General features: G+C 66.9%; 42 protein-coding genes and 2 pseudogenes. 26 read left to right on the plus strand and 18 right to left on the minus strand.

Annotated features, from left to right (window positions below; translation table 11 throughout):
* Positions 1–93 precede the first annotated feature (93 nt).
* The 10 genes and pseudogenes from K9U40_RS06250 to K9U40_RS06295 all read right to left on the minus strand — a co-directional run bounded on the left by K9U40_RS06250 (position 94) and on the right by K9U40_RS06295 (position 10,557).
* The gene (locus tag K9U40_RS06250) at positions 94–867 is read right to left on the minus strand and encodes a LysR family transcriptional regulator (RefSeq protein ID WP_282889348.1); all 774 of its coding nucleotides are present in this window, start codon (positions 865–867) and stop codon (positions 94–96) included.
* Between the two features lie 41 nt (positions 868–908).
* Positions 909–1,682 carry an enoyl-CoA hydratase-related protein gene (locus K9U40_RS06255; protein ID WP_282889387.1) on the minus strand — a complete coding sequence of 258 codons (774 nt, stop codon included), beginning with the start codon at positions 1,680–1,682 and terminating at the stop codon, positions 909–911.
* A 26-nt stretch (positions 1,683–1,708) separates the two neighbouring features.
* Positions 1,709–2,875 (minus strand): acetyl-CoA acetyltransferase, encoded by a 1,167-nt coding sequence (locus K9U40_RS06260; protein WP_282889349.1) that lies wholly within the window; start codon positions 2,873–2,875, stop codon positions 1,709–1,711.
* Between the two features lie 110 nt (positions 2,876–2,985).
* Complete coding sequence (locus tag K9U40_RS06265; protein WP_282889350.1) at positions 2,986–3,984, minus strand: TRAP transporter substrate-binding protein; 999 nt, start codon at positions 3,982–3,984, stop codon at positions 2,986–2,988.
* Positions 3,985–4,041: 57 nt separating this feature from the next.
* On the minus strand, positions 4,042–5,106 hold the full coding sequence (locus tag K9U40_RS06270; protein WP_282889351.1) for a branched-chain amino acid ABC transporter permease: 1,065 nt from the start codon (positions 5,104–5,106) through the stop codon (positions 4,042–4,044).
* Positions 5,107–5,109: 3 nt separating this feature from the next.
* Positions 5,110–6,000, minus strand: coding sequence for a branched-chain amino acid ABC transporter permease (locus K9U40_RS06275; RefSeq protein ID WP_282889352.1), 891 nt, complete (start codon positions 5,998–6,000; stop codon positions 5,110–5,112).
* Positions 6,001–6,011: 11 nt separating this feature from the next.
* Positions 6,012–6,782 (minus strand): ABC transporter ATP-binding protein, encoded by a 771-nt coding sequence (locus K9U40_RS24785; protein WP_282889388.1) that lies wholly within the window; start codon positions 6,780–6,782, stop codon positions 6,012–6,014.
* Positions 6,783–7,400: 618 nt separating this feature from the next.
* A pseudogene (locus K9U40_RS24790) lies at positions 7,401–8,282 on the minus strand (AMP-binding protein); the annotation flags it as partial.
* Between the two features lie 6 nt (positions 8,283–8,288).
* Positions 8,289–9,092 carry an ABC transporter ATP-binding protein gene (locus K9U40_RS06290; RefSeq protein WP_282889353.1) on the minus strand — a complete coding sequence of 268 codons (804 nt, stop codon included), beginning with the start codon at positions 9,090–9,092 and terminating at the stop codon, positions 8,289–8,291.
* An 82-nt stretch (positions 9,093–9,174) separates the two neighbouring features.
* Positions 9,175–10,557 (minus strand): ABC transporter substrate-binding protein, encoded by a 1,383-nt coding sequence (locus K9U40_RS06295; RefSeq protein ID WP_282889354.1) that lies wholly within the window; start codon positions 10,555–10,557, stop codon positions 9,175–9,177.
* A gap of 244 nt (positions 10,558–10,801) precedes the next feature.
* On the opposite strand from K9U40_RS06295, the gene K9U40_RS06300 reads away from it, so the two are divergent.
* From K9U40_RS06300 to K9U40_RS06335, 8 genes are all read left to right on the plus strand, one after another.
* A complete protein-coding gene (locus K9U40_RS06300) occupies positions 10,802–11,947 on the plus strand; it encodes a phosphotransferase family protein (protein ID WP_282889355.1) in 1,146 nt (381 codons plus the stop codon).
* Between the two features lie 11 nt (positions 11,948–11,958).
* Positions 11,959–13,164, plus strand: a complete 1,206-nt coding sequence (locus tag K9U40_RS06305) for an acyl-CoA dehydrogenase family protein (protein WP_282889356.1) — start codon at positions 11,959–11,961, stop codon at positions 13,162–13,164.
* A complete protein-coding gene (locus K9U40_RS06310) occupies positions 13,164–13,955 on the plus strand; it encodes an SDR family NAD(P)-dependent oxidoreductase (RefSeq protein WP_282889357.1) in 792 nt (263 codons plus the stop codon). Before K9U40_RS06305 ends, K9U40_RS06310 begins: the two co-directional genes overlap by 1 nt.
* 15 nt (positions 13,956–13,970) lie before the next feature.
* Positions 13,971–15,173, plus strand: coding sequence for a CaiB/BaiF CoA transferase family protein (locus tag K9U40_RS06315; protein WP_282889358.1), 1,203 nt, complete (start codon positions 13,971–13,973; stop codon positions 15,171–15,173).
* Between the two features lie 52 nt (positions 15,174–15,225).
* Complete coding sequence (locus tag K9U40_RS06320; RefSeq protein WP_282889359.1) at positions 15,226–16,911, plus strand: acyl-CoA synthetase; 1,686 nt, start codon at positions 15,226–15,228, stop codon at positions 16,909–16,911.
* Entirely contained in the window at positions 16,895–17,632 is a 738-nt protein-coding gene (locus K9U40_RS06325; RefSeq protein WP_282889360.1) for a FadR/GntR family transcriptional regulator, read from the plus strand. Before K9U40_RS06320 ends, K9U40_RS06325 begins: the two co-directional genes overlap by 17 nt.
* Positions 17,629–18,348 carry a nitroreductase gene (locus tag K9U40_RS06330; RefSeq protein ID WP_282889361.1) on the plus strand — a complete coding sequence of 240 codons (720 nt, stop codon included), beginning with the start codon at positions 17,629–17,631 and terminating at the stop codon, positions 18,346–18,348. Before K9U40_RS06325 ends, K9U40_RS06330 begins: the two co-directional genes overlap by 4 nt.
* 102 nt (positions 18,349–18,450) lie before the next feature.
* Positions 18,451–19,212, plus strand: coding sequence for an SDR family NAD(P)-dependent oxidoreductase (locus tag K9U40_RS06335; protein ID WP_282889362.1), 762 nt, complete (start codon positions 18,451–18,453; stop codon positions 19,210–19,212).
* Positions 19,213–19,314: 102 nt separating this feature from the next.
* Here K9U40_RS06335 and K9U40_RS06340 read toward each other — a convergent pair whose 3' ends face one another.
* On the minus strand, positions 19,315–20,079 hold the full coding sequence (locus K9U40_RS06340; protein ID WP_282889363.1) for a FadR/GntR family transcriptional regulator: 765 nt from the start codon (positions 20,077–20,079) through the stop codon (positions 19,315–19,317).
* A 400-nt stretch (positions 20,080–20,479) separates the two neighbouring features.
* Between K9U40_RS06340 and K9U40_RS06345 the strand changes: the two genes are divergently transcribed.
* The 9 genes and pseudogenes from K9U40_RS06345 (at position 20,480) to K9U40_RS06385 (ending at position 29,806) form a co-directional block, all read left to right on the plus strand.
* Complete coding sequence (locus K9U40_RS06345; protein ID WP_282889364.1) at positions 20,480–21,865, plus strand: carboxymuconolactone decarboxylase family protein; 1,386 nt, start codon at positions 20,480–20,482, stop codon at positions 21,863–21,865.
* A 203-nt stretch (positions 21,866–22,068) separates the two neighbouring features.
* Positions 22,069–22,610 (plus strand): annotated as a pseudogene (locus K9U40_RS06350) (helix-turn-helix domain-containing protein); the annotation flags it as partial.
* 146 nt (positions 22,611–22,756) lie between these two features.
* Complete coding sequence (locus tag K9U40_RS06355; protein ID WP_282889365.1) at positions 22,757–23,095, plus strand: GCG_CRPN prefix-to-repeats domain-containing protein; 339 nt, start codon at positions 22,757–22,759, stop codon at positions 23,093–23,095.
* A gap of 49 nt (positions 23,096–23,144) precedes the next feature.
* Positions 23,145–23,648 (plus strand): Spy/CpxP family protein refolding chaperone, encoded by a 504-nt coding sequence (locus tag K9U40_RS06360; protein WP_282889366.1) that lies wholly within the window; start codon positions 23,145–23,147, stop codon positions 23,646–23,648.
* A gap of 47 nt (positions 23,649–23,695) precedes the next feature.
* Positions 23,696–24,178 carry a cupin domain-containing protein gene (locus tag K9U40_RS06365; protein WP_282889367.1) on the plus strand — a complete coding sequence of 161 codons (483 nt, stop codon included), beginning with the start codon at positions 23,696–23,698 and terminating at the stop codon, positions 24,176–24,178.
* Between the two features lie 87 nt (positions 24,179–24,265).
* Positions 24,266–25,735 (plus strand): FAD-dependent monooxygenase, encoded by a 1,470-nt coding sequence (locus tag K9U40_RS06370; protein WP_282889368.1) that lies wholly within the window; start codon positions 24,266–24,268, stop codon positions 25,733–25,735.
* 78 nt (positions 25,736–25,813) lie between these two features.
* Complete coding sequence (locus K9U40_RS06375; RefSeq protein ID WP_282889389.1) at positions 25,814–26,902, plus strand: DUF917 domain-containing protein; 1,089 nt, start codon at positions 25,814–25,816, stop codon at positions 26,900–26,902.
* Entirely contained in the window at positions 26,899–28,449 is a 1,551-nt protein-coding gene (locus K9U40_RS06380; protein ID WP_282889369.1) for a hydantoinase/oxoprolinase family protein, read from the plus strand. Before K9U40_RS06375 ends, K9U40_RS06380 begins: the two co-directional genes overlap by 4 nt.
* Positions 28,450–28,543: 94 nt before the next feature.
* Positions 28,544–29,806: a phthiocerol/phthiodiolone dimycocerosyl transferase family protein gene (locus K9U40_RS06385; protein ID WP_282889370.1), complete on the plus strand. Its 1,263-nt coding sequence runs from the start codon at positions 28,544–28,546 to the stop codon at positions 29,804–29,806.
* Between the two features lie 38 nt (positions 29,807–29,844).
* Here the strand turns inward: K9U40_RS06385 and K9U40_RS06390 are convergent, their stop codons facing one another.
* The 7 genes from K9U40_RS06390 to K9U40_RS06420 all read right to left on the minus strand — a co-directional run bounded on the left by K9U40_RS06390 (position 29,845) and on the right by K9U40_RS06420 (position 38,563).
* Entirely contained in the window at positions 29,845–31,536 is a 1,692-nt protein-coding gene (locus K9U40_RS06390; RefSeq protein WP_282889371.1) for an NAD-dependent malic enzyme, read from the minus strand.
* 11 nt (positions 31,537–31,547) lie between these two features.
* Positions 31,548–33,341, minus strand: coding sequence for a CocE/NonD family hydrolase (locus K9U40_RS06395; protein ID WP_282889372.1), 1,794 nt, complete (start codon positions 33,339–33,341; stop codon positions 31,548–31,550).
* Positions 33,342–33,394: 53 nt separating this feature from the next.
* The gene (locus K9U40_RS06400; RefSeq protein ID WP_282889373.1) at positions 33,395–33,763 is read right to left on the minus strand and encodes a hypothetical protein; all 369 of its coding nucleotides are present in this window, start codon (positions 33,761–33,763) and stop codon (positions 33,395–33,397) included.
* Positions 33,760–34,095 (minus strand): hypothetical protein, encoded by a 336-nt coding sequence (locus K9U40_RS06405; RefSeq protein WP_282889374.1) that lies wholly within the window; start codon positions 34,093–34,095, stop codon positions 33,760–33,762. The genes K9U40_RS06400 and K9U40_RS06405 overlap by 4 nt, the downstream gene beginning before the upstream one ends.
* Positions 34,096–34,156: 61 nt before the next feature.
* The gene (locus tag K9U40_RS06410) at positions 34,157–35,764 is read right to left on the minus strand and encodes a thiamine pyrophosphate-binding protein (protein WP_282889375.1); all 1,608 of its coding nucleotides are present in this window, start codon (positions 35,762–35,764) and stop codon (positions 34,157–34,159) included.
* Positions 35,765–35,833: 69 nt separating this feature from the next.
* Positions 35,834–37,633, minus strand: a complete 1,800-nt coding sequence (dld, locus tag K9U40_RS06415) for a D-lactate dehydrogenase (protein ID WP_282889376.1) — start codon at positions 37,631–37,633, stop codon at positions 35,834–35,836.
* Positions 37,634–37,888: 255 nt separating this feature from the next.
* Positions 37,889–38,563 (minus strand): GntR family transcriptional regulator, encoded by a 675-nt coding sequence (locus tag K9U40_RS06420; RefSeq protein WP_282889377.1) that lies wholly within the window; start codon positions 38,561–38,563, stop codon positions 37,889–37,891.
* A gap of 215 nt (positions 38,564–38,778) precedes the next feature.
* Between K9U40_RS06420 and K9U40_RS06425 the strand changes: the two genes are divergently transcribed.
* From K9U40_RS06425 to K9U40_RS06465, 9 genes are all read left to right on the plus strand, one after another.
* Entirely contained in the window at positions 38,779–38,994 is a 216-nt protein-coding gene (locus K9U40_RS06425; RefSeq protein WP_282889378.1) for a rubredoxin, read from the plus strand.
* Positions 38,995–39,021: 27 nt separating this feature from the next.
* On the plus strand, positions 39,022–39,831 hold the full coding sequence (locus tag K9U40_RS06430; protein WP_282889379.1) for a pirin family protein: 810 nt from the start codon (positions 39,022–39,024) through the stop codon (positions 39,829–39,831).
* A gap of 36 nt (positions 39,832–39,867) precedes the next feature.
* Complete coding sequence (locus tag K9U40_RS06435; RefSeq protein ID WP_282889380.1) at positions 39,868–40,446, plus strand: tautomerase family protein; 579 nt, start codon at positions 39,868–39,870, stop codon at positions 40,444–40,446.
* Positions 40,447–40,548: 102 nt separating this feature from the next.
* The gene (locus K9U40_RS06440; protein WP_282889381.1) at positions 40,549–41,610 is read left to right on the plus strand and encodes an ABC transporter substrate-binding protein; all 1,062 of its coding nucleotides are present in this window, start codon (positions 40,549–40,551) and stop codon (positions 41,608–41,610) included.
* A complete protein-coding gene (locus tag K9U40_RS06445) occupies positions 41,607–42,530 on the plus strand; it encodes an ABC transporter permease (RefSeq protein WP_282889382.1) in 924 nt (307 codons plus the stop codon). Before K9U40_RS06440 ends, K9U40_RS06445 begins: the two co-directional genes overlap by 4 nt.
* A 2-nt stretch (positions 42,531–42,532) precedes the next feature.
* The gene (locus K9U40_RS06450; RefSeq protein ID WP_282889383.1) at positions 42,533–43,372 is read left to right on the plus strand and encodes an ABC transporter permease; all 840 of its coding nucleotides are present in this window, start codon (positions 42,533–42,535) and stop codon (positions 43,370–43,372) included.
* A gap of 9 nt (positions 43,373–43,381) precedes the next feature.
* On the plus strand, positions 43,382–44,440 hold the full coding sequence (locus K9U40_RS06455; protein WP_282889384.1) for an ABC transporter ATP-binding protein: 1,059 nt from the start codon (positions 43,382–43,384) through the stop codon (positions 44,438–44,440).
* Between the two features lie 153 nt (positions 44,441–44,593).
* A complete protein-coding gene (locus K9U40_RS06460) occupies positions 44,594–48,007 on the plus strand; it encodes a molybdopterin-dependent oxidoreductase (RefSeq protein WP_282889385.1) in 3,414 nt (1,137 codons plus the stop codon).
* 70 nt (positions 48,008–48,077) lie between these two features.
* A complete protein-coding gene (locus K9U40_RS06465) occupies positions 48,078–48,350 on the plus strand; it encodes a hypothetical protein (RefSeq protein ID WP_282889386.1) in 273 nt (90 codons plus the stop codon).
* Positions 48,351–48,588: the final 238 nt, after the last annotated feature.

The following is a 48,588-nucleotide window of genomic DNA, read 5'->3' on the forward strand; positions in this document are numbered from 1 at the left end:
GCGCCTCCAGGGCCACCTTCGCCTTGAACTGCGCTGAATAACGCTTCCTCTTCCCGGTCATCGGGCTCGTCCTTCCGTCAGGCCGAACCAAGCTTAACTCCCTGTCCGATTTTCGGGGACCACCTCAGTCGTTCCGCGTCCGGACGCCACGAGATCGAGAAGCTTGTAGCGCCCGACCCGCTGCGCCTCGATGCGCGGGTCTCCTTCGACCTCCTGGATTTTCCGGACAACATAGTCTCGAATCCGCGCGCCCGCAGGCGTGTCTCGGAGAAGGATTTTCTCAGCGCTGAGATCCCGCCATGTCAATGACTCTGAAGCAGCAAGCTGATGGCCTTCAGGCAAGGCCACCAGCACCTGTTCTGACCAGAGATAAGCGGCATCACATCCCGCAAAGCTGGTCAACTCAATGACAAATGCGATGTCAATCTGAAACTGACGAATAGCATTGATGTGCTCATGTGCTTCGCCCTCGATGAAATCGATGTGAACAGCCCCACATCTTGCGTCGTATGCTCGAAACAACTCCGACAAGAAGCCAGATGAAAGGGAAGAAAACAGTCCAACTTTGAGATATCCACCCTCGCCTCGTCCGATAGCAGCGACCTCTGCAACTCCGTCCCGAATGTGGTCCAACGCATGACGGGCACGATGAAGGAAGCGCTGGCCGGCCATCGTCAGGTTGATGCCCCCGGAGTGCCTCAAGAAAAGGGACCCGCCGACTTGGTCCTCGATGTCGCGGATCCGCCGGCTAACGGAGGATTCTTGCACCCCGAGCGCCACGGTTGCCTTCCGGAAGCTTCCCGAATTTGCCGCTGAGATAAAATATCTGAGATGGCGGATATCGATCTGAATTGTATCACTCTTCATTGCGCCTCCTCAGTTGGTCATTCGAATAATTTCCATACTTTTCATCTACCGCGAAACTGAGGCGCACGCTTTTCCACGAACGCGGCCATTCCTTCTTTTTGATCATGGGTTGCAAAAAGAGATTGGAAGGTTCGGCGCTCAAACAGAAGCCCCTCCGAGAGGGAGGTCTCAAAGGCTCGGTTCACAGATTCTTTAATGGCCATCGTGTTGATGCGAGATTTTGTCGAGATCGCTTCGGCAACGGCCTGCGCTTCGGCGCGCAAATTCGAAGCGGGCACGACCCTCGACACGAGCCCAGACAGTTCCGCCTCCGAGGCGTCCATCATCCGGCCTGTCAGGCAGAGGTCCATCGCTTTGGCCTTGCCGACAGCGCGAACGAGACGTTGCGTCCCCCCTGCGCCCGGCATGACGCCGATCTTCACCTCGGGGAGGCCGAACCTCGCGGTATCCGCAGCGATCACCACATCGCACATTAGTACGACCTCGCAACCGCCACCCAGTGCATAACCCGCGACTGCGGCAACGAGAGGTTTGCGCAGGCTGGCGATCGCATCCCAGGACGCGAGAAAATCCTCGAGAAATGTCTCGGGATAGCAGCGATCAACCGCTTCCTTGATGTCCGCCCCTGCCGCGAAGGCGCGGTCGGACCCGGTGATGACCACGCAGCCGATGTCCGGATTGGCGCTGAAGACGGCGAGGGCGCTCGCGATCTCACCCACCATCACAGCGTTGAGCGCATTTAGCGCGTCCCGTCGATCAAGGGTGATCCATCCCACTCGGTCAATGATATTCGTTCGGATGAGTTCAAATGACATCGCCTCGCCCTCTTGGTCCTGTGCATTCAACGCGTGCGTTCCAGAATGCTGACGTAGTTCGCGACGGCGGCACCGCCCATGTTGAAAATTCCGCCGCGCCGCGCATTACGGAGCTGGATGCCTGGCGCTGTTTCCGCGAGTTGCATCGCCGCCATCACGTGCATGGAGACGCCAGTGGCGCCAATGGGATGGCCCTTCGCTTTGAGACCGCCAGACAGGTTCACCGGGAGCTTGCCGTCGGGTTCCGTCCAACCTTCCAAAATCGCACGACGACCCTCACCGGCGGGCGTGAGGCCCATTGCCTCGTACTCGATCAGCTCGGCGATCGTGAAACAGTCGTGCGTTTCTACGAAGTCGAGATCCAGAAGATTTAAATTGGCCGCTTCCAGGGCTTCGTGCCACGCCTTTGCCGCTCCCTCGAACCGGGTCATGTCGCGCCGGCTCATGGGCAGGTAGTCATTCACCTGTGTCATTCCTTTGAGGCCAATGGCTGTTTCCCGGGTTGCCGCCACATCGCTTCTGGCCAGAACAAGGGCTGCCGCACCATCCGAGACCATTGAACAATCGGTGCGCCGCAGTGGAGACGCGACAATCGGATTCTTGTCAGAAATTGTCGCGCAAAACTCATACCCGAGGTCTTTTTGCATATGGGCGAGCGGATTATGGGCGCCGTTTCTATGATTTTTGGCAGCTATGTAAGCAAGTGCGTCGGATTGGTCCCCGTGTCGTCGAAAATATTCGCTTGCGATCTGCCCAAACAAGCCCGCGAAAGAGGCATTTTCGCCGCCTTCCTGCTTCACGTAGCTGGCGGATGCCAAAGCTTTCCGGACATCTTCAGCGGGGCTCGCAGTCATCTTTTCCACGCCGAGGACCAGAACGATCCTTGCCTGCCCCGACGCGATCAGCATCGCTCCATGACGCACGGCCGCCGAGCCGGTAGCGCAGGCATTCTCCACCCGTGTGGAGGGCCGGAAGCGGAGGGCTGGGTCGGCCTGCAGAGCGAGGGACGCGGGGAAGCCCTGCGGGTCCAGACCCTGATTGAAATGACCGACCACGATCTCGTCGACCTCTGCTGGCAGCACCCCAGCATGTGACAGAGCCGAGGAAGCTACGCCACTAATCAGGCTCTCGAGCGTCTCGCCATCCAGCTTACCAAATCGGGTGTGCGACCAGCCGATGATATGTCCAAGCATTGTCTGGGGTTTCCAAATTCATAAATTCATTTGAGTGAATGGCGAGGCGCCTTCTGATTTCCGCGTCTAACGAAACACGCCGGGCGCCTGCCGCCCGGCGTGTTGTTTCATCAATTGCCACGCGGCCTTATCTGAGCCTGGAACTCTCGCCAAACATCCGGAAAGCGCTCGGAGAACGTCGCGGTAACCGGAGAGACGGCGTCACGCCACGGCTTGAGATCGGTCACCGTGACGACGGCGGCGCCTTTCGCGGCCATGTCCTTCAGGATCGCCGCGTCGTCCGCCTCCATGCGCCCCCAGCCTTCGGTGACGTTGGCTCGGGCGGCCGCCAGTAGCGCGTCTCGATCGGGGGTGGAGAGGCGCTCCAGCGCATCCTTCCGCGCCACCAGAACGTAGGTGATCATCATCAGCCCCGGCACGTGGGTGGCCTTGGGCGCGGCCATGCCGAGCTGCGAGGTCCAGGCGCCGGGAGAGGTGAAGACCCCGTCGAGGGCGCCGCGCTCGAACGCGGGCTTCATCTCGGGGATGGGCAGCACCACCGGCTCCGCCGAGAGGCGGCGCATGATGTCCTCGTACGTGCCGGCTCCGGCCACGCGGATCTTCAGTCCCTTGAGGTCCGCCGGGGTAGCGACGCGCTTGTCGCGGAAGACGAAGAGCTGGTCCGCCCCACGCATCAGGCCGATCACTCGCAGGTCCTGCTTCTGCGCGAGCGTATCGAGGAGGTCCACCACCCCGCGGCGCGCCGCCGGCTGGGCCATGGCGGTGTCGTCGAGCGCGAAGGGCAGGTTGACGAAGCCGAAGCGCGGATCCAGGCGCTCCAGATTGGCCGCATTGACGAAGGTGAGTTCCGCCTTCCCGGCCTTCAATGCCTCGATGGAGGCGAACCCCGGATAGATGGTCCCGCCGGGATTGGCGGCGATCGTCAGCCGCGCTGAGGTCGTCCTGGCCACATCATCCGCCATGGCCGTGAAGTAGGGCACGCGCGGATGATTGGTCGGGATGTCGAAGACGAGCCTGAGCTCTTCGGCCGTGGCGACGGCGGGAAGCGCGACGAGGGGCGGGAGCGTCATCATCGCCGCCCCGACAAGGCGGCCGATAGTCATGGTCATGGCGTGTTCCTCCGGTCTTGCGCGCGTTGGTGCGCGTCGTTCATCCGCGGGCGGATTTCAGTAGGGCAGCGGCCAGCGTCGCAGGCGCTCCTTCGCCTTCACGGCAAGCCGGGCGAGGCCGTTCGGCTCGATGATGAGGAAGGCGACGATGAGCGCGCCGAAGATCATCAGCTCCAGATTGGCCAGAACGTCCGGCTTCAGGGCCTCGCCGAACAAGGTCGCGGCGTTGGCGATGGCCACGGGCAGGAGCACGATGAAGGCCGCCCCGAGGAAGGAGCCGAGGATGGAGCCGAGGCCGCCGATGATGACCATGAACAGGATCTGGAACGAGCGGTGCAGCGAGAAGGCCTCGATCTCCACGTTGCCGAGATAGAGGAACGCCCACAGCGCGCCGGCCACCCCGCAATAGAAGCCGGAGACCGCGAAGGCGGTGAGCTTGGCGCGGGTGGTGTCGACCCCCGTCAGTTCCGCGGCCGTCTCGTGGTCGCGCACCGCCATCAGGGCGCGGCCGGCGGAGGAGCGGATGAGGTTCTTCGCCACCACGGCTAGGGCGACGACCGTCACGAAGGCGACGAGGTAGCGCGACGGCACGGACGAGAAGCCGAAGCCGAATAAAAAGAGCGTCGGGGTGGAGACGACGCCGGAGGGGGTGTTCAGGACCAGCCACGGAATGTGGGTGCAGATCCATTCGATGAGGAACTGGGCAGCGAGCGTCGCCACCGCCACGTAGAAGCCGCGGATGCGCAGGCTCAAGAGGCCGAAGGCGAGCCCCACGGCGCCCGCCACCATCCCCGCCAGCACGAAGGAGACCGGGAACGGCAGCCCCGGCAGGCGGATGACGAGATTCACCGCCGCATAGGCCCCCACCGCCATGAATGCGCCCGAGCCCAGCGAGAGCTGGCCCGCATAGCCGGTGAGGATGTTGAGCCCGATCGCCGCAAGCGACAGGATGAGGCATGGCAGGAGGATGGAGCCGAGCCAGTACGGCCCAGCCACGAACGGTACCACCAGCGCCCCCACGGCCACCAAGGCCATCACCGCCCAACGGTCGAGGGCCACGGGGAAGATGGCCTGCTCCTGCGCATAGGACGTCTTCAGCGCGCCGGCGTCTCGGTAGAACATGGGTCAGACCCTCGCGATGCGCGCCGCGCCGAACAGGCCGGCGGGGCGGATGAGCAGGACGGCGATGGCCAGCGCATAGGGAAACCAGTTCTCGATGCCGCCGCCGACGAAGGGCCCGAGATAGATCTCGGCCAGCTTCTCGCTGACCCCGATCACGAGCCCCGCCACGATGGCGCCGGCGATGGAGTTGAAACCGCCCAGAATCATCACCGGCAGCGCCTTGAGCGCCACCAGCGTCAGCGCGAACTGCACGCCGAGCCGCGCGCCCCAGACGAGGCCGGCGACGAGCGCGATGAAACCAGCGGCGCCCCACACCACGGCCCAGATGAAGCCGAGCGGCACGCCCGCCACCTGCGCCGCCTGGGTGTCGTCGGCCACCGCCCGCAAAGCGCGCCCGACCTTGGTGTAGGAAAAGAAAGCGGACAGCACCGCCACCAGCACCGCGGCCATGAGAGCCGCGGAGAGGTCGAACTGAGAGATCAGGATGCCACCGATCTCGATGGGCTCGTCGGAGATGCCGAGGTCGAGCCCACGCACCTTGGTGCCCCAGATGAGCTGGGCGAAACCCTCCAGGAAGATGGAGAGGCCGATGGTGGCCATGAACAGGATCATGTGGTCCTGCCCGACAAGGGGGCGCAGCACCGTGCGCTCGATGGCCACCGCCAGCACCAGCATGGCGGCGAGCGCGAGGAGGAAGGCGGCCCACATGGGCAGGCCGAATTCCAGAAAGCCGACGAAGGTGAGGGCGGCGAACAGCACCATGGCGCCCTGGGCGAAGTTGAACACGCCCGAGGCCTTGAAGATGAGCACGAAGCCCAAGGCCACCAGCGTGTACATCACGCCCGACAGGAGACCGCCCACCACCACTTCGAGAAAGAAGAAAAAGTCGCCCATGATGTTCTCCCTCACGCAGCTTCGCCGAGAGCGGCGGAGCCGAGATAGGCGGCGATGACTTGGGGATCGGCACGAACCACATCGGGCGTGCCATCGGCGATCTTGCGGCCGTAATTGAGGACCGCAACGCGATCGGACAGGCCCATCACCACGCCGATGTCATGCTCGATGATGAGGATGGTGGTGCCGAAGCTCTCATTGACCCGGCGGATGAAGCCGCACATGTCGCGCTTCTCCTCGTGGGTCATGCCGGCCATTGGTTCGTCGAGCAGCAGGAGCCTCGGCTCGGTGGCGAGCGCGCGGGCGAGCTCCACCCGCTTCTGGATGCCGTAAGGCAGGCTGGCCACCGGTGCCTTGCGCAGATGCTCCAGCTCCAGGAAGGCGAGGATGCGCTCCGCCGCTTCCCGCTCGCGCCGTTCTTCCGCCGACGTGGAGGGCAGGCGCAGGAGCTTGCCGAGCAGCGAGCCCCCGAAGCGCGCGGCGCGGCCCACCAGAACGTTGTCGATCACGTTCATGCCCTTGAACAGGGAGACGTGCTGGAAGGTGCGGCCGATGCCCGAGCGTGCGGCAAAGGCCGGGCGCATGCGGGCGCGTTCCTTTCCAGCAAAAGTGATGGTCCCCGAGCGCGGGTGGTAGACGCCGTTGATGACGTTCAGCAGCGACGTCTTCCCCGCCCCGTTCGGCCCGATGATGGAGAGGATCTCCCCTTCATGGATGGCGAGGGATACGTCGGTGAGCGCCTTCACCCCGCCGAAGGCGACGGCGACGCCGCTGACCTGCATGAGCACGGGACCGCGCGAGCGGGCTTCGCGCTCACTCGGCCTTGCCTGCGTCTCGCGTCCAACCGGCGCGAACGGGGCATCGCGCACCTCGCCTTCCAGCGTCAGATCCTGCGGACCGAAGCCATCGGCAGCGAGGTCGAAGGCACGGATAGCCAGGGAGGTGCCGGGGAATTCCGCAGCCAGCCGCGCATTCACCCGCTCCACTGCAGCCGATGCGTGGCCCCGGGCAGTGACGGTGTCCTCCGCGCCAGCAGCGGACGGCGCGAGTGCGATCCGGGCGCTGAGGCCGCCGGGCACACGGGTGACGCGGGCGCGATCAATGACAGCCTCGCCCCGGAGCACGGCTTCGACATGCCTGAGCAGATGGGCGTCGTCGGCCGCGGCGCCGGCGCGGGACCGGGGGGCGCCGTCATCGGCGAGGGCAAGATCCGCGTCGAGCGGCACCCCGTAGGCCGCGAGGCGGCTGGCAGTGGTCGGGTCCAGGATGCCGGAGGTGATCAAGGCGAGGCGGCAGGCGCCGACACCGAGGGTGTTGCGCAGCGGCGCCCCGAAGGCGAGACCGGTGCCCGGCAGGCCCCCCTCCCTCGCCCGCGCGAGGGCCCGCACCAGCGGCCCGCCGGCTGCAAGACGGATGCTGGCATCCCTCACCAGAAGCTCGAACACGCGCGCCGGCGCGGCCAGAACGGTGGGGGCCACCTCCCTCAGATCGTTGGGGAAACTCGCCGGCCCCTCCACGCAATGGACAGAGCAGCCCGAGAGCAACGGCTGCACAAGGCTGCCGGCGGCGTCGGCAATGCCCGAAACGGGCAGAAACGCCATGAGCCGGTCAGCAGGAGACAGCAGCAGCCGGGACATGGCCGCCGCGCCAGCGTCGAGGAGGCGCCGGTGGGTGAGCGCCAACGGGCGGGGCGGCCCGTCCACGCCCGCGGTGTGGAGAATGAGGGCGGTTCGGCTTCCCTCAACCGTGGCGGCCCGCCAGGCGTACCAGGCCACGGCCTCGTCCTGGGCGGCCTCCGGCGATGGCGCGCATTCGTCGAGACGCAGCACGACGGCGGGCGAGCGGCTGGCAGCCCGCCACGCGCGGGCCGCCTCCTCATTCTCGCAGAGGACGAGGGCGGGATCGGCCGCAGGTGCGCCGAAGCGGCGCAGGAATTCCGGGCCCACCGGCATCACCGCAGCGCCGAGGCCTTGCGCGGCGAGGGCTGCGGCATAGAGCTCCGGCCGGTTCTCGCCGACGGTCACGAGCAGGCCTTCGCCGGTGAAGCCTGTGCCATCGAGGAGCCGGGTCATGGCGGCGGTGCGGGCGAGATACTCGGCGAACGTCCAGGTGCGCCAGATGCCGCCGACCTTGTGGCGCAAGGCCGGGCGCGCGGCATGGCGCCGGGCGGCCGCGATCAGGGCGCCGGGCAGCGTGTCCGCAGGGCAAGGATCGGCCCGTTCCGCGGCGCCGGAGGTATGGTCGAAGGCGCGGTTCATGGCAGGAGGAATCCCTTCGTCCATGGAGGATCAGGAGAGCCAGCGCGGGCGTCGGCGGGCGGCAAGGCTCGCCTCGTCCGCTTCGGCGGAGGCATCGAGCCCGAGATAGGAGGCGCGGATTTCGGGATCGGCGGCGAGCGCGCGTGCCGGCCCCTCGCGCACCACTCTTCCGCCCTCCACGAGATAGCCATAGGTGGCGTAGCGCAGCGCTACGGCGGCGTTCTGCTCGGCGAGGAGGAAGGTCACCCCGGCTTCGGCATTCAGCTGCTGCATGATGGAGAAGATCTCCTCCACCAGCAGCGGCGCGAGGCCCATGGAAGGCTCGTCGAGCAGGATCATCCGTGGGCGGGCCATGAGGGCACGGCCGATGACGCACATCTGCTGCTCGCCGCCGGAGAGGAGGCCCGCCGGCTGATTCCGCCGCTCCTTCAGGCGGGGAAAGATGCTGTAGACGCGCTCGAGACTCTGGGCGACCGCACCGTCGCTGCGCGAGTAGGCGCCGACCTTCAGATTGTCCTCGACCGACAGTGTGGGGAAAGCATGGCGGCCCTCCATCACCAAGGAGAGGCCACGGCGGGCGAGGTCGGAGGGGTCGAGCCCGTCGATGCGCGCGCCATCATAGTGGATGGCGCCCTTTGTCACCTCGCCGCGCTCGGAACGCAGGAGGTTGGCGATGGCCTTCATGGTGGTGGTCTTGCCCGCCCCGTTGGCGCCCAGCAGCGCCACGATGCCGCCCTTCGGCACGCTGAGCGTGAGGCCGCGCAGCACCAGCGCGAGGCGCCCATACATCACCTCGATCCCGGCCACGGACAAAAGGGGATCCTGCCCGCTCATGGCGTGCCTCTCCGCGCGTTGGTGGTGAAACGGGGCGCCGCCCCGCGCGTGGTGAAAAGGGGGGCGCTGCGGCCCCCCGGGCTCAGTTGGTCTCGCCGGCGCAGTCGCGGGGCGTGATGCCCTTTTCCTTGGCGAACTGGGCGGCGGAGGCCTCGATGAGCGGCCGGACCATGGATTGGTCGGACTTGATCCAGTCGGAGATCATCACCCACTTGGCGCCGTCCCATTGCTGGAAGCGGATGGCACCATCGCCTTCGTGGTCGGCGCAGGTGACCTTGATTTCCGGCATCAGGCCTTCAAGGCCCAGCTGCTTGATGCGTTCGCTCGTCATCACCAGGTGCTCGAGGCCCCAACGCACCTCGTCGCCGGTGAGCGGGCGGTTGCCGAATTTCGCCATGGCGGTGCGCATGGCCTCGGTCACGGCGACGCCATGGAGCACGCCGCGCACATAGTAGACCGAGCCGATGCGGTTCTCCTCCACATTACCCTGGCCCTTGGCGTAGACATACTTCTTGATGTCCTCGAACACCGGATAGTTCGGGCCGGTGGCATGGAACTGGGCGGTGATGAAGCCCTTGGCCGCGTCGCCCGCCGGCGTCACGTCCTCCTCCGATCCCGACCACCACCAGCCGATGATCCGGTCGCGGGCGATGCCGGCGCGGGCGGCTTCCTTGATGCCGGTGGGCGTCGCCGCGCCCCAGCCGCGGAACAGCACCCAGTCCGGCCGATACTGGCGCACCTGAAGCCACACGGCGCGCTGGTCGAGGCCGGGCGGCGTGATGGGGAAGGTCGTCACCTCGAAGCCGTAGCGCTTGGCCTGAGCGTCGAGGATCGCCTGGGTCTCGCGGCCGGCGGCGAAGTCCATCACCACGTTGGCGATCTTCTTGCCCTTCAGCTTCTCCAGCCCTCCCTCGCGCTCGGCGATGTAGCGGATGGTGGCGGTGTTCTCGCTCCAGTAATTGGAGATGAGCGGGAAGAAATAGGGGAAGACCCGGCCATCGGAGGAATCGGTCCGCCCGTAGCCGATGGTGACGGAGGGGATCTTGTCCGCCGTCATGCGGTCGATGAGGGCATAGACGCCACCCGTACCGGAGGGCGTGAAGGCAGCGGCGCCGGTCGGCCCCTTCGCCTTCTGGCGCTCGTAGCACTCGATCATGCGGTCGGGCTGGTAGCCGGTCTCGCACTCCTCATAGACCAGCTTCACGCCGTTCACGCCGCCGTCACGGGCGTTCACCAACGCCAGATAGTCCGCATAGGCACCGTAGATGCCCGAGCCGCCCGGCGCGTAGGGGCCGGTGCGATAGATGGCGATGGGCACGAACTGCTCCATCGCTGCACCGGCCGTCGCGGCCGGCGCAGCCGTCTGGGCGGCCGCCGGCACCGCGAAACCAAGCGTCGCGACCACTGCAAGGAGACAGGCCGACGCGACGGATTTCCGGCGCCGCGGGCTGAAGCATTGAGGCATGGCGTCATCCTCCAGGCCGGAATTCTGGTCCGGCATCTTTATCTGATGATCGGACCATAAATCCAAAATCGCCGCGTCGTCAATCTCCGGATGGAGACGACGGAATTTCCAGTTAACATACTTATTATCATATAAAATATCGCAATTTACGCCACCTTAGGCGCGCATCTGGTGGAAAATTTCCGCTTGACCACATGATTTCAGTCGGACAATTTTAGTCCGACAAAAACGAGGCAACGGGTCCATGGTCGAGGCTGTTGACGTGCTGGAAGGCGAGGGCACCGCAGAGAGGGGCGTCGGCGCGTCCGTGCTGGACCCGGCGTTGCCCGCCGGTGTCGCCCTGCGCAGCGCGGCCGAGAGCCGGGAGCTCGACTGGGCGGCGATCAGGCGTCATCTGGCGGCCCACGGCATTGGTCTGGATCCCGCCTTCGTGCCCCGTCAGTTCGCGGGCGGCCTCGCCAACCTGAACTTTCTCGTGCGCGTGTCGGACGGCTGGGCCGTGCTGCGGCGCCCGCCCGATGGCCCACTGCCGCCCGGCTCGCACGATATGGCGCGTGAGCACCGCATTCTGTCGAATCTCTGGCGGGAGCTGCCGCTCGCCCCCCGCAGCCTGCATTTGTGTGCCGACGCCAGCGTCGCCGGCGCGCCGTTCCAGTTGATGGAGTTTCGCGCCGGCATCGCCCTGCGGGGTGACAGCCTGGCGCCCTTCCCGGCGACCGCCCCCACCGGCGCGGACCTCTCGCACAAGCTGGTCGAGACATTGGCGGCCATCCACGCGGTGGACCCGGCCCGGATCGGCCTGTCCGATCTCGGCCGCCCCGCCCGCTTCTTCGCCCGCACCGCCGCGGGCTGGATCGGCCGCGCCGAGCGGGTGACGCAGGGCGCGCTCTCCCCAGCCGCCCGCGCCGTCGCCGACTGGCTTGCTGCGGCGGAGGTGCGGGACGCGTCGGCGCCGACCCTTCTCCACAACGATTTCAAGCTCGACAACGTGCTGCTGGATCCCGCCACCCGCGCCCCCGTCGCCGTGGTGGACTGGGACATGGGCACCCGGGGCGACCCGCTGTTCGATCTCGCGACGCTGCTCAGCTACTGGACCGAGGCCGGCGACCCGCCATGCATGCACGAGCTGGCGCAGATGCCCACGGCCCGCCCCGGCTTCCTGACGCGGGCCGAAGCGGCGGACGCCTATGCCCGCGCCACCGGCCGCGACCTCTCCCGGCTCAAGCCCTACCGCGTGCTGACCATGCTGAAGCTCGGCGTGGTGTTCCACCAGCTCCACGCCCGGCACCGCGCCGGCGAGACGGCCGACCCGCGCTATGCCGGGTTCGGGGCGCTGGCGGAGGCGCTTTTCGACTTCACCCTCGACATCGTCAACGACAAGACATTCTGAAGGCGAGGCCCATGGATTTCGCTCTCCCCCCGGATCTCGCGGCGCTGGAGGCCCGCACGGCGGCCTTCGTGCGCGAGGAGGTGCTGCCCTTCGAGGCCGACCCGCGCCGCACCGCCCACGGCCCCACCGACGACTTGCGCCGCGATCTCGTGGCCAAGGCCCGCGCCGCCGGGCTGCTCAGCCCACACGTGCCGAAGGCCTGGGGCGGGCTTGGCCTCTCCCACCTCGGCAAGGCGGTGGTGTTTGAGGCGGCGGGCTATTCCATGCTCGGCCCCATCGCGCTCGCCATCGCCGCGCCCGACGAGGGCAATATGCATCTCCTCGCCGAAGTAGCGAGCGAAGCGCAGAAGGCCCGCTACCTCGCGCCCATGGCGGCGGGCGAGACGCGCTCCTGCTTCCTGATGACCGAGCCGCACCCCGGCGCCGGAGCGGACCCGTCTCTACTCAAGACAACCGCGGTGAAGGACGGCGACGACTTCGTCATCAACGGCCTCAAATGGCTCATCACCGGTGCCGAGGGCGCGGCCTTCGCCATCATCATGGCACGGACCCTCGTGGAGGGGCGGGACGTGGGCGCCACCATGTTCCTCGCCGATCTGCCGGCGGAGGGCGTGCGCATCGTGCGGGCACTCGACACGCTGGACAGCTCCTTCACCGGGGGCCACGCGGAAGTGGCGCTGGAGACTCTGCGCGTGCCCGCCTCCGATGTGCTCGGCGCCGTGGGCGAGGGCTTCCGCCATGCGCAGGCGCGGCTCGTGCCGGCGCGGCTCACTCACTGCATGCGCTGGCTCGGCGCCGCGCGACGCGCCCACGACATCGCCACCGACTATGCGGGCCGGCGCGAGGCGTTCGGCGGCACGCTCCTGTCCCACGAGGGTGTCGGATTCATGCTGGCCGACAACGAGATCGACCTGCACACCACCCGCCTCGTCATCCGCCACGCCGCCTGGCTGCTGGACCAGGGCGAAAAGGCGAACGTGGAAAGCTCCATGGTGAAGGTGTTCGCATCGGAAGCCATCTTCCGCATCGTCGACCGCTCGCTCCAGGTGCTCGGCGGCCTCGGCATGACGCGCGACACGGAGGTGGAGCGCATCTTCCGCGACGTGCGCGGCTTCCGCATCTATGACGGCCCGTCCGAGGTCCACCGCTGGAACATCGCGCGCCGCCTCGCCCGTGGCGCGGCCGTGAAGGCCCTGCCGGAAGGGAGGGCGGCGTGATGGGCCTCGCCCTTCCCCTGCCCCATCCCGCGCCCATGCCCGGCCTTGCCGGCAAGATCGTGATCGTCACCGGCGGCGGGCGTGGCCTCGGCCGCGCCGTAGCGGAGGGCTTTGCCACTGCCGGCGCCCATGTGGTGCTCACCGGCCGCAGCGCTGAGACGCTGGCCGAGGCCGCCGCAGCGATTGCCGCCCACGGCGGATCGGCCGAAGGCATCGCCGCCGACGTGGCCAGCGAGGCGGACGTCGAGGCGCTGGCCCGCGCGGTGGTGGAGCGCCACGGCCGCATCGACGTGCTCGTCAACAATGCCGGCATCAACCCCTGGTACAAGACCGCCGAGGACACCAGCCTCGCCGAGTGGCGGCAGGTGGTGGAGACCAACCTCACCGGAGTGTTCCTCGCCGCCCGCGCCGCAGGCCGGGTGATGCTGGCCCAGGGCGAAGGCGCCATCGTCAATATCACCTCCGTCGCCGGCAAGGTGGGGCTGGCGCGCACCACAGCCTATTGCGCCGCCAAGGGCGGGGTGGAGCTGATGACCCGCCAACTCGCCCTCGAATGGGCGAAGAAGGGCGTGCGGGTGAATGCCGTCGGCCCCGGCTATTTCGAAACCGAGCTGACCGAAGGCATGCGCCAGAACCCCAAGCTCGCCGAGCGCGTCACCGGCCGCACGCCCATGGGCCGCTTCGGCCATCCGCAGGAGCTGGTCGGCGCCTGCCTGTTCCTCGCCTCGCCCGCGGCCTCCTACATCACCGGCGCCTCGCTGGCGGTGGACGGCGGCTGGACCGCCGCCTGATCCGAAAGACCACAGATGAACGCCCTCACGCCCACATCCACACCTCTCGCCCTCGCCGGCCTGAAGGTGCTGGACCTCACCCGCCTGCTGCCGGGCGCCTTCTGCTCGCTGATGCTGGCCGATCTCGGTGCCGACGTGCTCAAGATCGAGCAGCCCGAGGGCGGCGACTACAACCGCACCTTCCCGCCGCTGAACCGGGCGGAATCCGGCTCCTTCCTGCTGCTCAACCGCAACAAGAAGAGCCTGACGCTGAACCTCAAATCGGAAGAGGGCCGCGCCATCCTCCTCAAGCTGGTGAAGGATGCGGACGTGCTGCTGGAGGGCTTCCGCCCCGGCGTCATGGACCGCCTCGGCCTCGGCTACGACACGCTGGCCGAGATCAATCCGCGCCTCGTCTATTGCGCCATCTCCGGCTATGGCCAGGATGGGCCGAGCCGGCTCAAGCCGGGGCACGACCTCAATTACCTCGCCGAGGCCGGCGCCCTGCAATTGTTCGGCAAGGCGGGCGAAGGCCCCATCGTGCCGGGGCTCTCCATCGCCGACGTGGGCGGCGGCTCGCTGATGGCCTCCACCGGAATCCTCGCCGCCCTGCTGGCGCGGGCGACCACCGGGCGCGGGCAGTTCGTGGACGTGTCCATGCACGACGGTGCCATGTCGTGGCTGTCCCTGCACGCCGCCGATCATCTCTTCGCCGGCATCGAGCCGAAGGGCGGCGAGCGGCCCTTCATCGGCCAGGCGCCCTGCTACAACGTCTATGCCTGCGCCGATGGGAAGCACGTGGCCCTCGGCCTCATCGAGACGCATTTCTGGCACCGCTTCTGCGACGCCGTGGGCCTGCCCGCGCTGAAGGACGAGCAGTGGCCGGAGGGTGAGCGGGAACTGGCGCAGAAGGCCACCCTCGCCGACCTGTTCGCCCGCAAGACGCGCGACGAATGGGTGGCCGAGCTTGAAGCCGCCGACATTCCCTTCGGCCCTGTCTTCTCCATGGAGGAGGCGTTCGCCGATCCTCACGCCCGCCACCGGCAGATGCTGATGTCCATGGAGCATCCGGTGGAGGGCACCATTCCCCAGCTCGGCTTTCCGGTGAAATATTCCGGCACGCCCTGCGCGCTGCGTTCGCCGCCGCCCCTGCTCGGCGAGCACAATGGCGAGGTCCTGGCGGGCCTCGGCTATGCGCCCGAGGAGATCGCCGCGCTCAAGGCCAGCCGGGCCATCTGAGGCAATACGCGCAAGAGAGCACCAAGAGAGCACAATGCTCCGGGAGGAAACCATGGCCCTCAGCCAGATGGCGCCGACCAGGATGGCGCCCAACATGACCGACTATGCCGAAACGGTCCGCGCCTTCCGATGGCAGGTGCCGGAAACGTTCAATTTCGGCGCCGACGTGGTGGATCATTTCGCCCGCACCGCGGACGGACCGGCCCTCATCTGGGCCAATGCGGCGGGCGAGGAGCGGCGCTTCTCCTTTTCGGACATGGCGCGCCTGACCAGCCGCTTCGCTTCGGCGCTGGCGGCACGCGGCATCCGCAAGGGTGACCGGGTGCTGGTCATGCTGCCGCGTATTCCGGAATGGCAGGTGGCCATGGTGGGCTGCCTGAAGCTCGGGGCGGTGCCCATCCCATCCATCGAGATGCTCACCCCCAAGGACATCGAATATCGCGTGCGCCATGCCGGCGTGCGGGCCGTGGTGGCCCGGGCCGATCACGCACCGAAGTTCGCGAACGTGATTGGTGAGGTGCCAGTCCGCCTCGCGCTGACAGGCCCCCTTGGCGGCGCCCCCGGCTTCGAGCCGCTGGAGGAGGCGCTGGCCGCCGGCGACGAGGCCTTCGCGCCGGTGACCGTCAAGGCCGACGATCCCGCCGTGCTCTATTACACCTCCGGCTCCACCGGCCAGCCGAAGGGGGTGCTCCACGCCTCCCGCGGGCTCTATGCGTGGCGCGGCTCGGCCGTCTGCTGGCTGGACCTTCGTCCCGGCGACACCATCTGGTGCACGGCCGACACCGGCTGGAGCAAGGCTGGCACCTCCATCCTCTTCGGCCCGTGGAGCTGCGGAGCGGCCAGCTTCTTCTACGATGGCCCGTTCGACCCCAAGGAGCGCCTGCGGCTGCTGGAGCGCTACGGCATCACCGTCTATTGCGCGCCGGGCACCGAGCTGTTCCGCGTGGTGGATGCCGGCGTCGCCGAGCACGACCTCTCGCGCCTGCGCCACACCGTCTCCTCCGGCGAGACGCTCAACCCCGCGGTCGCGGCGCGCTGGCAGACGGCGACGGGCGTCCCCATCCTTGAAGCCTACGGCCAGACCGAGACGCTGATGACGCTGCTCAACTATCCCTGCGTCGCCCCGCGCGAGGGCTCCATGGGCAAGCCGCTGCCGGGCCTCGATCTCGCCGTCATCGACGGCGCGGGCAACCGCCTGCCGCCCGGCGTGGAGGGCGACATCGCCCTTCTCACCCCCAACCCGCAGATGATGCTCGGCTATCTGGACGAACCCGAGCGCACCGCCAGCGCCCATGTGGAGGGGCCGGAGGGACGCTGGTTCGTCACCGGCGACCTCGGCATGGTGGATGCGGACGGCTATTTCTATCACCGCGGCCGCAATGATGACGTCATCAACTCCGCCGGCTACCGCATCGGCCCCTCCGAGGTGGAGAACGCCCTGCTCGATCATCCGGCGGTGCAGGAATGCGCGGCAGTGGCGTCGCCCCATCCCGAGCGCGGCGAGATCGTGAAGGCCTTTGTCGTGCTCCGCCCCGGCTTCACCGGCGACGAGGCGCTGGCGGCCGCCTTGCAGGATCACGTGAAGCGTGTCACCGCTCCCTACAAATATCCCCGTGCGATCGCGTTTCTCGGCGAGCTGCCGAAGACCATGACCGGGAAGGTGCAACGCAAGGTGCTGCGCGACCTGGAGAAGGCCCGCGCCGCCGAGAGGATGGTCCCCGATGTCGCTCGCGCTTGATCCGGTGCAGGTGGAGCCGGCCTTCCGTCTCGTCGCCCGCACCATCGAGGACAAGATCCTGGCCGGCGAAATCGCGCCGGGGGATCTGCTGCCCTCCGAGGCCGGGCTCGCCGAGAAGCTGGGCGTGAACCGTTCCACCATCCGCGAAGCCATCCGCGTGCTGGAGCAGAATGGTTTCGTCAGGCGGGAGGTGGGCCGGAAGAAGCTCTATGCCTCCATCCCCCAGTCCGGCGACATTTCCCGCCGGCTCACGGCGGCGATGGTGCTTCACCAGGTGACGTTCGAGGAATTGTGGGAGGCTATGTACGCCATCGAGCCCGCTGCGGCCGCCTCCGCTGCCCAGCGCAGCGATGCGGCCGATCTCGAGGCGCTGGAGCGCAATCTCGAGGAAACGCGCAAGGCGCTGAAGGATTCCACCAGCCTCACCGCCCTCGACATCGAGTTCCACGATTTGGTCGCCCGTGGCACCCGCAACCGCGCCATCCAGATGGCGCGGTTGCCCATCTCCGAGCTGTTCTATCCGCCCTTCCTGAAGGTAATGTCGCGCCTCAATGCCGGCGAGCGCCTGCTGGTGGCCCACGAGGCGATATTCGCGGCGGTCCGCGATCACGACGAGAAGCGCGCGCGGGACTGGATGGAGAAGCACATCCTGGACTTCAAGCGCGGCTACGAGCTTGCCAATCTCGACATGGCCACTCCCGTGGATATGCCCGAAAAATGAATGTGCCCGCTTCCTCCACCGCCGCTGTCACGTCCGGCACCCTCTCGGCCGAAGACGCCATCCGCTCGCGCCGCTCCATCCGCGCCTTCCTGCCGACGCCCGTCTGCGACGAGACCGTCGCGGCTATACTGGAGCTTGCGGCCCGCGCGCCCTCCGGCACCAATATACAGCCATGGCAGGTGCTGGTGCTGCGGGGCGAACCGCTCGCGGCGCTGACGCGCGAACTCCATGCGCTCTCCATCGCCGGCGATCCCGGCACCGAGGAATTTGCCTATTACCCGCGCCAGTGGCGCGAGCCGTATCTCTCCCGTCGACGGAAGGTGGGCTGGGACCTTTACGGCACGCTCGGCATTGCCAAGGGCGACACCGAGCGGATGCGCCAGCAACTCGCGCGCAACTTCCTGTTCTTCGATGCACCGGTGGGGCTCGTCTTCACCATCGACCGGGACATGGAGCGCGGCTCCTGGCTCGACTACGGCATGTTCCTCCAGAACATCATGATCGCCGCCCGCGGCTTCGGCCTCGACACCTGCCCGCAGGCGGCCTTCAACGCCTATGGGGCGGTGATCGCAAAGCGCCTTGCCATTCCGGACACGAAGATGGTGGTGTGCGGCATGGCGCTCGGATACGCGGACGCCGCCGCCCCGGAGAACCGCTTCGAAACTGAGCGCGAGCCTCTGGAAGGCTTCGTGCGCTTCATCGACACGCTCGCCTGAACAACGGGGCCGGCGGCCGGCCCCACCTCGCGCCACCGCCGCACGCGCAGCCCCGGCTGCGCGAATGATGGCGCGCGTCCCCCCAAACAGGACATGTCCCACATGGATCTCACCGGCACGCTCGCCATCGTCACTGGCGCCGCTTCCGGCCTCGGCAACGCCACCGCCCGTCTGCTGGCAGAAAAGGGCGCGCAGCTTGCCTTGATCGACCTTCGGGAAGAAGGCATGGCGAACCTTTCGAAGGAGACCGGAGCGCTTTCCATCTCTTGCGATGTCGCCGATGCATCGGCTTCGGAAGCGGCATTCGCCCGCGTCCTTGCGGATCGCGGAATTCCGCGAATTTTGGTCAATTGCGCCGGGATCGCACCGGGCGCGCGCATCGTTGATCGAGGCGAGCCCGGCTCTCTCGCGGAATTTGAGCGCATCGTGCGCATCAACCTGATCGGTACCTACAACTGGCTGCGCCTCGCTGCGGCCGCCATGACAGGCAACACGCCGGATGCCGAGGGCCAGCGCGGCGTCATCGTCAACACAGCCTCTATTGCCGCCTATGAAGGGCAGATTGGCCAGACAGCCTATGCCGCCTCTAAAGGAGGGGTCGCGTCGCTGACGCTTCCGGCGGCACGCGAACTGGCGCGGCACGGCATCCGCGTCGCTGCCATTGCTCCTGGCTTGTTCGGCACTCCCATGGTGGAGGCGATGACCCAGGAAGTGCAGGATCGCGTCTTTGAGGTCATTCCATTTCCTAAACGCCCCGGCCGACCCGAGGAGTTCGCACGGATGGTCCTCAGCATCGTTGCCAATCCTATGGCGAACGGCTCTGTATTCCGGCTCGATGCCGGATTGAGGATGCAAGCTCGGTGACATCTGCTCGCGGAGGGCAATATGCAGATTGAAGCCGAAGCCCATATGCCGGGCATAGCCCGATGTCAGGGCCGTGCTTGGAAGCAGATTTTACGCGCGTGGTCAGTTCGACCGATGCGCGGAATCGCTGTCGACGGGCCGGTTGATGTCGAAATTGGCCAGCTCGTAGCCGCGGCGGAAGTCCATGATGTGCTTTTCCATCCACAAGGTCGCATGCCTCGGATCGCGCCTACGGATGCCCTCGAATATCTCGGTGTGGGCGGCGAGCATGCGATCCTTCGCATTGAGGCGAGACATCACGCGATAGAAAGCCGGGTAGAAGAATTGCCCAATCGGCTCGCGCGCCAGCAAAAGCGCGCGGTTTCGTGACGCCTTGGCGATGATGTAGTGGAACTCGATATCCAGCGCTACGAGCTCGGCTTCATGTTCGATGCAGCGGCTGGTCGCTGCAAGATTCATCTCGAGCTGAACTATTTCTTCAGCGCTAGCGCGCTCGGCGGCAAGTTCTGCGGCGCGGACCTCAAGCGGTAGCATTATTTCCCACAGTTCGAGGAAAGTGATCTCGTGGAGGATCATGGCGCGGGTCATCTGCTGCGCCAGATCCTTCTCCTGTGGGACACTGATGACGAGGCGGCGAGCGCTCTTGCGGAAGACAAGCCCACTCTGCTCGAGGACACGGATGGCCTCGCGCACCGTCGATCGGTTGACGCCAAGCTGCTTTGCCAACTGCAATTCCGATGGCAGCTGCTGGCCGGTTTTGAAGACGCCGTCGAGGATGCGCTTCTCAATGGACGACGCAACCAGCTGGTAAGTCGGCTGAGCCTCGACCCGCTCCAAGGCGAAAACTTCGTTCTGGACCTCACCCATGATGCGTATGCCCACATTCAAAGCAACCGATAGTCGGTCTATCGGCAGATTTTTGCACCATAGCGATGTCGCGCCCCAGAGCCAAACCTGCACGATTCATGTTGCCGAATTTGCAAATTATATCGTAATTTCATATACTTATTTTGATTCCGCTGAGCTAAGTTTGTCGATTTTACTCTTGCAGCGTCCTCTGGACGGCGAGTCTAGACAGATGACTGGCGGCACGATATAGACCGATAGTCAGACTATAAATAATCGTAGCCTCCTCGCCAGATTGCCCGCTGAGATGACGCCAACGGTCAGCGAGCATCGCCACGACATCTATGATTATCCATTATATCATAGATCCTTATATGGATCTGGCTCGACGGCTCCCAACTCGGACAACTGGAGGAGCCCCATGCGCAAGACGTGCCGAACCGTAGAGTTTGTTGCTCAACCTCCTCAGCTGCGGGAGCCTATTGCGGCAATAGCGTCCATCCCTTCGCGCCGAGCCCTTCTCGCCAATGCCGTCTGCGCGATCGGAAGCGTCGGTATCATGGCTGGGGGAACTGCCCGTGCCTCCACCACGAATGAAACGGCGGACGCGCGCTATGAACGCGGGATGCAGATGCTCAAGCGCATCGGCGGGGAGGGCTACGACATTCCTGTGAAACGCCTCGCGGAAGTGGCCCCGGATCTCGCACGCTTCACCGTCGAATATCCTTACGGCGACGTTCTGTGCCGCCCCGGCCTTGACCTGACAAGCCGCCAGATCTGCACGATTTCGGCACTGATCGCCAACGGCAGCGCTCAGCCCCAGCTCAAGTATCATATGAATGGTTTCCTGAACGTCGGCGGAAAGCCGCGGGAACTTGCCGAACTGATGTTCGTGGCCATCGCCATTTGCGGTTATACTGCCGCAATCAACGGCGTCAGCCTCATTCGCGAGATTTTCAAGGAGCGCAACATCGCCTTTGAGGTGATCGCCCCCGTCACCGACGACGGGACGCGCCGGTACGAACGCGGCATAGCAACCCTCATCGCCTGGTCACAGAAGGGGCCGGACGCGGTTACCGGGCCACTTCAGAAGGTGTCTCCGGAACTCGCCCAGTGGGTGGTAGAGGTCGCTTATGGTGACCTGCTGTCGAGAGAGGGGCTCAGCCACCAGACGCGAGACCTCGCGATTGTGTCGATGCTGACCTCCTCGGGAAATCGCGCCGATGCGCTGAGGTTTCATATCGAAGCCGCGCTACGCCACGGCCTCACGAAAGAGCAACTGATCGAGGCCATCACGCAGCTGAGCATCTATGCGGGTTACCCCGCAGCTCTGAATGCCTTCACGGTGGCGAACTCCACGTTTAAGGGTTGGAATGGCGAAGTCGCTGCTGGCCCAGCGCCGGCGGCGATGGCGCAATCGGAAACCCGTGAGGCTCGCCGTAAGCGCGGGTCGGAAGTGCTATCCAGGACATCCGCCGCTGCAGGCGAGGCGGTCGTACGCAGCTTTTCCGACATTGCTCCGGACATCGGCACGATGATCGTCGAAAATGCCTATGGCGACGTCTTCGCCCGCAACCAGATCTCATCGAAGACGCGCGAGCTGACCGCATGTGCCGCGCTGGCGGCCGTCGGCAGCAAGACGATGGAGACGCCGCTTCGCGTCCATGTGAACGCGGCCCTCACCGCTGGTGCCAGTCGCGAGGAGATCAACGAGGCGCTCCTCAACCTCATCCCCTATTTCGGCTACCCGGTCGTGCAGCAGGCGATCCGCATCGCCGGCGAGGAGATCGCCAAGCGACCCACCTGAGAACCAGGTCGGCCAACCCGCCGCATGGGCTGGCCGACACGCCGCTCGCAGCTAGGCTCATTCAGGTATCAGGATAGTCGTCGCCACATCTTTTGTGGCTTCGGATGCCGTACGCCCTAATACCAACGGCCATTGAGGGTGACTCTCAGGGGCTCTCGGTTGAGAGCGATCGCTGATTCCATGGTGCGGGGAGGATTCGGGTCATGGCCTCAGCGGTGAAGCTTCGGACGGACTACTCGGCTTCGGATTTGCGGCGGTTGGCCGCTGCTTCGAAACACGCCAACCAGAGCCGGCGGCTGCTGTCGCTGGCAGCGGTCCTTGATGGGATGGATCGCGCCGGGGCGGCTCGGATCGGCGGCATGGATCGTCAGACCCTGCGCGATTGGGTTCACCGCTTCAACGCGCTCGGCCCCGACGGGCTGCGCGACATCCGCTCCAAGGGCCACCCGCCCCGGCTGTCGAAGGCGCAGTTGGCCGAACTCGCCGAGATCGTCGAGACCGGCCCGGATCGCAGGGTCCACGGCGTCGTCCGGTGGCGGCGCCTCGACCTGAGGAAGCTCGTCGCGGACCGCTTCGGTGTCGCATACCACGAGCGAACCATCGGCAAGATCCTGAAGCAGATCGGCTTCTCGCACATCAGCGCCCGCCCCCGTCACCCGGGGCAGGACCCCGGGGTCATGGAGGACTTCAAAAAAACGTCCCCCGCACCCTGAGCGCTCACGTCGGGCACCTGCCGAAGGGGCGCGCCGAAAGACAACTTGGCGCATCACCAGTTCTGTTGATGCCCCCCAAACGCAGCGGAGATAATGTCTTGGCACCCGGGTCCGCAAAGGGGCCCTTGGTGCGGGCTGCGATCTTCGAGGCCCGGGACGTCTCATTGCGAGTAATCCCATGCGAAACACCTTCGGACTGATTTCCGGCCTGTGGCTCGGTGCGCTGGCGGTGCTGCCGGCTTCGGCGATGCCTCTTACGCCAACCCCTCTGCCAGATACCGCCGTCGTGACCCCCGTCGCCCAGGGCTGCGGCCCGGGCTGGTGGCGCGGGCCGTGGGGCCATTGTCGTGACACCCCCTATAGCGGCCGCGTGCCGGGCGGCGGATGGGTGTACGATCTGCCGCCGACCTACGGCTATTACGGCAACGGCTGCCCTCCGGGCTACTGGCACGGGCCGTGGGGCCATTGCCGCGACACCCCCTATCACGGCCGGCTGCCCGGCGGCGGATGGCAGTGACGGCAACGCCCGTCTCCTCTCAAATCCAGCGACACGGAAGATCCTGACCATGAAACGCACCCTTGCGGCCGCCCTGACGGGCGCCCTTCTCATCGCCATGCCCGCAGCGCAGGCCCAGACGGCACCGCCCGCCGGCGCGCCGCCGGAGCCGCCCGCCGTGGAGCTCTACAGCGCGGCGGATGCCCAGGCCGTGCTCGAGGCGCGCCTTCTCGCGCTGAAGACGGTGATGACCCTCAGTCCCGAACAGCAAAAGCTCTGGCCGCCGGTGGAGGCCGCCATCCGCGCGGTGGCGAAGCAGTCCGCCGAGCGCCGGGCCGAGCGGGCCAAGGCAGCGCCGCCCACTGATTTCGTCGACATCCTGGACCGCATCGCCGATGCCGAGGCGGTGAGGGCGCGAGACCTGAAGACCGTGACGGCCGCGCTGAAGCCCCTCGTCGCCTCCCTCACGCCGGAGCAGCAGCGGCGCATCCCCGCGTTCCTGGGCCTGCGCGAAGGCGCCGGCGGTCTGCCTCAGCCCACCGCCGAGATCTGGCTGTTCGAGGAAGAAAACTAGCATCAAATCAATATCATCCCATCACCTGCGGTCTCACGGAGGCTCCCATGCCCATCTCGTTCCTGCATTCGAAAGGAACCGAAGCGCCCATCAAGATCCCTGCCATCGGGCTCGACCTGTTCGTGCGCATGCCGCCGGCGGCGAGTTCGGGCGAGTTCTGCTTCATCGAGACCATCAATGCCCCCGGCGCGGGTCCCCCCCGGCATCGCCACCGCGAAGCGGAGATCTTCCGCGTCATCGAGGGCCGGTATCTCTATGAGGCGGACGGCCAGCGCTTCTATGCCGAGGCCGGTGACGTGGTGAGCATTCCCGGCGGGGTCGAGCACGGCTTCTGCAATGTCACCGACAAGCCGGCGCGCCAGTACATCCTCATGGCCCCGGCCCTTGATGCGGTTGCCTTCTTCACCGAGCTGGCCGGCGTGATGCACGACGGCATCCCCGACCAGGCGGCTCTCAACGCCTTCGGGCTGAAGTGGCACGTGGAGTTCCTGGGGCCGCCCGTCAACAGGAACGACCAGCCCACGGAATAATGCGCATCTGCACAGCCGCCATCGACGCAAGATCGAGAGGTTCGTGCCGCGGCGCGGGCCGAAGCGCAACATCAGGGGGAGGACAGGATGAAGGATCAGGTGCTCATCGCCGGCGCGGGGCCGGTAGGCCTGACAATGGCCCTGGAACTGGCCCGCTACGGCGTCCCGGTGCGCATCATCGACAAGACCCCCGAGGCGACCCACACGTCCCGGGCAGTCGCGGTGTGGCCGCGAACGCTGGAGCTGCTCGACCGCTCCGGGGCGGCGGCTGACATCATTGCCGTGGGCAACAAGGTCACCGTTGCCAACATCCTGTCGGGTGGCCGTCCGGTGGCCTCGCTGTCGCTCGACCAGATTCCCTCCCCTTATCCGTTTGCGCTGATGGTGCCGCAGTACGACACCGAAGCCGTGTTGCGGCGTCACCTCACAGCTCACGGCGTCACGCCAGACCTCGGCGTCGAACTTCTCGGTTTCGAGCAGGGCGACGATGGCCTTTCCGCCCGCCTGCGGGAGCCCGACGGCACGGAGCGCACCGAGCCATATGCCTATCTGGTCGCCTGCGACGGCGCGCACAGCGTCGTGCGCCATCACCTCGGCCTCGACTTCAAGGGCGACACCTTCGGCCTCGACTGGACGCAGGGTGACTTTCACCTGAGCGGATATCCCTTTCCCTCCTCGCAGATGGCCATCTTCTGGCATGAGGACGGGCCGCTGCTGTTCTTCCCCATGGCGCCCGACCGCGCGCGCATCATCACCAGCCTCGGCCCCTCGACCGCAACGCCGCCCGTCGCGCTGGACCAGGTGGCGTTCCAGAAGATGGTGGACGCCCGCGGCCCCGGGGGCATCACGCTCACCGGGACGCAGTGGGTCAGTGCCTTCCGCATCAATGAGCGGCAGGTGGACAACTATCGGTCCGGGCGGGTCTTCCTCGCCGGCGATGCAGCTCACATCCACAGCCCGGCGGGCGGGCAGGGCATGAACACCGGCATGCAGGACGCCATCAATCTGGCGTGGAAGCTGGCCCTCGTGATCCGCGGCCTCGGCACCACGCCGGCGCTGCTGGAGAGCTATGATCTGGAACGCCGCCCGGTCGGCGCGCTGGTGATTGCGGCCTCGGGGCGCATGACCCGGATCGGCACGCTGGCCGACCACACGCTGCAGCATGTGCGCGACTTCGTCGCCCATATCCTGATGGGGCTGTCGCCGGTGCAGCGGGCCATCACGGGGCTGATGGCGGAAGTCTCCATCGGCTATCCGGACAGCCCGCTGAACGGCCCATCGCAGGGCGAAGCGAAGGCCGGCGCGCGGGTGCCGCCGGTGGCGGGCGAAACGCCGTTCGGCGCGGGCGACACGCCGCTGTTCACCGCGTGCGGCGGAGGCGGCGCGGCCGAACTCGCCTCGCGTTTTCCCCGGCTCGTGGCGGCGGCGTTGCGTCCGTCCGACGGCGGAGCTTTCATCTCGCTGGTCCGGCCGGATGGCTACCTCGCAGCCCAGGTGGAGGCTGCGGACTGGCAGGAACTCGTGCCCTATCTCCAGCGGATCGGGGCGGAGCGGTGACCGCTCGTCGCGTGAAGCCGCTCCCGAATGGCCGCGGCGGGCGAAACGACCGTCCGCTTCACAGCTGAGAGACCTGCAATGCCTCGCTTCCTGGATGCGGAAGAGCTTGACCTGCTGGCCAGTGGCGCCTGGATTCTCGGGACCGGAGGCGGCGGATCGCCCTACGCTTCCCACCTCGTCGCCCGGCAATTCTATGAAGACGGCGGCCGGATCGCCCTGCTCGACCCGGACGAACTGGCCGACGACGATGTCGTGGCCGTGGTCTCGACCATGGGTGCGCCGCTGGTGTTCCAGGAGCGAATGACCGATGCCGACTTCGCCTTGAAGCCGGTGCGGGTCATGGAGGCTTTCCTGGGCCGGCCGTTCCGCGCCGTGATGACGGTGGAGATCGGCGGCTGCAACGCGTTCCAGCCGCTGCTCGTCGCCGCGGCATCGGGCCTGCCGGTGGTGGATGCGGACGCCATGGGCCGGGCCTACCCCGAGGCCCAGATGCAGACCTTCTCGATCGCCGGACTGGATATGGTCCCGCACGTCGTTTCCGACATCCGCGACAATGACGTCATCATCCCCACCGCGTCCGGCTGGCATGAGATGGAGCGCGTGCGGCGCAAGGTCTGCACGGAATACGGATCGGTCGCGACCACCTGCCAGGCCCCGCGCACCGGCGCGGAGGTGAAGCGTCACGCGGTCCTGCGCAGCCTGTCGCACGCCATCGCCCTGGGGCGCGAGGTGCGCCGCGCGAAGACGGCGCATGAGGATCCGGTCGAGGCGACCGTGGCCGCCGCCGGCGGCAAGCGGCTGTTCACCGGCAAGGTGATGGATGTGCAACGGCGCACGACCGAGGGCTTCCTGCGCGGCTCCCTCAGCCTCGCGGGCCTCGGCGACGATGCCGGCGTGTCCTTCGACATCGCCTTCCAGAACGAGTTCACCATCGGCCGGCGCGACGGCACGGTGATCGTCACGACGCCCGACCTGATCTGCGTGCTCGACACCATCTCGGGTGAGGCCATCGGCACGGAGAGCCTGCGCTACGGCCAGAGGGTCACGGTCATCGCCCTGCCGTCGCAACCGATCCATCGCAGCGCCGAGGGGCTGCGGCATGTCGGCCCACGCGCCTTCGGCCACGACGTCGATTTTCGCAGCGTCTTCGGGGAGGAGCCGGCATGAGCCGCATCGGAATCGACGTCGGCGGCACCAATACCGATGCCGTCCTGCTCGAAGGCGGCAAGGTGCTCGCGGCGCTGAAGCGGCCGACCACCGTCGATGTCGCGGATGGCGTGCGTCAGGCGCTGGTGGATCTGGTCGCCGCGGCTGCCGGCCATCCGGCCCTGGGACGGATCGAAGCGGTGATGATCGGCACCACGCATTTCACCAATGCCGTGGTGGAGCGTCGCCATCTGGACCGCGTCGCGGCGCTGCGCATCGGCTTGCCCGCCAATGCCGGTCTGCCGCCCTTCATCGGCTGGCCGAAGGACCTTGCGGCGGCCATGCGGGGAAGCACCCACATGGTGGGCGGCGGGCACGAGTATGACGGACGGGTCCTGGTGCCGCTGGATCGCGCGGCCGTGCGGCGCGAGGCGGAGCGCATCGCGGGGAGCGGCATCAGCTCGGTCGCCATCACCAGCGTGTTCTCGCCGCTCACCGATGAATGCGAGCGCGAGGCCGCGGAAATCGTGCGGGAAGTGATGCCCGCGGCACGCATCACGCTGTCCCACGAAATCGGCCGGATCGGCCTGCTCGAGCGGGAGAATGCGGCGCTGCTGAATGCCGGCCTTCAGGGCCTCGCGCAGCGCACCACCGCCGCCTTCGTGCGGGCGCTGCGCGAGAGCGGCATCGCGGCGCCGCTTTATCTCACGCAGAATGACGGCACCATCGTGCAGGGGGCGGTGGCCGAGCGCCATCCCGTCTATTGCTTCGCCTCAGGCCCCACCAACAGCATGCGCGGCGCGGCCTTCCTTTCGGGCCTGACCGATGCACTGGTGGTGGATGTGGGCGGCACGACCACCGATGTGGGCTGTCTCAAGGGCGGGTTTCCGCGCCAGGCCAATGCGATGGTCGAGATCGGCGGGGTGCGCACGCTGTTTCGCATGCCGGACCTGATCTCCATCGGCCTCGGCGGCGGCACCGAGATCGCCGATGACGGGCGCCGGATCGGTCCGGGCAGCGTCGGCTTCCGGCTGCCGGAGAAGGCGCTGTGCTTCGGCGGCGACACGCTGACGGCCACGGACATCGCCGTCGCGGCGGGACGGATCGCGCTGGGAGAGCCGGGGCGGGTGGGCACGCTGCCCCGTCCCCTGGTGGCCGACAGCCTTCTTCACATGGAACGCATGGTCGCCGATGTGGTGGACCGCATGAAGACCGATGCGGCGCCCATCCCCCTCATCGCTGTGGGCGGCGGCAGCTTTCTGGTGCCCGATCGCATGGAGGGGGTCTCGGAGGTGGTGCGCATCGAGCACCATGCCGTGGCCAATGCCGTGGGCGCCGCCATCGCGCAGGTGAGCGGCGAGGTGGACCGCATCTTCTCCGGTGTCGAGCGCGACGCGGCGCTCGAGGACGCGCGCCGGGAGGCGACGCGGCGGGCGATCGAGGCCGGCGCCGAGGCGGGCAGCGTGCAGACGCTCGACGTGGAGGATATTCCGATCGCCTATCTCCCCGGCAATGCGCGCCGCGTCCGCGTGCGCGTCATCGGGGAGATCGCGCGGCTCGCCGGGTAGCGCGGGGACGGATGGCCGGCGAGCGCCGATCGCCGGAGCGGCCCCCCTCCTTCGTCCAGCATGTTCCGATCTGACCTGCTTACAGGAACCGCACATGCACAATGATCTCAGTGAAGCGACGCCGGCCGGACAGGGACCGGCGGGTCGGAGCGTGTATCGCGAAGCCTCGCCCACGGAATTGATCTATATCGCCACGCGCATGATCGTCGTCAGCCGCAGCAGCATCTCCGGAACGATCGGCAGTGCGCAGTTCGAGGCGGCCGTCGCGCATCTCGAAGCCCGATACGGAATCCTGCGCGCGGCGGTCGAGGACGGGCATTTCGTGGAGCGGTCCGATGACCGCTCGGCGGTCGAGAGCTGGTTGCCCGCCGATAGCTGCTCCGCCGAGGCGCTGTACGCCCAGCTGCTGAATGCCGACCTCGACACGTCGAAGACGCTCTGCGCCATCCACGTCATCGCCGCAGATGACGGGCTCGATGTCTTCCTGCTCACGTCCCATGCGATCACGGATGCGACCTCGCTGATCGAGCTGCATTCCTGTCTCGCCCACATGTGCGACTGCGTCGTGCGCGGCGAGGCCCCGGCCCTCGGCGTGCAGCCGTTCCCAACCCCGGTCGACGATGCAGTGAGTTGCAGTCTGGCTGCGCTTGGAACGGATGCGCCGCCTTCTTCCTATACCGGAGTGTTCGCCGAGATTCCCATGCGCGCGACCCATGATGGCGGCCCCGTGACCCATCGGCTCGAGCGGGTCGTGATCGGGGCGGACGCGATGCATCGGATCAAGGAGGCGAGCCACGCAACCGGCTCTTCCGTGCACGCGCTCCTTTTGGCCGCGTTCGCTCTCGCCATAGGTGAGGTGGCGGACGGACGCCCGCGTCAGATTCTCATGCGATCATCGGTGGACATGCGCCGGCGGCTCGAGCCCCACGTTTCCCCCGAACTGGTCTTCACGGCCATCACCGGGCACATCACGCCCGTTCCCGACCTCGACCGGCCCATGATCGAGATCGCCCGCTTCATCTTCGATGATATTCATGAGGGGCTGGCCAACGGCAGCATCTTTCACGACTACATCAATTATCCGCGCGCATTCGGCAGCCCTCAGCAGGCGCCGGTCGCCATCAATGTTTCCGACATCCAGACGGTGCAGTTTCACTGGCCGGTCGAGCGGCTGAAAGTGACCGGATTCGAGTATGCGTTGGGCTGGATGAAGAAATTCCCGAATGTCTCCGTGTCGGTCTACGACGGTACGCTGATCGCCAACATCGTCTATGTGGAAGAGTTCGCCACTCCGACAACGATCCGCGCCATCTCGGACGGCTTCGTCAGGAGGCTCGATTCGGTCTGCGGACAATAGAAGCGCTGCGCCGAGGAGCGCGGCGCGGCTGCGGGCGATTATGTCCCCTTCGCGGTGAGCGGTACGTAACGCGGTGTCCAGATCTTGGCGCGCAGGCGCTGCTGGATCTGATCGACCGCGACGTCGGGCGCATCGCCGTCCCGGTGCGCCCGCATCGCAACCGCGAGGGCGACCTTTGCCGCGACCTCGCGCAGGGCGCTCACCGGGGGCAGAAGATTGTGCTTCGGGTTGTCGCGCGCCGGCGACGCATCTGCCAGCGCCTTCGCCGCCGCCATGAACATGCCATCCGTCACGCGGCTGGCACCGACCGCAAGAACGCCGAGGCCAACTCCGGGAAAGATGTAGGAATTGTTGGTCTGGTCCACCTTGAAGCGGGTGCCGTCGCGCAGGAGCGGGGGAAACGGGCTGCCGACGCCCACCAAAGCCCGCCCGTCGGTCCAGACCTCGATATCCGCCGGTGTCGCTTCCGCGCGTGAGGTCGGATTCGACAGCGGAAAGATGACCGGCCGCTGGTTGCACTCGGCCATGGCGCGCACCACCGGCTCGCCGAAGGCGCCGGCCTGGCCGGAGACACCGATCAGCACGGTCGGCCGGGCATTGCGCACCACGTCGAGGAGCGCAATCTTGTCGGGATGTTCGAGCGTCCAGCCTTCGATCGCCCGCCTGCTCTGCACGAAGGGGGTCTGGAATGGCGCAAGGCCGGGCATGCTTTCCATCAGCAGCCCGTCACGATCGATCATGAAAAAGCGTTGTGTCGCCTCGCTTTCCGACAGGCCGGCATCGCACATGGCGGAACGGATCAGGCCGGCGATCCCGCAGCCGGCCGAACCGGCGCCGAACACCGCCACCCGCTGCTCGGTCAATGGCACGCCGGTGACATTGATGGCCGCCAGCAGGGTCCCGGTCGCCACCGCCGCCGTGCCCTGGACATCATCGTTGAAGGTGCAGAGCCGGTCGCGATAGCGCTCCAGGAGGCGCGTCGCATTGTCCTTCGCGAAGTCTTCCCATTGCAGGAGGACCTTGGGCCAGCGCCGGATGACGGCGCAGACGAAGGCCTCGATGAAGTCGTCATAGGCCTGGCCGCGCACCCGCTCGTGGCGCCAGCCCACATAGAGCGGGTCGGCGAGGCAGTCGGCATTGTCGGTCCCGACATCGAGCAGGATCGGCAGGGTGGTGGCGGGATGCAGGCCGCCGCAGCCGGAATAGAGCGCGAGCTTGCCGATGGGGATGCCCATGCCGCCCGCCCCCTGGTCTCCCAGCCCCAGGATGCGCTCCCCGTCGGTCACGACGATCGCCTCCACCGCGTCGAAGCGCGGCTGCGCGAAGATCTGGTCGAGCCTCGACTGGTGCGGAATGCTGAGGAAGAGGCCCCGCGGCTTGTGGTAGAGGCGGCTGAACTGCTGGCAGCCGGCGCCGACCGTCGGCGTGTAGACGATGGGCAGCAGCTCTTCCAGGTTCTCCACCAGCGTCGCGTAGAACAGGGTCTCGTTGATGTCCTGCAACTCCCGCAGGAAGGCATAGCGTTCGAGATCGGTCTCGAACTGGCGCAGCGACTGCAGGGCGCGGGAGATCTGCTCGTCCAGGGTCGAGACATGCGGCGGCAGCAATCCGTGCAGATGGAAAGCGTCGCGCTCTTCCTCGGAGAAGGCCGTGCCCTTGTTGAGCTGGGGGTCGGCGAGCAGTTCGTACCCGCTCAGCGCGGTGGCCATCGATGCCGTCGCCTCAGACATGAAAATCTCTCCTACCGCTGGCCGGTGCGCTTGAGCTCGATGAAGGTGTCGGGACCGTAATGAAGGGTATTGCGTGCGTAATAGGGCGGCACCTGCATGTCGAACTGCGCGTGCCCGTGGCTCACGTCGCTGCGCAGGAGATCGGTGCGGCTGGCGATGTCGAGGCGCAGCCGCTCGCCCGGCTTCAACACCACGGGCTGCGGCGTGAGGCTGAAGCGGAGCGTCACCGGCACGCCGGGCACCAGCGGCTCGGGCGCATCGATGTCGATGGCGATCTCGGTCGCGGTGGAACGCGCCGCGTCGATCCTGCGGCAGGCGGGGCGGATCGCGCCCATGGACAGGATCTGGTAGCCGCCGTCGGCCGCGACAATGCCGGTGCGGGCCACCACGTAGGAATCAATCTCGTTGCAGCTGAAGGACAGGCTCAGCGTCACAGGCCCGGTCAGCTCCGTCTCTTCCTCTACTGGCAGATCGAAGGTGAGGCGCTGGCTCTCCACCTCGTCGAAGCCTGCCGTCACGATGGCACCGAGGGGCACCGCCGCCCATCGGTTCGCCCCGCCTTCGCCCGGCGCGCTGTCGAGGCGATGGGTTGCAGCGTCGGCGCCATTGGAGGCCGGGTACAGGCGCAGCGCCGTGCTGCCGGGCAGCGGCCAGTCCGGCGCGCGACGGTAGTCCTTCGCCCCTTCCGTCCAGTATCGCACCCGCGGCTGCGCGGCATAGCCGTTGTCGGCGCCGTAGACCAGATGGTCGAAAAAGGCGAGCGCCTCCAGTTGCCAGGCATAGACCGGCAGGTCGTAGGTCGCCGGACCGACGATCAGCCAGCGGCGATCCTTCGGCGTGCCGGCATTCTCGAACAGATCGTAGGCGCCGAACTGGTGCAGGTTGAGATAGCCTGCATTCTGCACCACCACGAACGGCACCTCGATGTCCCCCAGCGCGCCGGACGGGCCGGACGGCAGCACGCTCGTCGCCCGGGTCTTGCCGTCGAGCATGAGGCCGGCGAACAGGCGGCGCGCCTGCGGCGCCGGCACCTGCCGCTCGAAGGTCCTCATGATCCGCGCCATGCGCTTCTTCAGCTGCGGCCACCACACATGCTTCAGGGGCGAGTTGGTGATGTGGCTCACCACCGCGCGCAGCAGCGGGGGCACGCGAAGCCTGAACTGCAGGGGCGTGAAGTTCGCCCCCATCCAGAGCGAGAAGAAATCCGGCTGCGGCGCGCCGCCGAACATGGCGATGTGGCGGAAGTAGTCCGTGCACATCTCGTTGGTGAAGAAGCCCTTCAGGGCCGGCGGGCGAAGGCGCGCCACCTGCGGCTGGGTCAGCCCGTAATAGGAGGTGCCGAACAGCACCACCTGCCCGTCGCACCAGGGCTGGGTCGCCGCCCACTGGATGACTTTGGCGTGGTCCTCCACATCCGTGTTGTTGAGATAGACGGCATCGTCTCCGCCGGAACGACCCATGCCACGGCGGGTGACGATGACATGCGCATAGCCGCGGTCGGTGAAGACCGCCGGGCTGCCTGTCTCGTTGTTGCCGGCCGGGACGCCGGCGGCCTGCAATTCCTTGGAATAGGCGGCGAAGCAGACGACCGCAGGATAGCGGCCCGGTGCCTTGGGCACATAGACATCGGCCGCAAGGCTGATGGACGGCGCCACCTCGACCATCTGGTCCGCGAGAACGCGGCAGCCGAGCCCCGACTTCGCGGCGGGGCCCGGCGTCCAGCCCGCCAGCTGCGGGCCGAACAGGCCGCCCTTCGGCGCGATGAGATTGTCCCAGAAGCCCGGCTTCCCGTTATCGGCCGTCATGTGCGTTCTCCCCCGTCTCGGGCCCGCCGCATCAGGGCGCGGCACGGGGCGTCCTACAATTGCGAGATATCGAGGCCGGTTTTCTTCTGCGCCGCCAGCCGCATCTCGCGCACCACCCACTTCTGCTTGTCATCGGGAATGAAGAAGCCGCCGATGCCGGACGAAAAGAGCAGGTCGAAGACCCGCTCCGTCACCTCGGTGAGCGCCAGCTCCAGGTCCGTCCCGGACTCGGGCTTCGGGGGCACCATGATGACGATGGTGTCTTCCGCCTGCTCGACGATCTCGATCTTGAAATCCGGGCCCGGCGTGTAGCCGAACTCCGCGCAGACCACCCCGACCGGGTCGGCGAGGAGCTTCGCGCGGTAATCGGGATCAGTGGCGATGCGCTCGTAATTCTTCTCGACGAAATCGGCATTGCTCACGGCTGGTCTCCCTCGGTGCGGGCCGCGTTGCGCAGGGCCAGCAGCTTGAATTTGGCGGCCACGGGCACGAGCCAGATGAACAGGCCCTGGCTGGACCAAAGGTCCATCTGGTTGAGCGGCGTCGCGGCAGGTGGGGCATGGGGCGCGCGGGCGGGCGGGATGGTGAAGTAGACCCGGTCGCGCCGCTGCACCACCACCTTCACCTTGACGCCGGCCGGCACCTCCACGCCCATGGTCTTGAGCGCCTCGACGGGGTCGCTCTCCACCTGCGCAGCAAACACGTCGTCGGTCCACACGCGCCGCGTCAGTTCCTTCTCGAAATCTCCGGACATGACCGCCTCACTTGTTCTGCGCCGAAGGGGATGCGGCGTGCGGCGCCGCGCCGCCGCCGGGTCACGGCTCGCGATTGATGATCAGGAAGCTCGGGCCCTGATGGGCGAGCGCGCGGGCGAGCACGTCGCCGACGCTTTCGGCAGCGTCGATCGTTTCGACGCGGGCGCCGAAGCCCTCGGCGATCTTGCGCATGTCCACATCGGGATCGCTGAAGTCCAGGCCGACGAAGTGCGTGGTCGCGATGGTCGTCCCCATCACGTTGCACCACAGGTCCTTCAGCAGCCGGTACTCATTGTTCACGAAACAGATGAAGATGGACGGGATGGAATACTTCGCCGCCGTCCAGAGTGCGTGGATCGAGAACAGGCTTCCGCCGTCGCCCACGAAGCAGGCGGCATGCTTGCCGCTCGCCAGGCCGATGCCGACGCCCAGTGGCAGGGCCCAGCCCAGCCCGCCGCCGCGCGGCGAAAAATGCACGTTCCGGTACCCCAGGCTCACCGCCATGTCCTGGACGATGGCGTCCTCGGACGAGCCTTCGGTGACCACATGGGTCTCCCGATCGAGATGGCGCAGCACGGCGAGGATCAGCGCATCGCTCGCGTGCGATCCGGAAGCGGGGTATTTCGCGTCCAGAGCTGCCTCATCGATCGTCTGTGCGGAGACTTGCGCCGTGTCGGCGCCGAGCGCTGTCGCCAGCGCGTCCAGAGTCGCATGGATGTCGCCGAGCACGGCCATGTCGCAGGGAAAATCGAAGCCGAGCTGGCTGGCTGCCGGCGCGACCTGGATGACCTGCAATTCCGGCGGCAGCGCCTGGAGACCGTCATAGGTGAAACTGTCCACCTTCTCGCCGATCAGCAGCATGGTGTGGTAGCGGCCGAGCGTCTCGTTGATCGCTTTCGTGGTGGGCGGAAGCTGGCCGCGGAAATTCGGATGCAGCGGATCAACCGTGCCCTGCACATGGAAGGGCGCGGCATAGATGTCGGCCCCGAGTGCGGTGGCGATGCGGCTGACGGCGTCGATGCCGTGCGCCGCGCCCACCGCATAGTCGGCGACGATGGCGAGCTTGCCCCTCGGCACCGCTGCGAGAGCAGCGGCCACCTCGCCGATGGCGCGCGGCACCGTATCCTCGATGATGCGCGTCTTCTTGAACGTCGTATGCTCGGTCTCCTCCAGCATGAAGTTCATGGGGATGGAGAGGAAAACGGGGCCGGTCGGCTGGAGCCGCGCATGCAAGTAGCAGCGCTGCAGGGCGACGGCGAGGTCATCCGTGCGCGTTACCTCATAGGCGTATTTGGTGGCGGTCTCCGCCAACTGGACATTGGGCGCGCCCAGCACCGGATTATGGATGAGGAAGCGGGAATCCTGCTGCCCGTTGATGACCAGCAGCGGCACCCCGGACATGAGCGCGTTGCGCATGTTGAACATGCCGTTGGCGAGGCCCGGATAGGTATGGAGGCTGACGATGGATGGCTTGCCGGTGATCATCGCGTAGCCCGCGGCGATGCCGACCGCGCTCGATTCATGCAGCGACAGGACATAGGTGGCCTGCGAGGCCGCCACCGCCGCGAGGAAGGTGGTCTCCGTGGTTCCGGGATTGCCGAAAACGAACGGAATTTCATAAGTCTCAAGAAAATCCTGAATGAGCTCGCCGCCGGTCCGTGTCGTCATGTTTCTCCCCCCAAATGGTCTTGCCGCAGCATTCCGGGCGGCTCACACAGCAACTGGCATTCTATACTGTCAGCCGTCGCATCGGATGCGGCTTGGTGCAACGTTCTGTCCGCGCGGCATCCAGTGCGCGCATTTGGTGGTGCGACCGATCCCCGGATTGAATGCGTTGCAGGGATCGAGCGCCTTGAAATGGTCAACCATGGCGGGCTTGGCGAAGTAGAGATGCCCCACATTGTGCTCGGCGGGATATTCCGCGCCGCGCTCATCGAGGAGTTTCCACATGGCGTGCTCGATTTCCTCGCAATTGCTGCCCTTGGCAACGATATAGTCCTGGTGGAAGACGTGGCAGAAGAAGTGACCGCAATAGAGCTTGCGGATCAGGTGCTTGTTTATCTCTTCCGGAAGCGTCTCGAACCAGTTTTCGTCGTTGCGGGGGAGCGCGATGTCCAGCGCGACGATATCCTCCACCTCCTTGTCGTGGACCGCGCGGTAGCGGATGGCGGCGCCGGCGGCGGCGAAGCGGTGCAGGAAGGCCTTGTCGCCTTCATCGGGCGTGCACTCGAAATAGTCGCCGGTCTTCGAGGGGAAGATCGACTTGAGGTAAGCGCGCGCCTCCGCGATCCCGTCATCGCCCATCTTCAGAAGAAGATAGTGCTCGAAGCGGTCGCGATAGTCGGTCATTCGCTTGGGTAGATGCTTGGGGAAGAGATGGCTCAGGGCCTGCAGCATCTTGGCGCTGAGGTTCTTCGACAGGAACGCGATCCGCCGGCAGAAATTGTCGAATACCGCCTGGAGCGCGAACAGCCGCGGGATCATATCGGTGCCGAGATAGTGGATTACCAGGAAGGTGTCCTTGCCGTAGACCTCCGCGCAATCGAAGGAGTCCCGGTGCATGTACTCGCCCTCGATCGGCAGATTCTTGAAGCTTCCGAGGATATGGCGGCGGATGCCTTCGAGCTCGCCGGTGTCGTTCGAGCCGATGTAGAAGACGACCTGTTCCCTCTCCTTCGGGAAGGTGTCGAGGCGCACCGCCATGAGCATTACCTTGCCGGCGCTGCCGGAGGCCTCGAACAGGCGGCGCGGATCGGCATTGAAGCGGGAGGGGGTTGGCGCCTCGATGTCGCGCACATGGTCCGCATAGTCATGGTCCGAGGCGGCGCGGGAGGGGTCGTTGACGATGTCGTCGGGGGTGAAATCGCCGCTCTCGATCCGCCGAAGGATCGTCTCCGGGTCGTTGCCCAGCGCGATGCCCAGATGATTGACGAGATGCAGCCCGCCCGCCTCATCCAGCCGCGCGAACAAAGCGAGCTGGGTGAAGGCCGGGCCACGATGGATGAGCGCGCCGCCGGAATTGTTGCACACACCGCCGAACACCGAGGCGCCGATGCAGGACGAGCCGATCACCGAGTGCGGCGCCCGGCCGATCTTGTCGAGGGCCTTTTCCAGGTGGAACAGGGTGGTGCCCGGCAGGCACACCACCTGCGTCCCGTCGTTGATGAGGTGCAGGCCTTCGATGCGCATGGTGTTGATGAGCACCACGCCACGATCATAGTCGTCCCCGTCGGGGGTCGAGCCGCCGGTGACCCCGGTGTTGGCCGACTGCATGATGACGATCTTGTCCGCCGCGACGCAGGCCTTCAGGACGCGCCACTGCTCCACCAGCGAGCCGGGCCGCACCACGGCGACCACCGGGCCGGAACCGAACCTTATGCCGGTGCAAAAGCGCCGCGTGGCCTCGGGGCTCGTCAGGACATGCGACTGGCCGACGACGTCCCGAAGCTCCGCGATGAGGGTTGCGTCGCCTCCGGCCGCCTCCCGCGCAGAGGCCTTGCCCGCCGGAACCGTCAGGTCGAGAAATGCAGCATCCATGGCACCCATTCCCCCTTGCGTAGCCTGTGGCCCCCGACAGGATTCATCGAGCGGCTAGATCGGGCGGTCCCGCTGTCGGCCGGCCAATGCGGCTTCCGACAAGGATCGATGGCCTCAGCCTATTTTGATGCCCGCTGTGCAGCATCGCCAGAAGTGGTGATGCTGCACATTCCCGCGGCGCCCCATTCGCGGGCTGTTGCCCCGATCGAACCGCTCATGGCCGATCTACCAGCCCCGATGGTCCGGCGCCCGTTCTCAGGCCCGCATTCCGCTCGTCTCTCTCCTGCTCTTGAGCAGCGCTTCCATGAAGATTGGCTCCCAGGTGAGGATGTGGTTCCGCATAAGCTCCCGGATGCCGTCCACGTTGCCCGCCTCGGCGAGGGCGATGAGCTGGTAATGTTCGCCCACGGATGCGGCCTGCCGCTCGAGCCCCGCGCGCGACGAGATGCCGTGGAGACGCATCTTGTCGCGCAGGCCCATGGCCATCTCCGTGAGCAGTGCATTCTCGGCCGCGCCGATGAAGGCCATGTGGAAATTGCGGTCGTTCTCCAGGTAGCCGTAGAGATCGTCATTCTCCACGGCCGTGCCGATCGCTTCGGCGAGGCCGGTGAGCTGCTCGATGAGCTTTTTTTTCTTCCGCGGCTTGAGGGCGAACAGTTCGGCTGCGTGCACCTCGAGCAGGCTGCGCATGTCGAACAGGTTGCGCAGATCGTCCACCGTGGGCTCCACGACCTTGAACCCGCGATTGCGCATGGGCTCGATGAGGCCGGTACGTGCCAGCTCCAGCAGCGCTTCCCGCACGGGAGTCGTGGACACGCCGAGGTCGGCCGCCAGGGTCGGCACGGAGTACATCTTACCCGGGCCGCTTTGGCCTGAAATGATCTCCGACCTCACCTGCCGCAGCACCTGTTCACGCAAATTCGGATCCATTATCCGCCCATAGTTGGTGCCGCTGGGGCACAATTGGTAGCGCTCTACAATAATGCGTCACTGCGCGCCGTGCAAGCAACGCCAGCGGGGACGGCGCCTGAGATCGCGGGAAAAGTCGGCACTTTGGCCCCTGCATAAACTTTGCGCTTGCCGCCAGTGGCGCGCCAATCTACAACGTGACGTGTGACGCGCTACTGTAATGCAGGATACTCACCATGAATGCGCCTCTCAAGCGATGGCTCTGCCTCGGGTGCGGCTTTTCGTATGACGAATCCCTCGGCCTTCCGGAACACGGGCTGGCGCCCGGCACCCGCTGGGCTGATGTCCCCGACGACTGGGTCTGCCCCGATTGCGGCACGCCCAAGAGCCAGTTCGAAATGGTGGAGATGGGCTACGCCGAAGGCGGCGCCGATCTGGCGCGCATCGCCTGAGCGCGCAACAATTCCGGGAGATAAACCATGCCCAAATCCTTTGTGCTCCGGGCGAACGAGCGTGGCCACGACGTGATCTATTCTGACGGAAGCGCCTCGTCTTATGTGGCCGGCCACCCTGGCAGCTATATCGCCCGCGACTCCAGCTTCAACTTTCATCAATACCAAAGTGGGCGACCCGGCTTCGGCACCGTCCGCGTGTTCGGCGATGAAGTGTTCAATGGTGCCGGCTGCGGCTACAACATGCACCCGCACCATAATTTCATCATCTGCGCGTTCGTGCTGGAAGGCGAGCTGACCCACATCAACACCGCTGGCCGCGGCACCGTGGACCAGCTGCGGCAGGGCGATTACTATGTTTTCTCGGCCGGCTCGGGCGGCAAGCACTGCGAGCTGTCGATCAGTCCGGAGAACATGAACGCCATTTACCTGTGGCTCATGCCCGGCCAGCTCTATCTGCCGCCGAGCTACCATCGCGCCCACTTCGACATCCGCACCCGGCGCAACCGGATCGCTCAGCTCGTGGGCGACGCGGACGGCGCGCTGCCGGTGTCTCAGGACCTGCGCGTCTCGCGTCTGGTGACCGACCGCGCCGGACGCTTCACCTACACCCCACGCACGCCGGAGCACGGCGTTTATGTGTTCGTCGCAGAGGGCGGCGCCACCGTGAACGACGTCGCGCTCGCGCGTCGCGACAGCCTGGGCATCAGCGGCGTCGAGGCCCTCGCGATCGAGGCTCCCGACAGCTCCGACATCTTCTTCGTCGAGACCGCCATGCTCGACGATGCCCGTATCCGCGCCTGGGAAAAGGCCCACGGAGCCGACCTCCTCGACTGAGGCCGTGCCCGGCGATCCATCCCAAGGGAGACGACAATGCCGATCATGGACGTGCGCTATGCCGCCGGGACGCTCGATGCAGCGGCGAAAGCCGATCTTGCCGCCTGCCTCACCGACGTGCTCATCAAGATGGAGGGCGGCGCCAACACACCCGGCGGGCGTGCGTTCGCCTGGGTGTTCTTCACCGCGTTCGCTGCGGATGACTGGTGGATCGGCGGCCGCACCGATGGGACCTACGTGACCGGTCCGGGCAAGTTCCTGGTCAATGTCTTCATCCCCGAAGGCTACATGAACGTCGCGCACAAGAACGAGGTTCATGCCTGGGTGGCGGAAGCGATCGCCGGGGCGACCGGCTGCTCCGATCCCGCCGGCAGCCTGCTCACCGTCATCAACGAGGTGACCGAGGGCAATTGGGGAGACGGCGGCCAGCCCATCAGCCTGGAATCCATCGCCAGGACGGTGGGCCAGGATGGCGGCCCCCGGTCGCTCTGGTCGCGCGCCTATTTCGAGGCCAAGGCGCGGGCCATGGTGGCGGCGGGTTATCCGGGCGACACTGGCGGAATGCTGCCCTCGCTGCGGCCGCGGCTGCTGGCAGCGGCCGCAGACCCGGCCTGATAACCGGCGCCGGGATCGGCGCGCCTCTGCACAACCGGCCGAAGCGCGGAGACACGCGCGCGGCCTCCTGCCACACTCCAGAGAAGACGTGAGGGGAACTTCGTGACCGACCAGACCATCTTGGGCCATGTCATGGATCGCAGGCGCCTCCTTGGTAGCGCAGCCGTCCTTGGCGCGGCCGCCCTCCTTCCCCGCACCGCCCGCGCGCAGAGCGGCGAGCTCGTCGTCTCAAACTGGGGCGGCGACTGGAACCAGCGCATCGCCCAGGGCTTCGAGGAGCCGGCTTTCGCCGCCTCCGCCATGCGCATCATCCACGATCTCGCACCCGTGCCGGAGCGCAAGGCGAAGCTGCTGGCGGAGCGGCGCCTGCCGCGCTCCAGCGTCGATGTGACCTGGCTGAGCGACGCCGATGCCTATGAGATGAGCGCCCAGGGCGTTCTCGAAACCCTCGACATGTCGCGCATCCCGAGCGCGAGCCACATCATTCCCTCGCTGCGGCGCCCCTATTTCATCCCCGCCGCCTATGGCGGCGTGGTGCTGATCTACAATCCCGCCCGCATCCCCGAGCCGCCGACCAGCTTTGCCGACCTGTGGAACCCGAAATACGCGGGGCGCGTCGGCATCATCGACCAGCTCTACTTCAACTACATCTATGCCGCCGCGCTCGGCCACGGCGGCTCCATGAGCGATGTCAGCAAGGCGTTTCCGGCCCTGCTGGAGCTGAAGAAGACGGTGCAGCCGCGGCTCTATCCCTCTCATCAGGCGCTGGCCGCGGCGTTCAAGGCGGAGGAGGTCTGGATCTCCGTCAACTACAGCGCCCGCGCCATCCAGTGGGAGAAGGAGGGCTTGCCGATGCGCTGGTCCTATCCGAAGGAAGGCGCCGTCGCCATCGCGTTCGGCGCGGGCATCCCGAAGCGGGCGCGCAACGTGGACGGCGCCTACGCCTATCTGGAGGCGATGATCCAGCCCAAGGCCATGGGGGCCATCTCCCTCGCCACCTCCTATGCCGTAGCCACCGACAATGCCGACGTCCCCGTGGAGGATCGCAAGCGCCTCGAATTCACCGCCGACCAGATCGCGAAGCTCAATTTCGTCGACTACCCGTATGCGGCGAAGAGCGACGCCCAGTGGATCGAGTGGTGGAACAAGGAATTCAAGGCGTGAGCGCGCTCGCCATCACCGGGGAGGACAGCCTGACCGGTGGACAGCCGGCCCCGGGCTGCCCCGGCCGCCGGCGCCGGCGCTCGACCGCCGGCTGGCTGCTTTTTCCCAGCCTGACGCTGGTGCTGGCGGGCCTGATCCTGCCGCTGGCCCTCATGGCCCGTACCAGCGTCGCCCATTTCGATGCCGCCTCACCGGATCTCGCGGGCTTCACGCTGGACAACTATGTCCGCTTCTTCGGCGAGCCGTTCTATCTGATGATCCTCGCCCGGACGCTGGTGGTCGCGCTGAGCTGCACGGCCATCTGCCTGGTCCTCGGTGTCCCCGCAGCGTTCGTCATCAGCCGGGTCGAGAGCCGCGCGCTGAAGACGGTGCTCATCCTCGCCACGATCATTCCGCTGCTCATGGGGAACGCGGTGCGCGCGGCGGGCTGGATGGTTCTGCTCGCCGACAAGGGACTGATCAATTCGGCGCTCCTGTCCGCCGGGCTCATCGCCGAACCGGTCCGTATCCTCTACACCGGATCAGCGGTGGTGATCGGCCTCATCGCCGTGCTGCTGCCGTTCATGGTGATCTCGCTCGAGAGCGTGTTCGAGAACATCGGCACGGCCTATGAGGAAGCCGCCCAGACCATGGGTGCGCCGCCGTGGACGGCCTTCTTCCGCGTGACCCTTCCGCTCGCGATGCCTGGCATCTTCTCCGGTTGCCTGTTGTGCTTCGTGCTAGCGATGAACGCTTATGCGACGCCGGTCCTCATCGGTGGGCCCTCGTTCCAGATGATGGCGCCGAAGGTCTTCGAGCAGGCGATCAAGGTGTACAACTGGCCGTTCGCCGCCACCATCGCTCTGGTGCTGATGGCCGTGACGCTGGCGCTGAGCGTCGCCTCCAGCCTTGCGCTGCAGAAGCGCTACGGAGTGCTGTGACCATGACCGGCTCGCGCTCCCCCTTTCCGCGCTCCTGGTCGGACAGGTCGTTCTGGCCGGTCATCGTGGGCGGCTGCGTCGCGGCCTTCGTCATGGTGCTCTCGCCGCTGGCAGCGATCATCTGGGTCAGCTTCTTCGAGAACAAGATCATCAGCTTTCCACCGACCGGCTACACCTTCGACTGGTATCGGGCCGCAGCGGCGATGCCCCAGTTCCGCGACGGCTTCTTCACCAGCCTGGAGCTGGGCCTCGTCGCGATGCTGGTGAGCCTTGTTATCGGTGTGCCGGCGGCCCTTGTGCTGGCCCGGGGGCGCTTCCCCGGGCGTGAGGCGATCCAGTCGCTGCTGCTGGCGCCGCTCATCGTGCCCGGAATCGTGGCGGGGGCAGCGCTCTATATGTTCCTGATCGAGGTGGAACTGGCGAGCGGCGTTCAGGTCGCAATGACCTTTACCGGCCTCGCCATCGCCCACAGCCTGATCGCGCTGCCCTGGACGGTGCGGCTGGTGACGGCCTCGCTGGTGGGCCTCGACCCGCAACTGAAGGAAGCCGCGCTCACCATGGGTGCGCGGGAGTTTACCGCGTTCCGGCTGGTGACATGGCCTCTCATCCGGCCCGGGGTGGTGGCGGGCGCGCTGTTCGCCTTCATCGCATCCTTCGTGGACCTTGAGAAATCCCTGTTCCTGGTGGGGCCGGGCATGACGACGCTGCCCATCGTCATCGTCAACTATCTGGAGTGGAGCATCGACCCGACCATCGCCGCGGTCGCCACCGTCCAGATCGCCATCATTTCGGCGGGCCTCGTCCTGACCGACCGCTACTTCAAGCTCGCGCGCGCATTTTGAGGAACGAAGATGTCGAGCATCCTCATCCGGGACCTCGTGAAGCGCCACGGTGCGCAGGTGACTGTCGACCGCGTCTCCCTGGAGATCGGCCAGGGCGAGTTCGTCGCCTTTCTCGGCCCCTCCGGCTGCGGCAAGACGACGACCCTGCGCATGATCGCAGGCCTCACCGAAGCGAGCGCCGGCTCCATCCATTTCGGTACGCGCGAGGTCACCAACCTGCCGCCTTACCTGCGCGACGCCGGCCTCGTGTTCCAGGGCTATGCCCTGTTCCCGCACATGAGCGTCGCGGAGAACGTCGCTTTCGGGCTTCAGATGCGCAAGGTCGACCGCGCGGAGGTGCGGCGCAGGGTGGACGAGGCGCTCTCCCTCGTGAAGCTCGCACACCTTGCCGGCCGTCTGCCGAAAGAGCTCTCCGGCGGCCAGCAGCAGCGGGTCGCGCTGGCGCGGGCCATCGTCTACAAGCCCGAGGTACTGCTGCTCGACGAGCCGCTCTCCGCGCTCGACGCGAAACTGCGCACCGAGGTCCGCACCGAATTGCGGCGGCTGCAATCCGCGCTCGGGCTCACCACCATCTTCGTCACGCACGACCAGGACGAGGCGCTCAGCGTTGCCGACCGCATCGTGGTGATGTCGGCGGGGCGGGTGGAGCAGGTCGGTACGCCGCGCGAGATATACCAGCGGCCGGCGACGCGCTTCGTGGCCGAATTCATCGGTCTCACCAACCTGTTCCCCGGCGGGCTCGAGGGTCCGGGCCGGTTCCGGTGCGAGAGCGGCGAGTGCTTTTCGACCGGGAGCACGGACGTGCCGCCGAATGCATCGGTGCTGGCCATCCGCCCAGAGCATGTGAGCCTGCTGCGGGATGACCCCGCGCCCGGCGGCGCCTGCGCCCTGGCGGCGACCGTCGAGGACGTGATCTATCGCGGCGCCCTGACCGAATTCGTCGTGCGCACCGCCTCGGGCGCGAAGCTCGCGGCCCATCTGCAGAATACCGACCTCGGCCGCGATGAGCTGCGGCCGGGAGACCGGGTGATCGCCTCCTGGCCGGCGGATGCGCCGATGCTGTTCTAAACCCTAGAGCACGCGCCGATCAGATTGAGTCAATCTGATCGGATCGCGCTATAGCCCCGCGCCTCATCCGGCGCCTGAACCTTTCCCTCGATCTGACGGCCGTCTTCCGCGGCCGGAGAAGCCGCACGCCCTTCAGCGCGCGAAAGACGGACCATGGCTGAACGACACCAAGGCTACTGCACTCTCTGCCGCTCGCGCTGCGGCTCCATCACGCTGGTGGAGAACGGGCGGATGGTCGGTGTCGAGCCGCGCCCGGGCCATCCCACCGGCGGGGCGCTGTGCGCCAAGGGCCGCGCCGCGCCGGAGCTGGTGCACAGCCCCAACCGCCTCACCACGCCGCTGCGCCGCATCGGGCCGAAGGGCGAGGGCGCGCGCTGGGAGGAGATCGGCTGGCAGAAAATCAGTTGGGACGAGGCGCTAGATGAGATCGCGGCCCGCCTCGGCGCCATCCGGGACGAATCCGGCGCGGAGGCGGTGGCGTTCGCCGCCACCACCTTCAGCGGCTCGCCCATCGTCGATAGCTACGAATGGATCGAGCGCTTCGTGCGCTGCTTCGGCAGCCCGAACCTCATCTATGCCATCGAGGTGTGCGGCTGGCACAAGGACTACGCCCACGCCCTCACCTTCGGGCGCGGGCTTGGCGTGCCGGACTATGACCATGCCGATGTGATCGTCCTGTGGGGGCACAATCCGGCGCGGACCTGGCTGGCGCAGGCGAGCCGGGTGGCAGAGGCCCGCCGGCGCGGCGCGAAGGTGGTGGTGATCGATCCCAAGCCCGATGGCTCGGGCCAGCAGGCGGACCTGTGGCTGCGGATGCGGCCCGGCGCCGACGCCGCTCTTGCCATGGGCGCGATCCACCACATGATCGCAACCGGGCGCTTTGCCGACGACTTCGTGCGGCGCTGGACCAATGCGCCGCTGCTGGTGGACACGCGCACTGGTCAGCTGGTGCGCGCCGAAGAGACTGGGGCAGGAGAAGGGTTCCTCGTGCTCAATGCGGAGGGTCGTCCGCAGCCCTGCGACACGACCCGCGCGCCGCAAAATGCCGCGCGCTGGGTGCTCGACGGCGCGGCGCGCCTGCGCGGCGCGGACGGTCGCGAGATCGTCGCCGAAACGGTTCTGCGCCGGCTTGCGGCGCGGGCGGCCGGATATCCGCTCGCCCGCGTGAGCGCCCTGACGGGGCTCAAGGCGGACAAGATCGCGGCCTTCTACGCCCTGCTGGAAGGCGCCCCGCGCGCCGCCTATTACACCTGGACCGGGGTCGGCCAGCACGCCAACGCCACCCAGACCGAGCGCGCCATCGCCACCCTGTTCGCCCTCATCGGCTCCTGCGACCGGGAGGGCGGCAACATCTGGACCGTCCAGCCGCCGGCCAATGCGCTGAATGACCTCTCCCTGCTGCCGCCCGGACAGAAAGAGAAGGCGCTCGGCCTCGCCGAGCTTCCGCTGGGCCCCCCCGCCCACGGCTGGATCACGGCCCGTGACTTCGCCCGCGCCGCCATCGACGGCTTGCCCTACAAGGTGCGCGCGCTGATGAGCTTCGGCACCAATTTCGCGGTGTCGCAGGCCGACACGGCGCGCAACCTCGCAGCGCTGGATGCGCTCGAGTTCCACGTCCACGCGGACATGTTCATGAACCCCACGGCCGCGTGTGCGGACATCGTGCTTCCGGTGAACATGCCCTGGGAGCGCGACGCCCTGCGCATCGGCTTCGAGATCACCCAGGAGGCGGCGGAGACGATCCAGTTCCGCCGGAAGGTCCTCGAACCCCTCGGGCAGAGCCGGGCGGACCATGAGATCGTGATGGCCTTGGCGACGCGCCTCGGGATGGCGGCGCAGTTCTTCGGCGGCGACATCGAGGCCGGCTGGAATGACCAATTGGCGCCCCTCGGCCTCACCGTCGAAGACCTGCGCGGCGCTCCGGACGGGGTGCGCGTGCCGCAGCCTTTCGCCCATGAGAAGTTCGCGACGCAGGAGGCTGACGGCACCGTGCGCGGCTTCGACACCCCGACCCGCCGGGTGGAACTCTATAGTGCGCGCCTGCTGGAGCATGGCCACGACCCATTGCCCGATTTCGTGCCGCCCTATACCGACGAGGACAAGGCGCTGCCGCTGATCCTCACCACCGCCAAGAGCGGCTGGTTCGTCCACACCTCCCATCGCCATGTGGCTTCCCTGCGCCGCAAGGCGCCGGACCCCGTGGTCGAGATCAGCCCGGACCTCGCCGCCGCCCGCGGCCTCGCGGGCGGGGACTGGGCCGAGGTGCGCACGCCGGATGGGGCGGCGCGCCTGCGGGTGCGCATCAACACTTCGCTGGATGCGGCGACCGTGGTGGCCGACTTCGGCTGGTGGGAGGCGTGCGCCCCCCTCGGCCGGGCCGGCACCGGCAGCCATGGCCCGGGCACCGCAAACATCAACGCCGCCCTGAGCGACGCGGTGCGCGATCCGATCAGCGGCTCGGTGCCGCTCAGGGCGGTGCGCTGCGAGATCGTCCCGCTGCCCGAGGCCAATCGCGGCCGATGGCAGGGCGAGCGCCGCTTCATCGTCGCCGACGCGCGCGCGGCCGATGCGCAGACCCGTGCCCTGACTCTGGTGCCGGAGGACGGCGATGGTCTGCCGGACTTCCTGCCCGGTCAGCATGTGGTGGTCCGCTTGCCGCAGGGCGGTCCGGCGCGGGCCTATTCTTTGACCGGGCCGCCCGCCGCGCCCCGGGCCTTCTCCATCGCCGTGCGGCGCAATCCGGCGTGTGCGGATGGCGAGGAAGCCGGCTTTCTCTCTCACCGCATCCAGGAGCTTGAGGCCGGCGACGCGCTGCTGCTGGAGCCGCCATCCGGCGTGTTCACACTTCCCCTCGGCGGGGACCGCCCGCTTCTCCTGATCGCCAATGGCATCGGCATCACTCCGTTCCTGTCGCTTCTTGAAGCGTTGGGGGGCGCGCCGGCCGGACGCGCCGGAGATGTCCTGCTGCTGCACGGCTGCCGACGCCGCGCCGAACAGCCGCTCGCCGAACGGCTTGATGCCCTCGCAGTGCGCATTCCATCGCTGCGCAGGATCACAGCCTATTCACGGCCCGATGTGCAGGACCGTGCCGCGCACCGCGCCGCGGACCGGGTCGTGGTGGGCCGCCTCGACATCGACGCCCTGCGCGCCAGCGGTGCCCTGCCCGATGCGCCGGTGGGCAGGCCGATCGCCTATATCTGCGGAACTCCGGATTTCATCGCCACCATGCGGCAGGGGCTGATGCGATGGGGTGTGCCGGGCTTCGACATCTTCACCGAGGCCTTTTCGGTCGCGCCCGAGATGCCGTCCCGGCTCGCGCCGAGGCGCGTGACCGTGGTGGGACCCAACCGGTCTTTCGTGTGGACGCCGCAAGCGGGTTCGCTGCTCGATGCCGCGCAGGCGGCGGGGATCCAGCTGCGCAGCGGTTGCCGGGTGGGCCAATGCGAAAGCTGCGCCGTCGCGCTGGTGGACGGCCAGGTCGCCCACCGCGTGCCGGTGGAGGCGGATGCCGGCACCTGCCTCGCCTGTCAGGCGGTGCCCCTCACCGATCTGACCATTGCCCCGTGATCGCACGAGGATGACGTAACGTTCACCACCGCCCCAATCCGCCCCTGCCGTACCCAAGGAAGGAAAGATCATGCAAGAGAGAACCTCCTCCCGCCGCGCCATGCTCCGCCTCGCAAGCATCGCCGCCGGCGCCGCCGTAGTGGCAGCTTCCGCTCAAAGCGCGACGGCGTACCAGGGCAATATGGAGCGCGCCATCGGCGAACTCGAGGTCGCCCTGCGCTCCCTGCGCGAGGCGACGCCCGACAAGGGCGGCCACCGGGAGCGCGCGATGGAGCTGATCCGTCAGGCGATGAATGAGGTGCAGGCGGGCATCGACTATGCCGCCCGCAAGTTCGGCGACTAGAGCGCGATCCGATCAAGTTGAAGCAACTTGATCGGTGAATTGACCTCTAATTCGAAGAAAGAGAACGCGTTATCCGATCTGATTGCGATGCAATCAGATCGGCGCGTGCTCTAGGCAGTGTGGACGGATTTGATGAGGATGAAGCTCAAGGCGAGGGCGACGATGGCAGCGAAGCCGCATTCGGTCTTCTCGCAGCGCAGGGCGACGCGCTTGAACCGCTTCAGTTTTCCGAAGCACT

It is taken from the genome of Xanthobacter autotrophicus, assembly GCF_030015065.1.
In the GTDB taxonomy this organism is placed as follows: Bacteria; Pseudomonadota; Alphaproteobacteria; order Rhizobiales; family Xanthobacteraceae; genus Xanthobacter; species Xanthobacter autotrophicus_D.

Coding starts and splice junctions, on each gene's coding strand:
- K9U40_RS06330 (WP_282889361.1), top strand. CDS start 17,629: ATGAATGTGCCCGCTTCCTCCACCGCCGCTGTCACGTCCGGCACCCTC.
- K9U40_RS06345 (WP_282889364.1), top strand. CDS start 20,480: ATGCGCAAGACGTGCCGAACCGTAGAGTTTGTTGCTCAACCTCCTCAG.
- K9U40_RS06250 (WP_282889348.1), bottom strand. CDS start 867: ATGAAGAGTGATACAATTCAGATCGATATCCGCCATCTCAGATATTTT.
- K9U40_RS06310 (WP_282889357.1), top strand. CDS start 13,164: ATGGGCCTCGCCCTTCCCCTGCCCCATCCCGCGCCCATGCCCGGCCTT.
- K9U40_RS06430 (WP_282889379.1), top strand. CDS start 39,022: ATGCCCAAATCCTTTGTGCTCCGGGCGAACGAGCGTGGCCACGACGTG.
- K9U40_RS06335 (WP_282889362.1), top strand. CDS start 18,451: ATGGATCTCACCGGCACGCTCGCCATCGTCACTGGCGCCGCTTCCGGC.
- K9U40_RS06305 (WP_282889356.1), top strand. CDS start 11,959: ATGGATTTCGCTCTCCCCCCGGATCTCGCGGCGCTGGAGGCCCGCACG.
- K9U40_RS06300 (WP_282889355.1), top strand. CDS start 10,802: ATGGTCGAGGCTGTTGACGTGCTGGAAGGCGAGGGCACCGCAGAGAGG.
- K9U40_RS06320 (WP_282889359.1), top strand. CDS start 15,226: ATGGCCCTCAGCCAGATGGCGCCGACCAGGATGGCGCCCAACATGACC.
- K9U40_RS06355 (WP_282889365.1), top strand. CDS start 22,757: ATGCGAAACACCTTCGGACTGATTTCCGGCCTGTGGCTCGGTGCGCTG.
- K9U40_RS06420 (WP_282889377.1), bottom strand. CDS start 38,563: ATGGATCCGAATTTGCGTGAACAGGTGCTGCGGCAGGTGAGGTCGGAG.
- K9U40_RS06405 (WP_282889374.1), bottom strand. CDS start 34,095: ATGTCCGGAGATTTCGAGAAGGAACTGACGCGGCGCGTGTGGACCGAC.
- dld (WP_282889376.1), bottom strand. CDS start 37,633: ATGGATGCTGCATTTCTCGACCTGACGGTTCCGGCGGGCAAGGCCTCT.
- K9U40_RS06410 (WP_282889375.1), bottom strand. CDS start 35,764: ATGACGACACGGACCGGCGGCGAGCTCATTCAGGATTTTCTTGAGACT.
- K9U40_RS06435 (WP_282889380.1), top strand. CDS start 39,868: ATGCCGATCATGGACGTGCGCTATGCCGCCGGGACGCTCGATGCAGCG.
- K9U40_RS06360 (WP_282889366.1), top strand. CDS start 23,145: ATGAAACGCACCCTTGCGGCCGCCCTGACGGGCGCCCTTCTCATCGCC.
- K9U40_RS24785 (WP_282889388.1), bottom strand. CDS start 6,782: ATGCAGGTCAGCGGCGTCGCCGTCGCCTTCGGCGGGGTGAAGGCGCTC.
- K9U40_RS06295 (WP_282889354.1), bottom strand. CDS start 10,557: ATGCCTCAATGCTTCAGCCCGCGGCGCCGGAAATCCGTCGCGTCGGCC.
- K9U40_RS06340 (WP_282889363.1), bottom strand. CDS start 20,079: ATGGGTGAGGTCCAGAACGAAGTTTTCGCCTTGGAGCGGGTCGAGGCT.
- K9U40_RS06325 (WP_282889360.1), top strand. CDS start 16,895: ATGTCGCTCGCGCTTGATCCGGTGCAGGTGGAGCCGGCCTTCCGTCTC.
- K9U40_RS06275 (WP_282889352.1), bottom strand. CDS start 6,000: ATGGGCGACTTTTTCTTCTTTCTCGAAGTGGTGGTGGGCGGTCTCCTG.
- K9U40_RS06265 (WP_282889350.1), bottom strand. CDS start 3,984: ATGACCATGACTATCGGCCGCCTTGTCGGGGCGGCGATGATGACGCTC.
- K9U40_RS06460 (WP_282889385.1), top strand. CDS start 44,594: ATGGCTGAACGACACCAAGGCTACTGCACTCTCTGCCGCTCGCGCTGC.
- K9U40_RS06395 (WP_282889372.1), bottom strand. CDS start 33,341: ATGACGGCCGATAACGGGAAGCCGGGCTTCTGGGACAATCTCATCGCG.
- K9U40_RS06315 (WP_282889358.1), top strand. CDS start 13,971: ATGAACGCCCTCACGCCCACATCCACACCTCTCGCCCTCGCCGGCCTG.
- K9U40_RS06375 (WP_282889389.1), top strand. CDS start 25,814: ATGCCTCGCTTCCTGGATGCGGAAGAGCTTGACCTGCTGGCCAGTGGC.
- K9U40_RS06450 (WP_282889383.1), top strand. CDS start 42,533: ATGACCGGCTCGCGCTCCCCCTTTCCGCGCTCCTGGTCGGACAGGTCG.
- K9U40_RS06370 (WP_282889368.1), top strand. CDS start 24,266: ATGAAGGATCAGGTGCTCATCGCCGGCGCGGGGCCGGTAGGCCTGACA.
- K9U40_RS06255 (WP_282889387.1), bottom strand. CDS start 1,682: ATGTCATTTGAACTCATCCGAACGAATATCATTGACCGAGTGGGATGG.
- K9U40_RS06425 (WP_282889378.1), top strand. CDS start 38,779: ATGAATGCGCCTCTCAAGCGATGGCTCTGCCTCGGGTGCGGCTTTTCG.
- K9U40_RS06290 (WP_282889353.1), bottom strand. CDS start 9,092: ATGAGCGGGCAGGATCCCCTTTTGTCCGTGGCCGGGATCGAGGTGATG.
- K9U40_RS06380 (WP_282889369.1), top strand. CDS start 26,899: ATGAGCCGCATCGGAATCGACGTCGGCGGCACCAATACCGATGCCGTC.
- K9U40_RS06385 (WP_282889370.1), top strand. CDS start 28,544: ATGCACAATGATCTCAGTGAAGCGACGCCGGCCGGACAGGGACCGGCG.
- K9U40_RS06465 (WP_282889386.1), top strand. CDS start 48,078: ATGCAAGAGAGAACCTCCTCCCGCCGCGCCATGCTCCGCCTCGCAAGC.
- K9U40_RS06365 (WP_282889367.1), top strand. CDS start 23,696: ATGCCCATCTCGTTCCTGCATTCGAAAGGAACCGAAGCGCCCATCAAG.
- K9U40_RS06270 (WP_282889351.1), bottom strand. CDS start 5,106: ATGTTCTACCGAGACGCCGGCGCGCTGAAGACGTCCTATGCGCAGGAG.
- K9U40_RS06390 (WP_282889371.1), bottom strand. CDS start 31,536: ATGTCTGAGGCGACGGCATCGATGGCCACCGCGCTGAGCGGGTACGAA.
- K9U40_RS06455 (WP_282889384.1), top strand. CDS start 43,382: ATGTCGAGCATCCTCATCCGGGACCTCGTGAAGCGCCACGGTGCGCAG.
- K9U40_RS06260 (WP_282889349.1), bottom strand. CDS start 2,875: ATGCTTGGACATATCATCGGCTGGTCGCACACCCGATTTGGTAAGCTG.